Genomic DNA, 57,016 nt, shown 5'->3' on the forward strand with positions numbered 1-57,016 from the left:
AATATCGGCAACGGCTATACGAGAAGATATTGCTTTAGATAAAAATGTAAAACCTCTCTTACCTACAGAAGTATGGAATTATATAGATAAATGGGGTTTTTATAAATAAAAATACCTTTTTACTTATGTGAAAAATAAAAATAAAGGAATGAATTGTAATTCATTCCTTTATTTTTATAGTAGTATATAGCTATTTTGTAGATTTTATAATATTTTTTACTGTATAATTATATCAAATCATCTACTTCTAAAGAATTTCCGATTTCTAACAAATGCAATCTCTTATGTGCATCACTGAATTTTCTTTTTGAAGCCTCTTTATCAATCTTTATAACATCAAAAGTATCGTAATGTACCCCTAATACATTATTTGTTTCTACAAATTTGGCAGCAGTAAGTGCATCGCGTACGCCCATAGTATAATTATTACCAATAGGAAGAATTGCTAAATCCACTTTATACTGATGAGGAATGATTTTCATATCCATGGTAAGGGCTGTATCTCCTGAGATATAGATTGTTTGATCCTTGTAGTTGATAAGAAATCCTGCGGGATTTCCTCCATAGCTTCCATCAGGGAAAGAAGAAGAGTGAACGGCTTTGACCATTTTTATCTTTACCTTCCCGTCCAAGAAACGGTGAGAGCCTCCTATATTCATATCGTGCCCATCAAGCCCTAACTTGCGGTAGTGGTGAAGAATTTCAGGGTTGGTGATAAGAGGGGCACCGGTTCGCTTAGCAATGGCCTCAGCATCCAAAATATGATCTGCATGTGCATGTGTCAGAAGGATGTAGGTAGCCTCAATACTATTGATATCAATGTGTCCAGCAAGCGGGTTGGCACTGATGAAAGGATCCACGAGGAAGTGAGCCTCCTCTATTTGAATATTGACACAAGCGTGTCCCAAGTAAGTTACTTTCATAATGTTCTATTTTTGAGTGTTTTTTATATAAAATATTCTATACATTCTCCCTCTCGATAGGAAGTATCATAGCATAGGATAACAAAGCGAAAATCAAACGGGTTGAGGTGCTTGATAAGCATTTCTATAAGCTGACCTTGGGTCTGGATCATATATTCGCTAAAGTTGTCCACCCGTTCCTGTAGGGATTCCTTCGGAAACAAACTGATACGTAGCGAGAGAATTCGCTCCAACTGCTCTTTGTACTTCTTCTTCTGAGCCTTTAGCAGGCGCTTTTCTAACTGTTCCAATCCCTTGAGTTGCTTCTTCTGCTGAGCCTTTACGGCACCTAAGAAAGACTTATCTGTATGTAGAGCTATTTCCAATAGGTCGGCAAATTGTTTTTCTAACGTCTGTTTTTGAGAGGAGAAGTCAATGGGATATTCTGAGAGCTTTTGGGTGATTTTATTCTCTAATATATTGTTTTTGAGAAAAATATCATGATAAGAAAGCCCTAATTTCTCTATATTTTTTCGCTGTTTGTCACTTACAAGGAGTACCGAATTGCGTAGCATAAGCATAGGAAAAGGCACTCCATAGGCGGCAAACATAGTTTTGAGCTCCAACCAATAGGCAATCTCTCCCCCTCCACCTATATAAGCTAAGTTAGGTAGTATAATCTCCTGATACAGTGGGCGTAGAATCACATTAGGAGAGAAGCGTTCAGGGAACTGAGTTAGTTCCTCTTCGAGTGCTTCAGGGGTGAATTCTATATGGGTATTGAGTACTTTATAGACCCCATTCTCCTTGACAATACGTTCTCGAATCCCCTTGCTTAGATAGAAAATATTAATCTCACGAGGGTGTACCTGCTCAGGGTAACTCTTGTCTGTTTGTTTGATATAAGAAAGTGTTTTTTCCACCTCTTTTTGGGAGAGCTGCTCGAAGAGTTCTCGCTTGAGATAAGGAGCTAAGCATCCCTTGAGCTTAGGATTATCGCCATCAATGATGACCAATCCGTAGGGAGCAAATAGTTCATTGACCAAGTAGCGAGTAGCTTCCGCGAGAGTAGCATGTTCTATATAAGCCTTTTCAAAAAGTCGCTTGAGAGATTCTCCTTGATGACTTTTACCTAATAAAATATTGAGAACGCTGGCCACTTTATCCAATCCTTCTGTAGAGAAAGTACCTACTGCACCACCTTCTTTAGAATGCCAAGAGAGCTTTTGCCCTTGAAAAGTAAAATGGTTAATTTCCTCAAAATCATGATCCTCAGTAGCCATCCAGTAGATGGGAACAAAGGTGTAGTTAGGATATAGTTGTTTGAGTTGCTGACAGCTAACAATGGTCGAGACGATTTTGTAAATAAAATACAAAGGTCCTGTGAAGAGACTTAGTTGGTGTCCGGTAGTTATGGTAAAGGTATGCTCCTGTTGTAGTGCCTCTATATGGCTATGGGTCTTCTCAGATATGGATAGATTTTGATATTGCTCCTTGAGTACTTGAAAAAGAAGAGTTCTGTGCTCCTTTGGGAAATGTGCTTGTTTTTCCTTTATCTGTTCTAAGAAATTTGTTGTCAAAGGGAAGCGGTGATACAAACATTTGAGAGGTTCCTTTTGAGCGAGGTAGTCCGTGATGAACTTAGAGAAATATCCTGTATCCTCAAAGGGTATATATTGTGTCATAATATTCTTATTAGTCAAGGGTTTAGTCATAGAAAAAGTCAAAACAGAAAGGCAAAAGATTCTTCACAGAAGGAATCTCCAGAACCTTTCCTTTGGAGCTTACACAGAGTACAGTGATAGGGCTTCCCTGTGTGCATTCGTATTCTAATAATGCCTGACGGCAGTTGCCACAAGGAGTGGTAATCTCCCCCTTGGGGTGCTCCATATGATCACCACTGATGGCTATTTTGATGATTTTCGCCTCAGGGTAATTGGCCTTGGCATAGAACAAAGCTGTACGTTCGGCACATAAGCCAGAAGGGTAGGCTGCATTTTCTTGGTTATTCCCCAAAACAATTTGTCCATTGTCAAGTAATATAGCGGCGCCTACCCCAAAGTGGGAGTAGGGAACATAGGCATTGGTTCTACACTGAAAAGCACTCTCTATAAGGGCTTTATCCTTTTCGTTAGCCTCGCTTAATAAATATGTTTTATAGCTAAATTGATAATCTTTCTCACTCATAAAATATTGAAATAGAATAATTTACAATTATTTTTTCTCCTTACATGTTCTAAGGGGAGAATAAGAGCAAAGGTAGTGAAAAAATAAATAAAATCCAACAAAAAAGAATTTTCTTTTTTATAGTTCAATAAAAAGTGAGAAAATTTTGTAAAGTATAATTTTTTTTGTACATTTGTTGCCGATTAAAAAATAAATTTATGGAAATATTTTCAATGATGGATACCTACTTACAAGGATTTTGGTTTATAGCCATTCCTGTATCTATTATTTTTATCATTCAGACAATTATGACTTTCGTTGGGGCTAATGCCTCAGATGGTTTGACGGCCGATTTTGACGGAGATTTCTCTGGAGCAGATGCACCTTTTCAGCTCTTTTCACTAAGAAATCTCATTAACTTTCTATTAGGTTTCAGCTGGACAGGTATTTCTTTCTATGAGGTCATAGATAACAAAATAACGCTTACTATCTTTGCCGTATTGGTGGGATGCCTCTTTGTCTATATTTTCTTTCTCACGGTACAGGCTCTTATGAGGCTTGCTGAAGACAATTCTTTTAAGATAGAAGAAACCCTTGGCAAGGTGGCACAGGTATATGTACCTATCCCAGAATATCTGTCAGGAACAGGGAAGATTACTCTAAGTATTCGCGGCTCTATTCGTGAGCTTGATGCCATGACCGAAGGGGAACGCATTCCCTCCAGTGCTATGGTACAAATAGTCAAGATAAAGGACGCTATTGTTTTTGTACAGAAGATCGCAGGGTAGTCAAGAAAGAAGAATGAATAGAGGATAGGGTTAAGTAGTTAATAATTAACAATTAAATAAAATGGATTTTTCATCACCAATTAGTTTGATTGCGATATTTGCAGTCGTATTATTTGTAACGATTGTGTCGCTTACTGCGCGTTACAAGCGTTGTCCTTCGGACAAGATATTAGTTATTTATGGGCGTACGGGAGGCTCTTCTGCACGCTGTATACATGGAGGAGGGGCTTTTGTATGGCCTGTAATTCAGGATTTTGCCTATTTGGACTTGCGCCCACTCTCTATCGAGGCCAATCTATACAATGCACTGAGCCGTCAGAATATCCGTGTGGATGTGCCCTGTCGCTTTACCATAGCTATCTCCACCGAGCCAGAGAATATGAATGCTGCTGCAGAGCGCTTGTTAGGGCTTTCTCCTGAACAAATTCAAGAATTGGCCAAGGATATTCTCTTCGGGCAACTTCGTTTGGTGATTGCTACTATGACTATTGAGGAGATCAACTCCGACCGAGATAAGTTCCTTGACAACATTTCTAAAAATGTGGATAGTGAGCTCAAAAAAATAGGTCTGAAACTCATCAATGTCAATGTAACCGATATTAAAGATGAGTCAGGTTATATAGAAGCCCTTGGTAAGGAAGCCGCAGCTAAGGCTATCAATGAAGCTAAGATTAGTGTAGCTGAACAAGAAAAGATAGGGGAGACTGGTAAAGCTCTTGCTGATAGAGAGCGTGATACACAAATAGCAGAAACACAAAGAGATAGGGATGTAAAAATCGCTATTACTCAAAAAAATAAGGAAATTAGTATCGCTCAGGCCAAAAAGGATGAAACGGTGGGTATCGCTGAAGCTAAGAAAGATGAATCCATAGGGAAGGCAGAAGCGGATCGTGATAGCCGTATCAAAATCTCTGAAGCTAATGCTTCCGCCATCAAAGGGGAGAACGAGGCTAAGATAGAGATTGCCAATTCTGATGCCCTTCGTAGGGAAAAAGAAGCAGAATCCTTGCGTATCGCTATCTCAGCAGAGAAAGTACAGCAGGCTAAGGCCTTGGAAGAAGCCTATTCTGCTGAAGAGAAAGCCGAATCGGCTCGTGCAGAAAGAGAGCGTGCTACCCAACAAGCCAATATCATTGTCCCTGCTGAAATCGCTAAGCAACGCGTCATTATAGAAGCTCAAGCGGAAGCAGACCGCTTACGTGAGAATGCCAAAGGGGAAGCCGATGCCATCTATGCGAAAATGGAAGCCGAAGCGAAAGGTCTCTTTGAAATCCTCACCAAGCAGGCACAAGGATATAAGGATGTGGTAAGTGCTGCAGGAGGTGATCCTACCAAAGCCTTCCAATTGTTGCTCATAGAAAAGCTTCCTGAACTGGTAAAAACCCAAGTGGAAGCAGTTAAGAATATCAAGATTGATAAGATTACTGTTTGGGATTCAGGTCAGGGGGAAAATGGTAATACTTCTACTGCCAACTTTGTCTCTGGTATGATGAAGACTGTACCACCGCTCAACGATCTCTTCAATATGGCAGGACTTAATTTGCCAAACTATTTAGCCAAGGCAAACGAAACTCCTCAAGAGATACCCTCCGAAGAGCTACCCACAGACGATAAGTAAAAGAGGTAATACAAAAGATAAAAGGTATAGCTAAAATCAAACTTAGCTATACCTTTTTCATTTTACGCACTTTGTTTTTACTTAGTAATGATAATAATCTTGGAATCTCCTCTTTCTTTTGGATGTGTGTCTAATGCATTAAAACTAAATTGTAATGTATGTTCATCTATTTGTTGGAGGTAAGGATGAGTTCCTTGAATAGATTTTATCTTTCGATCGAACTTGCAAAAGAGATTGATTTTCATCTGAAAAGGGCTCTCTATTTTTTGTCCAGTCTCAGAAGAGGTAGCTGCTTCGGATGTTTCATCAGAAGTGGCTTTAATCTCTTCTTTTGAGGTCTCACTACTTTCTTCTTCAGGAGAGTTTAATTTTTCTTTTCTACCGATCTTAGTAAGTTCTTGAGGATCGAATATAAGAGTTTTTCCATCCCACTTGAAAACAGAAGCAAATAAATCTCCATACTTAGTATTTTCACTCTTGGAAATTTTTTCCATTCCACTCCATTGCTTTTGACTTATGTGATCGGCTTTGAGGGCAAATCCATAAGGTACCTCACCTTTGTAAAGTCCTTTGAGGAACATTCTTTTGGCCAATTCTATAGTATCTTTATTGGTTATAGGTTCCCCTTTTTCTTTACTTATTTGGTAAAGACTTTTCCAGTTCTTCGAAAGTTCTTTATTAGTAAAAGACTTCATTATACTATCTCCTGTAAACTTGAGGATACCTTCCATATCTACTTCTGCTAAGAGAGAGGTTGTTTGGTTCTTATGGAAAGTAAAAGTAGCATTAGTTGTACAGGAACTAAGTCCCCATAAGGCTATTAAAAGGATTAAAAATTGTCTCATACAATTTATTTTTAAAACTCAAAACTTCCTACTTCTATGACTTCTCTTTGGTTGGAGAGGCGTACAGTAGTTTCCTGTTTTTTCTCTTGAGGAGTACCATAGTGCGTAAAGAAAGTAATACGAAGGCTTACTGGGAAAAGCTGCTTTTGGGATCGATTTCCATAGTAATTTACCGCTATTTTATAGGTGCCCTTAGGAGCTTTTTTGAGCATAAACTCTTCAGGTCCATAGCCTCCTGTTACGTCCTGGCTTATGATCCCTCCTAAGTAAGTTTGTCTATGTCCATAGTAGCATTTTTCATCTTCGGGGTCGGTAACCCACAAGTCCATATCGGAGTTGTCCGTATCCCAAGTGAGTACCACGCGAATATCTACTGGTTCCTTCTTGAGCAAGCGCTTGTCGATAAAGGAAGTGCGGATACCCTTTTGTGTATTTACAAGATCGTTGATTTCGTTCATTACGATTAGTTGTATATCCCTAAAGCGATCATCCCAAGGGCGTTCTACTACCTTGTATAGGGTCTCTACCGCCTGTTGATATTCTCCCCCTTGGGCGAGTGCTTGTCCTAAATCACGATAAGACTGAGGTTCTTCCTCACGGATAGAGAGCACCTTGCGGAATACTTCTATAGCTTCCTTATGAGCCTTGTAGGAAGAGAGTTTGTAGCCCAATACACGGAGTAGTTGGGCATCCTCCAAGCCCAGTTCGGCCAAGTTGGATACCACTAAAACAGCCTGCTCGGTATCCCCTTTTTTGAAGAAGTAATCCGCCACATCCACATAGAAAGAAGGTGTTTGCCCATATTCCTTCTTGAGCTTATAGTAAGTCTCTATCGCTTTGGCAGGATCAGCATACTCCATCACCTTTAGGTAGGGGGTATCAGGATTATAATTATTGAGAGTTATTTTGGAGGTGTTGGCAGAAAGTTCATCTCTATAGTCTTCATACATACTTTCCTGCTCATGGCTATCGGAGCGTACCATTGCTTTATCCGCGTTTCTGCTCTGGCGTCTTTCTTTTCTGGAGGAGCGACTATAGGCACTTGCCGACACTTCAGATAGTTGTTCACTATTTGCAGAAGCTACAGCTCTAATACCTACAGCGTCTCTTTGCACAGATATACCAGCCACCCTCCCCTGAAGTTCTGCTGTAACAGTAGTTTCTTTTTTAGGTTTGGTGCCTGTAATAGGGAAAGAAGTATTCCACCATTTGCTTTGTTCTTCAGATAGTTTTACAATATGGTCAAGATGTTCTTTCTTTGCCTTTTCCTTATCCTGTTTTTCTTTATTTAAACGTTGGTAATATTCTCTTTGGAGCTCCTCGGGAGGAGTGATCTGATAACGTACATAATCTGCTACTGTTTCCAATACGATCAGAGAATTTCCTTCGGTTACGATACCATATTGGCGCCCTACCGCATCAATTTCCTTGGTCTGTGCTCCCTCTCTTTGGAGTTGGGTAATCTTCTTTTCTGCCCATATACGGCGTAAAAGAGCAAATTCTCCAGCAGAGGCAGAGTTATTTTTAGAAAAAGTAACCTCTTTTTCTACGACAACCTTTCCTGAATACCCTAAAGACACCACCAAAGTAGCCTCATCCGAGTTTAGTTCTCCAGAGAAAGTAAAGTTTTCCCCTACCAACGCTCCTTTTTGAGGATATAAGTCAGTTACATTCCCACTTTTTACCTTATATCCTAAGAGTTGGAAGGACTGATAGCGTAATGCCTTGACTGCATCGAGTAGTTCTTGAGAGGAGAGGTTGATAAAACTACCTCCTGTAGCCCCTGCTAAGTACTGTAGTTTGTCCATATTGGCCACCAGCTCAGAGGTGATGACACACACAGGAGCATGAAGTCTTTTAACGAGGTTGTTGATTTGGAATGCCTCCTTGCCAAAATTAAAAATACCATTGGAGAAGAGAAAGTATTCGTCTGCTCCAGCAGGAAATGTCATGGCATTGCCATCGGTAGCCCCATCATAGGTAAGTTTATCCAAATGATCCTTGAGAGCTTGCCAGTTACCTTCTTTGATTTCAAAAGAAATAGGTTTAGAAGCGTAGATGTGGAAGGTAGTGAGAACTACTTTTATGTTTTTTACTTCTTTGAAATAGCTGTCCAAGAGCATATATTCTTTGGCAAAGTCCCTTTTTTCGCTTGAAGAAGAAACATCCCAAAGGATTCCTAAGGTTTTCGGAGCTTCTTTAGCCCTTAGTTCTTGTTTTTCCAAAGCAATATTTCCATAGAGGTAACTTTTATCCCCTTGGGAAGCGGTAAGTAGTTGTGGTTTGTCTATCTTAGGAAAGAGCAGTGCTATATTTTTGTTCAAAGTAAAGTTAGTTTTCTCCACCTCACTGAGATAGCTGTTGCGGCTTTGGGTAAAGTCCAGTTGTAGGGAGTTTTGGATATCGGCCTTGACAAAGCGAGAGACCACCTCGGTACGAATCTTTAACTTCTTGAGTTTCGCCGCATTGGCAATAGGAAGGAAGTAGAAATCCTGTCCGTTCTTTTGGGAGAGTTCTTGCTCAAAAGCAATCAAGATACGGCGAGAGCCCTTGCGTGGCATAGGATATACACGAGCACGGAAGTTGTTTCCTTCCGTTTTCTCTAAAAGACCAGGGTCTACCCCACGGCGGACGATATCCTCGAACGCCTTGCGTCCCAAGGATTTGTCTACGACTACACCCTCACGGAGCTTGCCGTCAATATCCAAGGCAAAGCGAGAGACTTGCTGCCCTTCAGCGAGGGGAAACTCAAACTCGCCTTCCATCACACGATTGTTAGGATTGTAGAAAGTCATTTCCATCGTAGTTACGGCCGTTTGCCCTACTACGAGAATATCCACCGAGAGGTCTTGTAGCTGCATAGGATGAACATTGTCCTCGCTGACTACTTTTACTTCTGGGATTATTGTTTTTTGCGCCATCGCTACAGATAATCCCCCGAATAAAATGAGAAAAGATAGGAGTTTTTTCATAAATTTTCTTTTAAAAAATTAGGATAGAAATATTTACACAAAAAACATGCCAAAATTTTGATTATAGTCTTAAAAAAATCATTATCTTTGCGCCCAAAAAAATAATAACATGTTAAAGCATTTGTGTTTTCTTTTCTTTTCATTACTTCTTATAGGATGTAAGGAAAAAAACAGCAAAGCTGTAGTAGACGAATTTGCTGATAGGGAGATTAACGAATCCTATCAGTCTGTATCCCTGCAAGATACCGCAGTGGCTACCCTCAAGAAGGTAACCATCAAGGATCCCTTGTACAAGCCCGCCATAGAGCGAGAGGTAGTTGATTTTTACAAAAAGTATAATTACCAAACCCGTTGGCTCTATCAGAATAAGCCTTCACCTCTTTTTACCTCTTATATACAGGTACTTACAGCACTTTCGGATTATGGATTTTTTCCAGAGAACTACCGCCAAAAGGAGCTCTCTCAAAAAGTAGATTCCCTATATAAGGGGACACTATCCTTGACAGACTTGGAGGAGACCGATAGGGAGATTACTGCTTCTTTTCTGCTATTTACCCGTCACCTTACCCGAGGAAGAGTTCCTAAGGTAGGGGATGAGAAGCGTGTATGGAAGCGTACCCGTCCGCTATTGGACAATGTGGAGCTGCTCCTCAAGCTCAAGGACAATGACAACCTCTCTCAGATCATAGAAGCCCTACAGCCCCAACAACCTTTCTATAAGGCGATGGCTCAGCGCTATAGAGAGTTAGAAAAGGATACCGCCGAAGTACTAACCCCTTTTGCTATCACAGATCTCAAGAGCTATACTATAGGCTATGCCGATAGTACCATCTTAGCCCTACGTGCTTGTCTGAAACATAAGGGATATGAATCGCCTATACAAGAGAATCCTCAGCAGGTGGATTCACTATTGGTGGAAGCGGTAAAAGATTTTCAGAGAAGTATTGGAATTCCTGCAGATGGGGTGCCAGGTGCCCAAACAATGGGTTATTTGTTAATGACAGCCAAGGAAAAAAGAGACTTACTGCTCTTGAATATGGAGCGTTTGCGCTGGCATAATAAGGACTTAGGAGAGGATTATATCCTGGTGAACATACCCGAATATCGCTTGCGCCTCTTCCATAAGGATTCTTTGGTCTTCCAAACCCGTGTAGTGGTAGGCAATCCAGAGACTCCCACTCCTATTTTTTCTGATAGCTTAAGGTATGTGGAGTTCCGTCCTACTTGGTCTGTGCCTCAAAGCATTGTACGTAAGGAGATGATACCTAATATCATAAGTAGTAGAGACTCCCTCAAATATGCCAAGCGTGGTTATAAGCTCTATGAGAATGATAAGGAAATAGACCCTGCGACGGTCAATTGGCGTGACGAACGCATCAGCAAGCGGGCATTTTACTTTGTAGAAGCTCCCTCTGAGAACAATTCGTTGGGCTTGGTCAAGTTTGTCCTCTACAATGATATGAGTATATACCTACATGACACTCCCTCCAAGCGCCTTTTTGGCAATACTCAACGTACCTATAGCCATGGATGTATCCGTGTGGAATACCCAGAAAGATTGGCTACGAAACTGCTCAGAGGCTCTGAAGAATGGGATGCTGAGAAGGTGAAAGAAGCCATGACCACAGGGCGTGACCAGCGTAGGATACGCCCTAAGCAACACTTTGTTATTGATGTCTCCTACCTTACCGCTTGGATAGACGAAGAAGGTAAACTTATTATTCGAAACGACCCTTATCAGTTTGACAAAGAGCAACTTAAGATACTCAACCGCTATAAGAGTATGTAGTACTTAGGCCAATGTAGCCGAAAATATCTCTAAGAAATGCTGGGTGATACGCTCTCGCACTTCCTGTAGTGACACCTGATGTCCCAGCTCGCCCTCAAGCGAAGCTACAGCCTTATCGGCAATACCACAAGGGACAATATAGTTGAAGTAGCTTAGGTCGGTATTGACATTCAGGGCAAAGCCATGCATGGTCACCCAGCGAGAAGCTCTTACCCCCATGGCGCATATCTTGCGAGCACGCGGGGTACCTACTTCTATCCAGACACCTGTTTCTCCCTTGCTACGTTCCCCCTTGATACCATAGTCAGCAAGAGTGAGGATAATCACCTCCTCTAAGGAGCGTAAGTATTGGTGAATGTCTGGCGAAAAATTGTCCAAGTCCAAGATAGGATACCCTACCACTTGCCCTAAGCCATGGTAAGTGATATCCCCTCCGCGGTTCACCTTATAGAAAGAAATATGTTTTTCCTTAAGGAACTCCTCACTCATGAGCAAGTGCTCCATGACTCCACTTTTGCCAAGAGTCAGTACATGAGGGTGTTCTACAAAAATCAAATAGTTAGGAGTCTCCATAGGCGAGGGGAGGTTTTTGTTGGCCACTTTCAGGTCGATAGTGGACTGGAAGAGCTTCTCTTGTTCTTCCCAAGCTTCCTTATAGTCCTTTAATCCCCAATCAATTAGGGTAATTTTTTTGTTCATAAGATCTGTCAAGATAAGAGAATGCAAAGTTACGAAAAAAAAGAATTTTTTCCTATAGAAAAGAGTGGAACTTTGAGAGGAAAATTGTATCTTTGTTGCTTTAAAAAACAATCATGAGCAGATTATCTGAGTTTAAAGAGTTTTACCTGAGAGTAGTGCTTCCTAATACTCCTTAATCATTGAACATTAATCATTGAACATTAATCATTAAACATTATTCATTATGTCAAAATTCTACAATGAAATTGCGGAAAAATACGATTATATCTTTCCGCTATCACCAACTCACCAAACCTTCTTTGCTAGTGAACTATGTGGCAAAACCGTTCTTGATGTAGGTGCTGCCACCGGCAATCTTACTGCTTACTTATTATCACAAGGTTACGAGGTTACCGGTATTGACCTTAGCGAGCGACTCATTACCGAAGCTGCCAAGAAAGGCATTGTAGTACAACCACTTAATATGCTTGATATTGACCAACTGGCTATCTTCGACAATATCGTTTGTATTGGTAATACGCTACCGCACCTCGATAGTAAAACTTCTGTGCAGCTCTTTTTGCAAAAAGCCTATGGACAACTCTCCCAAGGGGGTAAACTTGTCCTGCAATTGGTCAATTTTGAAAAATATTTTGCCCAGCAACAAGACGATTACCTCGGTAATCTTCCCTTAATAGTTAACGATAAGGTGAAGTTTGAGCGATTTTACTATCTCAATGAGGAAGGGAAAATTCGTTTCAAGACTATTTTGGACGATACCATAGAAAATGAGGAACTGTTACAGCCTATTTTCGCTGACGAACTTACCCAATGGCTTACTCAAATAGGATTTCAAGCCATCAATCTATATGGTAATTTCAAAAAAGATTCTTTTGATCCCAATGCTTCTATGGCATTGATTATCGTAGCAGAAAAATAAAGTATATTACTAAATTTTTACACAATGAAACACATTTTTATCATCTTTGTGAGTCTTTTTATGGCTTCAACTACTTATGGGCAGGAATATTATAAGATAAAACTCTTAGAATTGAAAGGAAAAGTGAAATGTATTCGTATTATTCCTGAAGTTATAAAGGAAAATCCTACTAATCAAAAGACTAATAATAGAATAATGCTGAGTACTTATGACCGAAATGCTCTTATTTTTTTTAACAGAGAAGGATATTATACCAAAAACATCATCTTTAATGATAATAACGATACTATTTTTGTAAATAATGTGTCCTATAAAGATAATAAATGGGTGCAAAGTGAAGAGCAAATTAACAAAGAAACTTTTAAAACTATTTTTATTGAGGTTGAGTTTGACAAAGATCACAAAATAGAAACTCGATACTTCCACGATAATATTTTGAAAAGTTTAAAGAGCAAGCAAGTCCGTCATTTGAATAAATACAATGAGTACGTAACTGATACTATTTACAATCATTTGGGTAGTATGGCTCAAAGAACGCTTTATACTTATAATGAAAGGGGAATTTGCCTTTCAGAAAGCGTTTTTGATGAGAATAACAACCCTATTTTCATAGTTAAGAAGAAATTAGATAATAAAAATAGAATGATTGAAGAAGAAGTTACTGTCTTTTCTCCTAATGAATACACTTTTGCTTCTGTAAGAACGTATGATAAGGGGATTTTTCCTATGAAAATGGAAAATATAGACAGCCATGGACGACGAGAAACAGCTACTATGAAATATCAAATTGATAAAAAAGGAAATTGGATACGTAAGGAATTCTATAATGACTACGGACTCTATCTTGTTATCAAAAGAGAAATCACTTACTATTAAAAGTAATTGAATACTTGGCACTGATAATCACAGCCAAAAAATAAATTACAGCTTATGAAAATTATCAAAGTAATATCGTTTATTATAGTTGTTTTGTTGTCTTCTTGTAAGCCTACTTTGCCAGATTTGACAAAAAGAGATCGTATAAAACTACTCAAAAAATATGCGTTCTACTTATGTATGGAGCATAATTACAATCGAATAGATAGTACCTTTCGATTTCCGAAGGACCATATAGATGGGGTTGTATTTTTTCATTATGGGTTAGAGGGGTTAGAAAAGACAAAGGATTTCGTGATCCAAAACACACAGTTTGAGTTTCCTAGCGGATCATTAAAGAATGAAATGGGAGATCCTAAGGCAAATCTTATTTGTTTGGATTGTTTTGATTTTTATAAGAGTAAAGAACTCCACCGCTTTGTAAGAAAAATGGAGAGAGAACTAAGAGAATAATTTTCTTTTAGAATCACAACTATTTCCATATCTTACAAATATTGTGTACTTTTGCATTTTTTAAACTTTAGAATAAACGATATGGCACGATTAGGAATGCTTTACGCTATTACTGATGAAGCGTTAGAACAATTAAAAGCACAAGATATAGACCAGATGTACGACTATATGCTTGAAGAAATAGAAGAAGAACTGTTTAATACTTCTGAAGCCTTTGAACTTGACAAAGCGTGGGAAGGAGTCCAGTTTTGTCTTGGGGAAGGCACGTGGAATGAAGAAAACAAAGTACCTTACAATGTTGTTTTCGGTGGGGAACTGATTTTAGACCACAATGACTATGTTATTTCGCTCAAAAAGCCCGAAGTTATCAAAGATATTGTGGCTTATCTGGAAACCAATAACCTACAAGAAACTATTAAAAATAACTTTGATACAATCCCAGAAGAAGAATATACTCTTCCCAAAGATGAAGACAACCTCAACTATCTGTTAGGCTGGAGCGAAGGACTTTTAGAGTTCTATAAAAATGCTTTAGAGAAGCAACTCAACGTGATATTTACCGTAGATCTTTAATTAATCATTAAACATTAATCATTAACAATGTTATCAGTATCCAATTTATCCGTACAATTCGGAAAACGCGTCCTCTTCGATGAGGTAAACGTAACCTTTACACAAGGCAACTGCTACGGCATTATCGGTGCCAATGGAGCAGGCAAATCTACTTTCCTAAAAATTCTTTCAGGCAAACAAGAACCTACTTCGGGGCGCGTGATCCTCGAACCGGGCAAGCGTATGTCGGTACTCGAACAAGACCACTACGCTTATGACGAATACACCGTTTTAGACACTGTGATTATGGGCAACAAAGTCCTCTCCAAAGTCAAAAAAGAGATGGACGAACTCTATGCAGACTATTCCGATGAACACGCCGAACGCATCGGTGAGCTACAAATACAGTTCGATGAGATGAACGGCTGGAATGCCGAGAGTGATGCGGCAGCCCTGCTCTCCAATTTGGGTATCTCTGAGGATATGCACTATACCCTAATGTCCGAAATGGACGGTAAGCTCAAAGTACGTGTGCTTCTAGCGCAAGCGCTCTTTGGCAACCCCGATGTACTCATAATGGACGAGCCTACCAACGACCTTGACTTTGAGACTATCGGTTGGTTGGAGAACTTTTTGGCAAACTATGACAATACAGTGATTGTCGTTTCCCACGACCGCCACTTCCTCGATGCTGTTTGTACTCATATCTCCGATATAGATTTTGGGAAAATCAATCATTATTCGGGTAACTATACTTTTTGGTACGAAAGTAGCCAGTTGGCAGCCCGTCAGCGTGCGCAACAGAACAAAAAAGCGGAAGAGAAAGCCAAAGAGTTGCAAGAATTTATCGCGCGCTTTAGTGCCAACGTGGCAAAATCAAAGCAGGCAACCTCTCGTAAGAAGATGTTGGAGAAACTCAATATCGAGGAAATCAAACCGTCCTCTCGTCGTTACCCTGCCATCATTTTCGAGCGTGACCGCGAGGCTGGCGATCAAATCCTACACGTGGAAAACCTCGCCGCGTCTATCGACGGACAGGTATTGTTCCAAAATGTAGACATCAACCTTGCCAAAGACGACAAAGTAGCCGTAATTTCTAAGGATTCGCGTGCCACTACTGCCTTTTATGAGATTCTCAACGGCAACCTCAAGCCCGATGCGGGCACCTTTGCTTGGGGCATCACTACCTCGCAGTCTTACCTGCCCGTGGATAACTCCAATTTCTTCACTCAAGACCTTTCCTTGGTGGATTGGTTGCGCCAATGGGCAAAAACAGAGGAAGAACGAGAGGAAGTATATGTGCGCGGGTTCTTGGGCAAGATGCTTTTCAGTGGCGAGGAAGCCCTCAAAAACTGCAAAGTGCTCTCAGGAGGCGAGAAAGTGCGCTGTATGCTCAGCCGTATGATGATGTTGCGTGCCAATGTGCTAATGCTCAACGAACCTACCAACCATTTGGATTTGGAAAGCATCACCGCCTTCAACAACTCCCTGAAAAACTTCAAAGGCACTGTGCTTTTCACCACCCACGACCACGAATTTTCACAAACCGTCGCCAATCGTATCATCGAGCTTACCCCTAGTGGCATTATCGACCGCTATATGACCTTTGATGAGTATATGGACGACAAAAATATTCAGGAATTGAGAGAAAAGATGTACAAACAATGATTAACGGTTAATGATGAATGGTTAATCACAGCACTTTGGCAAAGTTCGTTGTATAAAAGGAGATTAGAAGAGCTTTGCCAGAGTGTTTTAACTATAACTGAATTATAAATTCAGATACAAGGGTAATTTTAACAAACAAATTAAAATAAAGACAAAAATGGATTTTTGGAAAAATGAACTAGAAATACAGTTTTTCAAAGAAGCTTTGAAAAGTTTTGCTTCTCCTGAACAACTCTTTTATAGTTTAAAATCAGGTAAATATGCTTATGCTCCTAAAGGAGAAAGTGCAGAAGGGAAAGCCTTACAAAGCAGAAATGCTTTAATAGGGAATTTTACTGAGAAATGGGCTAGAGATTTTTTTGCTCCTATAGCAGAAAGTTTAAACTTATATGCAGTAAATAGTGTAGTTTGTGAGGAATTAGGGCTATCAAGACAAACTAGTGCAGATTTAGCTTTCTGTACAACAAATGAAGTACAGCAAAAAGCAGAAAATATAAAACTCATTTGTGAAATAAAAATGAGTGTAGTCTCTAATTATCAATATAAAAATATTGATGATATAATTTGTATAGGAGATTATCACACACATCAGGGAAATCCTTCTCTACTACGTTCTGACAGTATGTTAAAAGCTATTGGGAAATCTATAAATATTAGAGTTTCGGGAATAGCTTCTACAAAAATACCTATTTTGATTATAGGTAACTCTCCAATTACACAAAGTTACATTAAAAAAGTAGATTTTTTAAAAAAATCTGGAGTAGTTCAAGGATTTATTTCATTAAATCCAAATATAAAAGGTGATTTTTTGAAAAATTCACCTGAAAAAGGATTTCAAACATTTTTCTCTTATGAAGAACTTTCTAGCTTCTGTAAAGGACTTACAAAAAATGATATGAATTATTTCTCTTCAATGTTATCAAAGGCTAAACTAGGAGAAATAATCACTATAGCTAACAAAGAAAATTCTGATATACTTAAAGCCGAAAAATTCTTATCACTTATCCAAAAATAAAAATATGAAAAAACAGAACGGAACTCAAACAAGTACTTTTGGAACAAGTGGAAGAATAAATCACGACAGCACAAAGTTTTATGATTCTAAATTATATAAAGAGTTAGAGGAAAAAAAAGTACTTGATAAAAATGAGAATATTTTTCCTGACTATTTGGAAAATACTATTATTTTAGGTAGTTCAGAGAATATGAGTAGTATTCCTAATAATTCAGTACATTTAATGATAACTTCCCCTCCTTATAATGTATCAAAAGAATATGATGATGACCTCTCATTAAGCGAATATTTAAGTTTGCTTAAAAATGTATTTACCGAAACTTATCGCGTATTAGTTAATGGAGGTAGAGCTTGTATTAATGTGGCTAATTTAGGAAGAAAGCCCTATATTCCTTTATCTGATTATATTTCAAAAATGATGATAGAAATAGGCTTTAATATGCGAGGTGAAATTATTTGGAATAAAGCTGCAAGTGCTAGCCCATCGACCGCTTGGGGAAGTTGGCAGAGTGCAGCAAACCCTACTTTAAGAGATATTCACGAATATATTTTAGTATTCTCAAAAGGAGATTACAAACGTGAAAAAGGTAAAAAGGAAAATACTATTTCTAAAGAACAATTTATGGAATGGACAAAATCTATTTGGACAATGAATGCGGTAAGTGCTAAAAAAATAGGACACCCTGCACCTTTCCCTGAAGAGTTACCTTTTCGACTAATTCAACTTTATTCATTTGTAGGGGATATTATATTAGATCCTTTTATAGGAAGTGGAACAACGGCAATTTCAGCTCTAAAAGCTGATAGAAAATACATAGGTTTTGATATTTCACAAGAATATATAACACTTGCTAATAATCGCATAGCTCCTTATAACCAACCCAAGCTATTTAATACCAATATTCAAATTCTTGAAGAAGGAACCCATAAATAATTAAGATGGAAATATTCACTACAGGAGCTTTTCTAAAAGCAATAGAAATAGATATAAACGGAAAAAGACAATTTCGTTGGATAGTTACTCAATTTGAAGATGATTCATTTGAAAATGGAGAGCTTATTATTCCCATTGAAAGTGCTGATTCTGAAGAAAAGTTAACAGAAGAGAAAATCATTGATTAATGTGCATAAGTTTTCAGAATAAACTCAATATACCCCACCAACCCTATAATGGAACTTGTATAACGATCTGCCAAAAATAGTGGATTGTTTATTTGAGTAATATTTTTATTTGGTAATAACTCAATATCAATCACAGGCAACTTAATATTGTGTTCAGGCAATACAAAATAAAGTGTAGGCACTACAATATTAAGCTCAGGCGACCGAATATTAAGTATGGGCAATGCAAAATAAAGCATAGGCAGTACCAAATTAGGTAATAACACATCAAAATAATTTAAAAAAGTAAAGTTATGAACAGATTTCACATCTCATTCGAAAAATTCAAGAATTATTCCTTCATTTTTGAGAATATTTCCAAAAATGATGTCCTGAAAAAGGAATTAGCTGAGTACGGCTATGGCGATAAGGAAATCGCACAAGGCAAAGCCCTATACGATACCGCCGCCCAGATGTACGAAACCAACAAGCGCGAGAGCTCCGAGGAGACCCTCGCCTATAACGAGTTCTCCAAAAAGCTCGAAGCCTTTAAAAACGTTTACGCTACCGACCGCAAGAAGGCTAAAATCATCTACAAAGAGGAGCCTAAAATCCTTATTGCCCTTCATATCAAGGGAGTGGCGCCTTTGCGTACCAATAAGCTCCTTGAAGACATCGAGGCGTTCTACAAAGAACTCAAAGCCAAACCCGATTTGCTCACTCCGCTCAACAAACTTAAAATCACTGCTGAGCATATCGAAACCCAGCTCACCGCCCTCGCCGATGTAAAGCAAGCCGAAGCCACTTATGTCCTCGAAAGAGGTGAAAGTCAGCAGGCTACTAAGGACAAAGACACCGCTTTTGCCGCCTTCGAGAAGTGGGTACGTGAGTTTTATGCCATCGCTAAAATCGCTTTGGAAGACAAACCTCAACTTTTAGAGAGTATCGGCAAGTTTGTAAGGAGTTAAAAAGAATTTATTAAAAACTATTTAAATACAAAAAAAATGAAAATAATAGGAATTAGTGTACGCACTACGAATCAGAACGGACAGGCGATGCAGGACATCGGAAACCTTTGGCAACGCTTTTTTAGCGAGCAACTTTTGGCAAAAATACCCAATAAGGTAAGCGATGCCATTTACAGCATCTACACCGATTACCAAAAGGACTATACCGAGCCTTATACTTGTATAATAGGAGTAGAAGTTACCACACTCAGCACGATTCCCGACGGCTTAGAGGGAAGAGAATTCCCTGAACAAACCTTTCAAAAGTTTGTAGCCAAAGGCGCAATGCCTCAAGCAGTAGGGGCGATGTGGCAACATATCTGGGACAACGACGCCACGCTCAATCGCACTTATATATATGACTATGAGTGCTACACCGAGAAGTCTCAGCAAGGTGATGCCTCCGAAGTAGATATTTTTATAGGCGTAAAAAAGAACTAATAAAACCTAACAAACAAATGAAAAATTTATATAACGAAGCAGATAAGAACGAAATACTCAATCGGTTAGAGAATCTGAAAGTAGATGCCGTACGTCAGTGGGGAAAGATGAACATTGTACAAATGTTAGCCCACTTGAATGTTTCTTTAGAAACTCCTTTAGGGAAAAACTTCCCCAAGCGGGTATTTATCGGTAGGCTTATAGGAAAATTGGTAAAGAAAAGGTTTATCAACGACCAGCCTATGCCTAAAAATTCCCCCACTGATAAGATGTATGTCATCACAGACATTTCTATGGAGGATTTTGAGAAAGAAAAGCAACGAGCTAAAGAGCTGATCACCCTTTTTTATAACAATGGAAGGGAAAAATGCAGTCAGCACCCGCATTCTTTCTTTGGCAAACTCACTCCTGACGAGTGGGGAATCCTGCAATGGAAGCATTTTGACCATCATCTGCGACAATTTGGAGCATAATGAGTGCAATGCTACTCAATTAGAAATAATTTGAAAAAAATTAGTGTTAGAAAAGTAAGAGTTAATTACCTTTAGCACTTAAAAAAGTAGTACAATGAATGACTTCGAGCAATATATAAGGGAAACTGAACCCCATCGTCGTGAAAAAGGGGAGGCGTGGCAGACGGCTATCGGCTTGCAGGCGGTAGATGGATTGAAACCTTCGGATTATCTCGTGCAAACGGCTAAGCAACACATCGAGGGGGATATTACTATAGAGGAGGCTAAGCACCTCATTGATAGTTATTATCAGTCCAAGACAGTACGCCACGAGCAGGGAGAAGAACGCACTGAGGAAGCCGACAAAGTTTCGGCGCGCATCACCGAATTGCTTACCGAGTCAGCTTTTAGCTTTTCCCCAGTGGCATATATAGGCATTCATCGCAAGTTATTCACCGGTATTTACAAGTTTGCAGGCAAATTGCGCGACTACAATATTACTAAAAAGGAGTGGGTACTGGGTGGAGATACGGTTCTCTATGCCAGTGCACACAATTTGCGCGAGACTTTAGACTATGATTTCGAGCAAGAAAAGCGTTTTTCTTATCAAGGCTTGCCTGTGGAGGAAGCTATCAAGCACATAGCTAAATTTGTCTCAGGACTCTGGCAAATACACCCTTTTGGTGAGGGAAATACACGTACAACGGCAGTTTTCACGATTCAATATTTACGTACTTTTGGCTTTGCGCTGAGCAATGAAGCCTTTGCCTATCATTCTTGGTATTTTCGTAATGCCTTAGTCCGTGCCAATTACAACAACCTTGCTAAAGGGATAACAGCAACTACTGAATATATAGAACGTTTCTTTAGAAACCTAATTTTAGGCGAAGAAAACGAGCTTAAAAATAGGTATCTATTAGTAGGGGACGAATTTCAAAGTGCAAAAGAACAAATTCCAAAGGGCAAAATTTGCACTTTGAATTGCACTTTGGAGGAAATGGCGGTATTACAATACTTACAACAAAATCCTACCTCCACTCAAAAGGTTATTGCTGAGCATATAGGAAAATCGGAACGCACTGTAAAGACTATTACAGCAAATCTGGTAGAAAAGGGGCTTATCGAACGCAAAAATGGTAAGCGAAATGGCTTTTGGGAAATAAAAACAAATAATTAATCTTATAAAATAAGTATCATTATGACATCAACTTTCAATTTTGAGCTTTTTAAAAAGCGTTTAAACCTATTTTTAGAAAAGATAGAAGACCTTGGTGGTGAGACTGACCCTCTTACAATAGAAAAAACCGCTACCGAGGAAGAAATCAAAGCTGCAGAGGCAAAATTAGGCTATACATTACCTCCACATTTCCGAGAAGTACTCTTGGAAAATACCGCTCATTTGGAATTTTGGTGGTATATCGATGATTTTACCGAAGAGGACGAAGATTTTTTACTTGATGAATTAGATAATATTTCTTCAGGAGAGTTACTTTTTGGATTAGATTTACTTTTAGATAATGAAAGATCCCGAAAAGGTTGGGTAAAAAATGTCTGCCCTTCCAAAAGTGAGGAGTATAGCCGTGTATGGAACAACAAAATGTGTTTTCAAGAAGTAGGTAACGGTGATTATATTGCTATTGAGTTAGAACCAGAGAACTATGGCAAGGTTGTGTATCTCAGCCACGATGGTAGTGAGAATCACGGGCTTTATATAGCTGATAACTTTAAGGAATTCCTGATGAACTACGCTGCTGTAGGTTGTACTGGGAGCGATGATTATCAATGGGAGCCTTTTTATACCAAAGGCAAAGGCATAGACCCCACCTCAAAGAACGCCAAAACTTGGTATAAGGTATTGGGGATAAATCCAAAGGAGTTGGAAGGGTAAAAAGTATTAGTTACACTGAAAAAATAGAAATATGTTAGGTAATCTATTCAAAAAGAAGCCTACTTTTACTCCTGCAATGCAAGAGTTATTTGTAAAAATAAGTCTTGCACTGCCTCAGCGTTTTCATTTCCTGCAAAAACAACTTACAGAAGGAATCATCAAAGGAATAAAGAAGCCCGAAGGACAGCGCTATCAACTGCGTTTGGATATTCCTTTGCTCAACAAGTATGAAGATAAAAAAGGACGGAATTTCTTAATTGAAAATATCGTAATACAGTCAGTTGAGACAGGCAAAAGTAGTGTGGTGAGTTGGAATGTAGCTTATGGATTGTTATTGGTGTATATTACAGCTAATAACGACTTTCTAAAATGGCAAGCTGAGGCGGTAGGGATAGATACTTCCCGCATTCGTATAAAGTATTTAGATGATAGCCCTATTGAAAAACTTCTTTCCAAAGAAGAACAGCAATATATAACTCCTAATGATTTATACGAAGTGTCTTTAAACGACAAAACCTACTATCACGTACAGGATATAACCGATGGAGATGGCAATTTTATCGGGATAGATGCCGATAAGAATGTTTATGAGTTTAGGCACGACCCTTTTGAAATCACTTTGCTAACAGAACCCTTAGAAACCATCTTAAAAAATAATAAATAACCTCGAAAAAATGAAGATACCCTTTAATTTTGAGCTTTTTAAAAAGCGTTTAAACCTATTCTTAGAAAAGATAGAAGACCTTGGTGGTGAGACTGACCCTCTTACGATAGAAAAACCCGCTACCGAGGACGAAATCAAAGCCGTAGAAGCAAAATTAGGTTATACATTGCCTCCGTATTTCCGTGAAGTACTCTTGGAAAACACTGCCCATTTGGAGTTTGGGTGGAATATTAATGATATTATAGATGAGGAAGAGATTTCTTTACCTGATAAACTAGCTGAAATCTTTCGTGGAAAGTTGCTTTTTGGGCTGGATTTGCTTTTGGACTATGAGGAAGATCGCCAAGACTGGGAAGGGGAAGCATATCCAAATTCCGATAAAGAATACGACCACATTTGGCATAATAAAATGTCCTTTTTCCAAGTAGGCAACGGCGATTATATAGCTATTGAGTTAGAGCCAGAAAACTATGGCAAGGTTGTGTATCTTAGTCACGATGGTAGTGAGAATCACGGGCTTTATATAGCCGATAACTTTAAAGAATTCCTGATGAACTATGCTGCTGTGGGTTGTACTGGAGGCGAGGATTGGCAATGGGAGCCTTTCTATACCGAAGGCAAAGGCATAGACCCTACCTCAAAGAACGCAAAAACCTGGTATAAGGCATTGGGGATAAATCCAAAGGAGTTGGAGGGATAAAAAGTAAGAAAATGAATAACAAAAAGATGAAATGGATAGAATACTTTTCGGAAAATGGCGACCTATGGCAATTATTTGTAAAGGATGATTACCAAGAAACACAAGCAGATACCTTAGCTCACAATGGCAATGAAGCTGTGACAAGAAGAGAAATGCCTGCCATAGATAAAGTACAAGTTACTATAATCCCAGCCGCTCGTATTGTAGACAAAGTAAAAGGGCAAGTAGCAGGAGAAAAACTTTTTCACCTCAAGCTGAGCCTTATCAATGGAGATAATTGGTTTGCTATCAGTCAACAGGCATTTTCTAAGGAAGAGATATTACAATATGCTTCTCTTTTTGTAGGATTAAACAAATTCCAAGCCGAAAGAGTATGGAAATCCAAGAAATTAGGCAAAGTCAATACAATAAGACTTGAAGATAAGAAGGAAACAAACAATTAGTTTCATAAATAAATAACATTATGGCGATACCCTTTAATTTTGAGCTTTTTAAAAAGCGTCTAAACTTATTTCTTAGTAAAATAGAAGCTCTTGGTGGGGCTACAGAACCTCTTACAATAGAAAAACCCGCTACCGAGGAGGAAATCAAAGCAGTAGAGACACAATTAGGCTATACATTGCCTCCTCATTTCCGCGAAGTGCTTTTGGAAAACACTACTCATTTGGAGTTTTATTGGGATGTGAATGATGTAACTATTGAAGATGAATCTATAATACCCGATGCCTTGGCGCACATCTATTGCGGGGAATTACTCTTTGGGTTGGATTTGCTTTTAGATTATGAGGAACATCGCAAGGAATGGGCAGCTGATGTTTTCCCTAATTACGAAGACCCAGAAGACCGCATTTGGTACAACAAATTGTGTTTTCATATCAATGTTAACGGTGATTATATCGCTATTGAGTTAGAACCAGAGAACTATGGTAAGGTTGTATATCTCAGCCACGATGGTGCAAGCAATCTCGGCACTTATTTAGCTGATAATTTTAAGGAATTCCTAATGAACTACGCCTCTGTGGGCTGTACTGGAGGTGAGGATTGGCAATGGGAGCCCTTTTATACTGCAGGCAAAGGCATAGATCCCACCTCAGAGAACGCTCAAGCGTGGCAGAAGATATTGGGGATAAATCCAAAGGAGTTGGAGGGGTAAAACAATTAAAACATTACAAATATGTCCATAGAGCAAAAAGACAAAGAACAATTGGAACAGTTAATTGCTTCTGAAAAGTATCAGCAGATATTAGGTAAGCTTTGTGATATTATAGATATGGTATTCGAGGAAGAAATGCCGAGTTTTACTGTTCTGAATTACACACATAAAGCACTAAAAGATGCAGGTGTTACCTTGGAGGAAATCGCTCCAGTAGCATTGGCGGACGATCATTTCTTGAACTTTAGCATTCTCAAGATGGATTATATCAAGAGTGGGAAAACGATGCACTTTAGCAAGGACTTCCTCATTCGCAATATGATAGAATTTTATTTTCTAAAAACAAATCCCAAAGCACTACCTGATTATTTGAAGAAAGCAGGATTAAAAAACTATATGGTTCCTCTAAAAAAATGGTTCACAGAGGCTACTGATACGGAGCTTGTTGTCGCAGTTTCCACTTCTATTAAAGAACTCAAAAAGAAAAGAGAAAAAACAGAGGATACAAGCTCACAAACGGCTACTCGTGAAGATTGGGAGCGACTTTCGGCAGTATATCCCAAACTTACCAAGCAGGTACTGAAGGATTTTGATGAATATAATGTGGTTACCGCAGGCATTCCCTTAGCCGAGATTACCCAAAAGATCCAAGACTTGGGCGTTACTTTCTCTGAGGAACTTACTTTATTCTTCCAGCATATAGGGGAGCTTAGGTTGGAAGGGGTAGAAATCCGCTTTACTGACTTATATACCGATGTATTCAATGGCAAAGACTATTTAGTGCTTGGGGAGTTTTGGAAATATGGCGATGGCGACAAACTGCTCTATGCTCCCGACACCCAGCAGATATTTTGCTTTGCCCACGAATACGCCAAACCCAAGGTCATCAAACAAGCTGATACTATGACCGAATTTGTAGAAAAGAAATTAGTAGCTTATTTAAAAAATTATTAGATCATTATGAATATAGAAATTTTAGCACCTTATTGCACTACTGCAAAACAACAAAAACTCCTTGAAAAACTCCGCAAAAAGCTTTCACTCAAAAGTAGTAAAGACCTACAAACTGTTGTCGAACTCGTGGAGTGTCTGTTTGTAAGCAAACAATACGAAGGTTTATTAGCTTTCTTGCCTGAAGTACTTGCAGTGCCTTTTGCCGCGAATTTTAACCTATGGTACCCCATAGAACGCTCTTTTGCGCTCATCGCCGAAGTGCCTACCATCACAACAGAACAACGCAAAGCGTGTTTCCTACACTTTAAAAGCGTTACTGATTACAAAGGCTTACCTGATTTTCAAGATATGTATGATTACTATTTCCAAGATTATTTGGCACTTTACTTTCTAAACAATACTTTGGAATATCTTCAGAAGAGTATAGCAGAGAAAGAAACTTCCTATGAGTTTTCATATCGTATGAACCTAATCATAGACGCTTCACGGGTAAAACTCATCAATGAAGAAGTAGACTACAAAACACTTGAATTTCCCAAGGAGGATCGCCAACCTACTTATAACAGCAGGGAAGAGCTCCAAGACTATATGAATACCCTTATAGCGGAACAACTCACCGCCTTACAGGATAAGAAATTTGTAAAGTATTACTAAAAGAAAAAGATTATGGGCATCGTACTCCGACAATCATTTAAGAATGTAGTGGCTACCTATTTGGGGTTTGCCATAGGGGCACTGAACACCCTTTTCTTATTTACTTACTTTCTTTCCAAAGCACAATATGGCTTGGTGAGTTATGTTACTTCCACTGCTACGATTCTCTCTCCACTGATAGCCTTTGGGGTGTCCAATACTTGGGTACGCTATTACTCCGCTTATACCGATAGGCAAGAACAAGGCAAACTCAACCTAATGCTTTGCCTTTTGCCATTACTGGTGATTCTTCCTGCTACTCTTTTGGGAAGTATGGCATATGAGCAAATTGTTCAGTGGCTTTCAGCAAAGAATACAGAAGTGCGCCCGTATGTGTGGCTAATATTCCTTACGGCGGTGGCTATGGCCTATTTTGAGATAGCTTACGCGTGGATGCGGGTACAACTCAAAACAGTCTTTGGCAATTTCCTCAAAGAAGTATTCCATAGGGTAGGGGTGATGCTTTTATTAGTAGCCATTTACTTTGGTGTTATTGATTTTCATCAGCTAATGTATGGGGTGTTTTGGGTGTATGCCCTGCGTATGCTCTTGATGTTTGTTTCTGCTTTTTATGTACGCCGACCTACCTTTGCTTGGGGGCTACCACAGGGCAAAAATGAAGTCTTTTTATACAGTTTGTTTGTGATTTTATCAGGTTCGGTAGCTTCTGTATTGATGGACATAGATAAGTTTATGCTCAACCAATACCTGCCTATTAGTGAGATTGCGGTGTATAATGTGGCTATTTTTACTGCCACAGTGATTGCTATTCCTTACCGCAGTATGTACCAGATCGTAAGTCCCCTCACGGCACAGTTTATGAACCAACAGAAGCCCCAAGAGCTTGCAGACCTCTATAAGCGTAGTACGGTAAATACTTACTTTGTGAGCATGGTCATTTGTGTGCTTATTGTGGTAAATGCTCAGCAGTGTTATGCCCTCTTGCCCGATAAGGATTACAGCACAGGGCTTTGGGTGCTTATCATCATATCCGTAGTAAAGCTCTCCGATGCCTTAGTAGGTTTTAGCAATGCCGTATTGCTCAATTCTCCCTACTATCGCACGGTGCTATTTTTGGGCGTTTTTTTAGTGATAGGTGCCGTTCTGATGAATAGGTGGCTGATTCCCCTTTATGGTATCAATGGGGCAGGCGTAGCAACTCTGATTGCCTTTAGTTCGTATAACCTACTCAAGTCGGTTTTTGTATATCGCAAGTATGGCTTACAACCTTTTTATAAGGAAACATTGCAGACTACTCTCTTTGGTTTGGTGGCGATAGGAGGCTTTTTCTTTTGGGACTTCCCATTTCACCCGCTGGTGAATATTGGCTTGAAATCCTTGCTTGTAGGAGTCTTTTGGCTGTGGGTACTTGTAAAATTTCGTTTGTCAGAAGATTTAACTAAAATACTCAAATAAATATGCATCCATATATCAAAAATATTCTTGAAAATTATACTTACCCCACGATCAAATCTATTGCTTACCCCAATGGCGATATGCTTGTTTTACAAGGGCAATGGTTAGGGGAAGAATATCACCTGCGTATATTGTGTCAATCTACTTTAGATAGTTATTTTAAGTATAATGAAGCGGATTATGTTTCTAATCTCTATCCGCAAAAGGTGGCAGAAAATGATCAATATGAAGTGTATGGAGGTGAATGTAGTTGGGAAGGAGATGGTTTTATTTACATTATCAATAAAGAGAGTAGCGAACTCTTATGGTTTTTGTTTTTGGATAATAGTGAATATTTTAAGGAAGCTTATTTTGAGGATACAAACCATATAATCGCTCATTCTGAACTTAACTTACGACTAAGAATTCCTATTAATGCTCCAGAAAAACTAAGTGTTATAAAATGACTTCAGAAGAAATAAAAGCAACTACTAAAAACATTCTTGTAATAGTATCTTTGTTTTCTCTTGGCTTTCTTTATTCTCAAAAGAAAGTAGTGAAATACACAGACAAACAAGGATGGCAGCAGCGGATTTTGTATTATCTTACCCCCCAAGGAAAAGAATATGCACGTGTTTATAGGTCTTTAGATAAGAAAGATATTTCTCGTGATTCGCTTGCATTCTATAAAACAGGCATTAAGCTCTATACTTCTGATGGATATGGGTATAGACTTTCAAGCCAAATAGATTATGAAAATCCTAAAAAACTCAAAGGAGAACATTTTTTACTACAGCACATAAGGTCTGTTGATAGTTGGGATGATTTGTTGTATGATAATACCTTAATAAAATACCTAATAGGAGAAAGAAAAATCAAACCCAATGAAACATTCTTTGACAATCAATTAAAGTTTGAAACAGGTATTTTTGGACGTTCTTCTTATGCTAATTACTATTCCAATACAGGACTCCCTTTTGAAAGTGATCGAAACTATAAAAGTATTGTTTGGGTAAAAATCCAGTTCAATGATAAAAAGAAACCCATTCGTTTAGAGTTTTTCCTTAAGAAAGACTCTGAAATAAAAGATCCACTGTACAAAGATTTCTATTATATCCGAGAGTATTTTTATAAGAATGAAATTGTTAGTGAGGTTGTTACCACCATAAAAGAGGTAGGAGGGAAGACAGATAAATACACAGAGAGTTATGAGGTAGGTGCTCTAAACCAATTTTCAAAAAGTAAAAATAATTATGAAAAATAAAATCTTTTAGGTAAGAAAAAAGAATCGCTAATCGCTACATTGGAATAATTTTTGTATCTTTGCCTTACAAAATAAAAATCTTATACTTATGACCTTTACCATTAATGAGAGTCACCCACAAGCCACAGCCCTTGTGGAACTTCTTAAAACATTTAGCTTTGTTTCCTTTAAGGAGACCAAAACAAAAACAAAGAAGACTGCTACAAAGTCAAAATCAACCCTTGTAGAGGCTGCTTCTGAAGAAGAAAGCCCTGAAGATTATGAATTTATTATGGCACTTTCTAAAGAAACCAATAGAAATGTAGCCCACCGTCTGGCTAAGGAAAAAAACATAATACTCCCTTCTCAAAAGAAAAAATAATGATTGTTATTGCTGATAGTAATATCTTCTATAGTTCGCTAATAACACCTAATGGAACTATAGCAGCCATACTTAAAGATAGAAATATGCAATTTTTGTCACCTGATTACATCATTGAAGAGGTAAAGGAACATATAACTGATATACAAAAACGGATAAAAAACACCAAAACTAAAAAACAATTGTTAGAAGAGCTAAAAGTTCTTTTAGAAAGGGTAAAAATTATTCCATTAAGTTCATTAGCTAAGAAAAATATACAAAAAGCACTTACTATTGTAGAGGATATTGACGAAGATGATTATCCTTTTATTGCTATGTACTTTCAGTACAAACATCGAATTTGGTCAAGAGACAAAGAACTTATTTTGGGGATGACAGAAAAAGGTTTTGGACATTTTTTTATTTCTACGGATGAAATAAGAGGACATCTCTACAAGAAAAACTGACTACTATCTACTAAAATTTTGTATATTATCACTCTCTATCCAAAACAACAAGCTCGTGCTATTGGTAGGGAGATTTTGTTATATCAATTTTGTGTTAATTAAATATGACAAAATGACTTCAGAAGAAATAAAAGCTATTGTCTATTATATCCAAGGCTTACAAACTCTTTGGAAAGAAGGCTATAATGCGGAAAAAGTCGCTCTTTACAACTATCAATTTAGCTTAAGGGCAGAAATGAATATGCCTGATGGCTTACTTGATGTTATTGAAATGTTGGAGATGTGGGACGATAATTGGATATATGGAGCAGCTCCTCTTACTGAAAAAGAAGCTTCTACAATTATTCAAGAGGAATTAAATATTGATATATACCACCCAGAGAAAGATATTATAGCGTTGGTTACCAATGAGTTTATTAGTCAGCTGAAAGAGGAGTGTTCCTCAAATATAATTATCGTTAAAGCACTTGAAAATGCCCAAAAACTCATTGCCTATGATGAATATCTTTTAGCGCTTCAAAATATATTAGGCGAATTACTCACTCATCACATCCGTATTCCTGCTGATATTTTAGCTATTATTGATGTAGTAGAAGACCCTCATATTCGTAGATTACAGGCTTCATTATGGGGAATATAAAACAAGATTGATTATGATAGATATCACTACCTTAGACCTTCTTAGATATATGGGACAGCGCCCACCAATGTATATTGGGGAATATGATATTTTTTCCTTAAAAGCCTTTCTTGACGGCTTGGCATTTCAGCCCAAAAGTGAAGACGAGGGGTTGGTATTCCTACAACAGGTTTTCTATCCTTGGCTAAAGGAAAAATATGCCTTAAAAGAAGAACAATTATGGGCACAACAGCTTTCTTTGCTATGTGATACTCAAGAAGAAGCGGTACATTTTTTCTTTACCTTGTTTGATGAATGCTACAAAGACTATACCTCAGGTCATATAAAACCCTGCTCCCCATCACCATCTTCTAAAGTATCCTATAAGGAAATGACCACTATAGAACTGATGGAACTTATCAGGGAAAATCCCTCTGCTTATTTATCCAAATACAGTCTTCGGTGCTTTAATGCGTTTCTTGGAGGGTATGAAATTCACCAAGAGAGTGATGAAACTGATGAGGAATTACGAGATTTTGAACACTGGATACAAAAGCGATATAGTATATTTGATACCAGAGGAACTATAGGAATTCTTGAATTGGTAACAGAAACTGAAGGCGAGGCTTTGGATAAATTCTTTGAGTTGTGGGATATATTCCGAGGTAAGATAACAGAGGCTCCCATAGAGCTAACTCCTAAGCAACTGGAAGTAAAACAGCGCTTTATACAAGGACTCCAAGAGGTATTCCGCAAGGGCTATGATCCGGGGGAAATACGTCGCTATACCCAATTGTTTTCCTATGACAATTGGCGGGAAGCAGTAGCATTGCGCGATATTATTGCGGCACTATATTGGTTTTCTGAAGAAAAGGAAGAAACCTTTGTACAGCTTGTACAAAAACACCTTGGAATAGATATATACCAATCAATAACTTCAGAAAAGAAATAAAGTTGTATATTTGCACAACTTTTAAAGCAATGAAGAACATCATCATCACAGGTGCCAGCCGAGGAATAGGCTTTGAACTGGTACAACAGTTGGCATCGCAAGGGCATAACATCTTAGCTCTTTCTCGGCATACAGCTCCCATAGAAGCATTGAAATTACCCAAAGTACATTGTTTTCCTTTTGACATTACCTTAGCTACGGATAGAGAAGCTGTAGCGCAGTTTGTAAAAGAGCAATGGAAAAAGGTAGATATCTTGATTCACAACGCAGGCAAACTCATCAACAAACCTTTTGAAGCCCTTACAGAAACCGACTTTTTAGAAGTGTATAAGGTGAATGTATTTGGGGTAGCACACCTCACACAACAACTACTGCCTTTTATGGAGAAAGGCGCACACGTGGTGAGTATTAGTAGTATGGGAGGTATACAAGGAAGCTTGAAGTTCGGTGGTTTAGCAGCATATAGTTCCTCCAAAGGTGCTCTTATTACCCTATCGGAGCTTTTAGCCGAAGAGTACAAAGAGCGTGGTATCGTTTTCAATACCTTAGCCTTAGGAGCCGTACAGACTGAGATGCTCACCGAAGCCTTCCCTGATTATAAAGCTAATATCACCCCTCAGCAAATGGCGCGCTACATCGCCAATTTTGCTTTGAATGGGGGTGAAGTATTTAACGGAAAAGTATTACAAGTAGCCAATACAACGCCTTAGGGAGTGAAGAATGAAGCCAGCGAGTGCCCACAGCTGGGTATGTGGGGAAGAGTGAAGAATGAAGAGTGAAAAGTGAAGAATGTAACCAGCGAGTGCCCACAGCTGGGTATGTGGTGAAGAGTGAAGAACTAACAACTAAGAACTAACGACTAAAAACTAAAGATTGTGTATATCATTATTTTAACGTATCAAAAAGACCTTTCAGAGGTTGAAAAACACTTAGAATCCCATCGTGCTTATTTAGATAAACATTATGCTTCAGGACATTTTGTTGCTTCAGGAGCACAGGTGCCTCGCAAGGGTGGGGTAATTTTGTGTAAAGCTGGCAGTAAGGAAGAAATACTGGACATCATTGCTCAAGATCCTTTTCACGAGCATCGAATAGCTGCCTATCAAATTATTGAATTTACCCCTACCAAATTCTCTGAGGCATTTGGGAAGGTACTCTCTTAAAACTATAATAACAAATGGATTTACAACAGCTAATTAAAAATTTCCCGTGGCGAAGATTTGGTACTCCTTACGAAACCAATGCCAATATAGTAAAGCAAAGTATAGTAAAAATACTTGATGGAGCAGCCACTGAAAAAGACTATCAAAATCTTATCTATAGTTTTGAATCACAAGCGTGGACGATAAAGCTCTCTCCTTGGGGAATGAGATTTTATCTCGCTTTGTTAGAAGAGGATAAAGCGGACAAAGCTATACTATTACGTGATATGCTCACACTTTTTGAGGCAGCAAATTATAGCTCTCAGTCTCCACAAGCTAAAGATTTTAAAGCTACTAAAGGAAAAGTTGCCAAATATGAAGCCTACAAAGAAAAACTATTCAATGATGCTTATGATGGCACTATGGATGAAGAGTTTTTAAAACTTGTCAAATCCTTAGACCGACACTATTACCATGTGGCTATTATGGAATTATTAGAAGCAAATGTCCCTTTGCTTCAGCACTTCACTACTTCCGAAGATAAGACTATAGCCCAGAGAGCCACCTCACTGATAGAAGCAATTAAGCATCCTAAAATATATCCTATTAATCAGTGAACAGTGAGCAGTGAGCAGTGAGCAGTGAGCAGTGAGCAGTAAGCTGTAAACAGTTATTACAATTCAAAATTAAAAACTCAAAATTAAAAACTCAAATGATGGACTGGCAACATCTACTTTCCTTGCGTAAACAAGGAGATACTAAAACCCGCTCACGAGAGCAAGAAGATCCTACACGACTAAGCTATGATGTGGATTACGACCGCATTGTCTTCTCTGGAGCTTTCCGTAGTCTACAGGACAAGACTCAGGTGATTCCCCTCTCTGGTTCTGGATTTGTACATACACGCTTGACCCATAGTATGGAAGTCTCCGTTGTGGGGCGCTCTTTAGGGCGTGCCATAGGGGCAAAGGTACTCCAGAAGTATCCTCACTTACAAGAGTTGGGCTACCAAATGAATGATTTTGGTACCATTGTTGCCTCGGCAGCTTTAGCCCACGATATAGGGAATCCTCCCTTTGGACATAGTGGTGAAAAAGCTATAGGAGATTTCTTTCGCTATCATGAGGGGAGTCTACTTAAGGGACAGATTTCCGATCGTGAATATGCTGACCTATGTAGTTTCGAGGGCAATGCCAATGGTTTTAAGATACTTACTGAAAGCAGAGCTGGGGTACAGGGGGGCTTGCGCCTTACTTATGCTACTTTGGGGACTTTTATCAAATATCCTAAGGAATCCTTACCTATAAAACCCTCAGGAGCCGTTTATGACAAGAAGTATAATATCTTCCAATCGGATAAGGCTTTTTTCCACGAAGTTGCCCAAGAACTTTCTCTCAAGGCAATAGTGGAGGGAGATGCGCTGCGCTATGTACGTCATCCTTTGGCTTTCTTGGTCGAGGCAGCCGATGATATCTGCTATACTCTTATCGATTTCGAGGATGGTATCAATTTAGGTTGGATTCCCGAGGAACATGCCTTGGAGTATCTCATTCAGCTGATACGTGGCAGCAAGATTAAGCCTGAGAATATCACCGAAAAATACTATCAGCTCTCTCATAAACAGGATAGAATCGCTTACCTCAGGGCGCTCTCTATAGGGACCCTTATAGGAGAAGCGGTGGCACTCTTTGAGGAAAATGAGGAAAGCCTCCTTAGGGGTGATTTTACTACTTCTCTTTTGGAAAAGAGTAAGTATAAGCACCAGATTAAGGATATCATTGACCTGAGTGTAAGCAATATCTATCAGTCCCCTCAAGTGGTAGAGAAGGAGCTGGCAGGGTATGCAATTCTTCAGCATTTACTAAGGGTCTACTTTACAGCGGTTTATCACAAGTGGCATGGAACGACCTCTTCTTATGACCATATTATTCTTAAGACGGTTCCTACTCGCTATCTCTTAGAAGAAGAGGAACTCTATGAGCAGATATTGGCCATTACTTGCTATGTAGCCAGTCTTACAGATACACAAACAACCAAGCTACATTCTAAGCTTAATGGAATTCTTTAATGATGAATACCAATAATCATTAATCACCAACAACTAATTACAGATGAAAGATTTACGTATTATATTTATGGGGACTCCTGATTTTGCAACTGGGGTACTCCAAAGAATGGTAGAGGAAGGGTTACAAGTAGTAGCCGTGGTAACAGTAGCCGATAAGCCTGCGGGGCGTGGGCAGAAGTTGCAAGAATCCTCTGTCAAGAAGTATGCACTCTCTCAGCAGATTCCGGTTTTGCAGCCTATTTCCCTCAGGGATGAGGCTTTTTTGGCAGCACTTAAGGAGTTTCAGGCCGATGTACAAGTGGTAGTGGCTTTTCGTATGCTTCCTAAGGTTGTCTGGCAGATGCCTTCCAAAGGTACTTTTAACCTACATGCTTCTTTGCTTCCAGACTATCGAGGGGCAGCCCCTATTAATTGGGCGATTATTGATGGAGAAACCACTACAGGGGTGACTACTTTTCTCATTGATGATCAGATAGATACTGGGGCTATTCTCTTGAAGGAGGAAGTGACTATCGCTCCACGTGAGACCGCAGGAACACTTCATGATAAGCTCATGACAGTAGGTGCCGATCTGGTGGTGCAGACCTTGGCTCTCATTGCCTCAGGGCAGGCCGTAGCTAAGCCTCAACCTAAGGAGGTGATGCCTAAGGAAGCCCCCAAGATACACAAAGAAACCTCCCGTATTCCTTGGGAAAAATCCCTCTGGGAGATAGATCGTTTTGTGCGTGGTATGGCTCCCTATCCTACAGCATGGGCATTACTCCATCATCAGGGAGAGGAATATGCGGTAAAGATCTATGAAGCTACTCCTGTAGACGAGCCCCATACTCTTAAGATAGGAAGTATTCGCTTGCAGCATAAAAAAATAGAAGTAGCTGTCCGAGGAGGGTTTTTACAGATTGAAATATTGCAGTTTCCGTCCAAAAAAAGAATGACTGCTCAGGAGTTTTTGAACGGATTTCACTTCACAGAGGGGGATTTTTTTGCTTAGATATGTATGCTTTTAGTTCATAAAAACATATAATAAAAACAAATAAAAAGATAAAGTTGCTCATTTTCAAATATTTTTCTTGTTGAAGTGATTGTTTTCTCAATAAAAATATTACTTTTGTACTGTATTTAACGATTTAAGTATTTAATTTTATGAACAAGACAGAACTCATCGACGCTATTGCACAAGAGGCTGGACTTTCAAAAGCCGATGCAAAAAAGGCCTTAGAAGCTTTTTTAGCAACTGTAGAAAAAACCTTAAAAAAAGGAGATAAAATCTCCTTGGTAGGATTTGGTTCTTGGTCAGTAACTGAAAAAGCTGCCCGTGAAGGAAGAAATCCTCAGACAGGTAAAACTATCAAAATACCTGCTAAAAAAGTAGTGAAGTTCAAAGCTGGAACTGAACTATCTAATGCAGTAAACTAATTTTAAATAGTTTCAAGAACAAAAGCTATCCTACAAGGGTAGCTTTTTTTAGGGAGTATAGTAAGGAAAAAAAATGATTTTTTTCTTGAAAACTTCCAAAAAAAATAGTAACTTTGAACCTTGAAAACACAGATGTTTTCCATAAAATAGAAATGAAAGATATAACCTTTGTGAATCCTGAATTTTTTTGGCTTTTTCTACTTTTTCCTCTTCTTGTGGGGTGGCTGTGGATTGGGCGAAAAAAAGAAATTCCTTCTGTACTTTTCTCCTCTTTGCAGGGAGTAAGGTCTGTTCCTACATGGCGTACACGGCTAAGACCTATATTGTATATCCTTCGAGGGTTGTCCTTGGTTTGCTTGATAATTGCCTTGGCACGCCCTCGCTCTTCTTCAGAAATTACCAAGACAAAAACCACTGAGGGGATTGATATTATCCTCTCGATAGATATGTCCTCCAGTATGCTTGCCAAAGACCTTAAACCCAATAGAATAGAAGCGCTTAAGAGAGTTGCTGCTCAGTTTATCCAGCAGCGTGCTTCCGATCGTATAGGGATTGTTGTCTATTCGGGAGAAAGCTATACAAAAGTACCTGCTACGACTGATAAATCTATTGTACTACAAGCTCTTAAGGAGATTAGGCAGGGAGAAATAGAGGATGGTACAGCCATAGGAATGGGCTTGGGTACAGCCATCAATAGGCTTAAGGATAGCAAGACCAAAAGTAAGGTGATTATCCTAATGACCGATGGGGTCAATAATACGGGGGTGATAGACCCACTTAGCGCTGCTGAATTGGCCAAAGAATATGGTATCCGTGTCTATACTATAGGAATAGGGACCAATGGAAAAGCGCTCTCTCCTGTGGCTTATAATCCTGATGGCTCTTTTCAGTATGATATGGTACCTGTGGAGATAGATGAAAAATTATTAGCTGAAATATCAAAAATTACCGGAGGACAGTACTTCAGGGCTACCGATAATAACAAGTTAGCACAGATCTACACTGAGATTGATAAGTTAGAAAAATCTAAAATAGAAGAACTAAAATACTACCAACATCAGGAAAACTTTCGCCTATGGGCTATTTTAGCCTTGGTTTTTCTTGTAGGCGAATTTGGATTAAGACATACTATTTTTAGAAGTTTTGTATGATACACATAGAAGAAAAGATATATTTTTATTTATTATTACTACTTCCCTTGATTGTGTTACTCTATTTTGGAGTACAGTTTTGGAAAGCAAAAGCCAGTAAGCACTTTGCGCAGAAAGCTACTTTCGCCCGCTTGGTGCCTCAGCGCTCTTTTTTTAAGCCATGGGTGAAGTTGGTTTTCTTTGCTTTGGTTTTTGTCTTCATCGTCATAGCTCTTGCCAATCCCAAGGTAGGGACTAAGTTGGAGACAGTCAAGAGGGAAGGGGTGGATATTGTCTTTGCTATTGATGTCTCCAAGAGTATGCTTGCCGAAGATGTCAAGCCCAATCGTATCGAAAAGGCAAAGCATATCATCTCCCAGCTTATAGAGGTACTCCATGGCGATAGAGTGGCTTTCATTCCTTATGCAGCACAGGCTTATCCACAGCTGCCACTGACCTCTGATTATTCCTCAGCCAAGATATTTCTGGAGGGTATCAATACCAATATGCTTTCTTCCCAAGGAACAGCTATAGGAGAGGCTATCCAGATGGCTATCAATTACTTTGAAGAGAGTTCTCAGACCTCCAAGATACTTATCATTCTCTCCGATGGAGAGGATCACCAGCAGGGGGTGGATACGGTTATACAGGAGGCTAAGGATAAGGGAATACGCCTTTTTACTATAGGATTGGGAACAGCTCAAGGGGCTACAATTCCTGTGAGTGAGAATGGGCAGATAGTGGCTAAAAGAGATAACAATGGACAGGTGGTTATCACCAAGCTGAACCAAGCTCTCTTGGAGGAAATAGCACAAGAAGGAGGAGGAAAATATTTCAATGGTGCCAATACCAAGGAGGTTTTGGATGCCTTACAAAAAGCATTGGATACCATAGAGAAAAATGAATACGAATCTCAGGTGTTTTCCGATTATAAGGATCAGTTCCAGTGGTTTTTAGCTATTGCCTTTGCTCTTTTGGCGATAGATATATTTATCTCATATAAGAAAACTTCTTGGGTACGCCGATTGAACCTTTTCGGAGAGCGAGAAAAGGTAGAAGTGAGAAGAAGTGAAAAATAATAAGTTTCCTCTTTAGGGGAAGGGGAGAAGGGGACAAATATAATTCTTACTTCAATCCTCAAAAACTTAAAACTCAAAATTCAAAACTCAAAACTTATAAAAAATCTTTTTATGAAACGAAAAAAAATTCTTTTTATCTTAGCCCTATTGGTATTGGGGATATTGGCTTATTTCTGGTTTAGCCAGTCTGCCCCTAAGGTAACTACTCCTACCACAAGTATTGAAAATAGGGATATCAAAGAGGAGATATACATCCCAGGCAATGTATATCCCGTGAAAGAAATCGAGCTAAAATCCCAACTCTCAGGGGTATTGGATAAAATCTTTGTCAAGATAGGAGATGTGGTACAAGAGGGATCTCCTGTGGCTTCTATCAGTCTGGTACCAAGTACCTTAGAGCTTGAGCGTTTGGAGAACAATGTCAAGATGGCACAGATCAATTATGATGCAGCTAAGCTCTCTTATGAGCGTTCACAGAAACTTTTTCAGGCACAGACAATCTCTCAAGCAGCTATGGAAAGTGCTCAGAGGGAATATGGTACTGCTAGGGAACAGCTTTTATCCGCTCAGAATCAGTTGGCTATCCAGAAAACGGGCAAGGTAGTGGGCAAGAAGGAGACTTCGAACATCGTCAAGTCCAGTATCTCAGGCACAGTGATAGATCTTCCTTTGGAAGAAGGGGCTTCTGTCATAGAGCGAAATACACTGAACTCTGGTATTACAGTGGCTATTTTAGCCAAAATGGGGCAATTTATCTTCCGTACCCAATTGGCCGAACAATATTTGGAGAATATACATTTAGGAGATAGCATCTCTTTAGCCTTCAATGCTTATAAGGATCTTAATACCAAGGCAAAAATTACTAAAATATCTTCTAAGGGTACTTTAGAAAATGGAATTATGAAGTATACCCTTGAGGCTGAATTTCCTGTAAACTCACAGATGCCAGTGATTCGCTCTGGATACTCAGCTACTGCGGAAATTGTGCTCAGTAGTAAGAAAAATGTACCTAGCATTGAGGAAAAATACATTACTTATAGAAATGATTCTACTTATGTGTGGGTAAAAAAGGGTGAAAAGATAGAGAAAAAGTATATCGAATTGGGTATCTCTGATGGTAAATATACAGAAATAACTCAAGGGCTTACCAAGGATGATAAAATTGTACAAAATGATTCAGCTAACTGATATAAAGAAGGCTTATCGTACTGAGTATGATACCCTTCAGGTGCTAAAAGGAATCAATTTGGAAATAGAAAAAGGAGAAATGGTTTCTATCATGGGTGCATCAGGTTCAGGGAAATCTACCTTGATGAATATTATTGGTTTGCTGGATACTTATGATAGTGGTACCTATCTGTTTGATAATAAGGATATGAAGAACTTGGACAGTATAGAGCGTTCCGCTTATCGTAGTCGGAATATAGGTTTTGTCTTCCAAGCGGCTAATCTTATTTCTTATAAGAATGTAGTAGAGAATGTAGCTCTTCCTTTGTTCTATCAAAATGTTTCCAAGAAGGAGCGTGAACAAAAAGCCATGGAGAAGCTCGAGCCCTTGGGGATTGCCAATTGGGCAAAGCACTTTCCTAATGAACTCTCCGGAGGACAGCGCCAGCGTGTGGCTATAGCACGGGCTCTTATTGCCGATGCTCCCTTGCTTCTTGCCGACGAACCTACAGGTCAGCTGGATTCCAAAACTACTAATGAGGTGATGCAAATCTTTAAAGAAATTAACCAAAGGGGAACTACTATTGTGATTGTAACCCATGAAGAGGATATTGCTGCACAGACCCAGCGAATCATACGTATTGTAGACGGACTCATACAATAAATTATTATTGATTCATGTAGGTTATTTCAAGGAAAAAACGTATCTTTGCATAAAAATATAATTTAGAGATAAAGAGTTAAGTAAATGAATGATATAGAAATAGAAGACTTTGTAAGAAATGTATATGATTTCCCTAAAAAGGGTGTAGTATTCAAGGACATAACACCTCTGCTGAGAAATCCTCAGATTACTCAGAAAGTGCTACAACAACTCATAGAGCCTCTCAAAGGGTTGAAAATAGACAAGGTTGCTGGGATCGAAAGCCGAGGTTTTCTCTTTGGGATGCTCTTAGCACAAGCCCTGCAAGTGGGCTTTATTCCTGTAAGAAAACCAGGGAAACTGCCAGCAGAAACCATCAGTGAGAGTTATGATTTGGAGTACGGACACAGTAGCTTAGAAATACATACCGATGCCATACTCCAAGGGGAAAAGGTCTTGGTACATGATGATGTCTTAGCCACTGGAGGAACGGCCTTAGCCGCTGCTAAGCTGGTAGAAAGACTTGGAGGAGAGGTCGTACGGTGCTCTTTTTTGATGGAAATAGCTTTCTTAAAAGGACGAGAAAAATTACACAAATATCAAATAAATAGTATTCTAAATTATTAATTATGAGAGAGAAAATACTTTCAGTACTCGCTTTAATGAGTATCAGTCAGGCTTTTGCTCAGGATAATCTTATCAACGCATTGGCCAACAATCAAGGAAAAGATGTACAAAAGTACTATCAGATCAAACCTGTTTTCGCAGTAGGGGTTACCGATGTGAAGGATCAGGGACACAGTGGAACTTGCTGGAGCTATGCAGGGTCTTCTTTCTTGGAATCAGAAATGATCAAAAAGAAAAAGCAACCTGTAGACTTGGCTGAAATCTATACCGCTCGTAAGGTGTATTTGGAAAAAGCCATCAACTACCTCCGTATGCATGGAGCTCTTACTTGGGCTGATGGGGGAGAAATGCATGATGTGATCAATATGTATCGCAAATATGGAGCTGTACCTCAGTCTGCTTATACAGGACTTATCAATGGCGCTACTAAGAACAATTTCAAGGAAATGCAGAAAGATCTAGAAGCATATCTTAAAGAAATTGTAGCTTCAGAAAAAGTACCTGCTAACTGGAAAGAAGTCTTCGAACAAAAAATGGACTCTTATTTGGGAGCAGTACCTAAGACCTTTATGTATAATGGAAAAATGTATACTCCAGAGACTTTTGGTAAGGAAGTAGTAGGCCTACAGGATGAAAAATACATGAGCCTTATCTCCATCGAAAGCCGTCCTAAGTATTGCAATACCCTCATGGCTGTTCCTGATAACTGGTGCTACGAATATGCTTTCAATGTCACTATGGAAGATCTTATCCGTACTATTGACTATGCACTAAGCAAAGGGTATACAGTAGGTTGGGGAGCCGATGTTTCTGAAAAATCTTTTAGCTGGAGAAATGGTTTAGCACTTGTTCCTGAGAAAGATTACAAAGACCTCAGCGAAGCAGAACAAAAAGACTATTTCCATGTATATTGGAATGAAAAACAAATCACTCCTCAGATGCGTCAAGAAGCTTTCGATAACTATGAAACTACCGATGATCATGCTATGCAAATCGTTGGACTTGCCAAAGACCAAAAAGGAAGAGAATATTACATAGTAAAGAACTCTTGGGGAACTAGCAATGATAACAAAGGATACCTATATGTAAGCAAAAACTATGTTCGTTACAAAACTATGAACATTATAGTGAATCAGAAAGGTACTCCTAAGGATTTGGTTAGAAAGTTCAAAAAAGCTCCTTATATAAGCTAGTAAAATCTTTTCTTGACACTGTTTGAGATATCAAAACCTAAATTGCTATATGATGATACAAAGATTTTTTTCTGTTCTTGTACTCCTTGGTGCAGGACAAGCCTTTGCTCAGGAGAACTTGATCAACGCATTGGCCAATAACAAAGGAACAGATATACAAAAGTATTACCAAATCAAACCGATATTAGCCTTGGATGCTACTGAGGTGAAGAATCAGGGTTGGAGTGGTACTTGCTGGAGCTATGCTGGGTCTTCTTTCTTGGAATCAGAAGCCTTGAAGAAGAAAAAACAACCTGTGGATTTGGCCGAAATCTATACCGCACGTAAGATCTATTTGGATAAGGCGATTAATTATGTACGTATGCATGGCGCGCTCAACTGGGGCGATGGGGGAGAACCTCATGATGTGATTAATAGCTATCGTAAGTATGGGGTGATTCCTCAGTCGGCCTACACAGGGCTTATCAATGGAGCAACCTATAATAATTTCGATGAGATGCAAAAAGACTTAAAACCATACTTGGAACAGCTTGTCAAGATGAAAAAGCTCCCAAGCGATTGGAAGGAAGTCTTTGAGAAAAAAATGGATACTTACTTAGGTGCCGTGCCCAAGACCTTTATGTATAATGGTAAGATGTATGACGCTCACTCTTTTGCCAAAGAATATGTAGGCTTGGAGGATGAAAAATACATCGAAATGATTTCCGTAGAGGACAGACCTAAGTACCAGAATGTACTAATGGCTGTACCTGACAACTGGAGCTATGACTATGCTTTCAATGTGAATATGGAGGATTTCATCACTACCATTGACTATGCTTTGAGCAAAGGCTATACAGTAGGTTGGGAAGCCGATGTATCTGAAAAATTCTTCAGCTGGAAGAATGGTCTGGCAATCGTTCCTGAAAAAGATTTTGATAACCTCAACCCAGCAGAACAGGAAAATTATTATCATACTTATTGGAAGGAAAAAACGATTACTCCTCAAATGCGCCAACAGGCTTTTGATAATTACCAGACCCTCGATGACCACTCTATGCATATCGTAGGACTTGCCAAAGATCAGAATGGTAGGGAATACTATATTGTAAAGAACTCTTGGGGAACTGAAAATGATAACAAAGGTTATCTTTACGCAAGTAAGGACTATGTTCGCTATAAGACCATAGCTATTTTGGTAAACCAAAAAGGAGCTCCTAAGGATTTGGTTAAAAAATTCAAAAAAGCTTCTTATCTAAGTTTATAGTTTTTCCATATTTATATGGAGGCCACCCTTTTGGGTGGCTTTTTTTGATTCAGTGTAAAAAAAATCCTATCCTACTCACCTAAGTAGGATAGGACAACACACAAAGTTACTCAGTATTATCGCAGGCGGTCTGCCGATTTTACCAATTCTTCGTCCCTGTGAATGGCACGATTGGCCAAATACAAAAATACGATAGAAATGAATGGAACTACGAGCTGAACACCTTTCTCAGAAAAAGAATTTTCTCCAGATGATTGTAGCACCCTCCACGAGAATACACCTAGTAAAATAAGGTTACACAAAATGTTGATTCTATTTAAAACAAATTGGTTTTGGCGGTTCTTAAAAAGAAAAATACTTGTTATTGCCAGCAGGCAACTGACTCCTAAGAGCCCCAAAGTAGTCCAATCTCCTATACTATAGAAAGAAAAAACTCCACTTATGATGCTGACAATCAATAGATAAATGGTTTGTATACGCTGTATCATCTTATTGATTTATGAGTGGCAAAGATAGTGAAAAAAATTTTTATAAAAAATTTTTTTTCAAAAAAAAATATGTACCTTTGCAATCTCAAAATTAAGTATTTCAGGGATAGGTAATTCCTCTGTATAGTTCCAAAGTGACACCATCCTTGAAGAAATATTCTATCTTATTTGATGGCTTATCTAAGAGCAGTGTACAATACGGCTGCAATATTCATATAAGCAAACTTTCTATCAACAACAACTCATATCAACTTACCAATATATGTTTGAAATTTCCGATTTAAAGGAGAAGAAACTTCCTGATTTGCAAGAAATTGCACAATCTTTAGGGATGAAAAAAACAAAAACCCTTAAAAAAGAAGAGCTTATCTATCGTATTATAGATTTCCAAGCAGAAAACCCTTCTCTGATTACCCCAGCCAAAGAATCCTTGCCTAAGGAAAAAGAGAAAAAAACAAAAACTCCAAAAAATAATAAAGAACAAGAAGCTCCTACTCCACAGGTGACTACTCCACAGGGAACGCCTAAAACAAAAGAAGTACATCCCAAAAAGGAAAAATCTAAAAATAATACCCCTCTGCCTAAGGAAAATACTCCAAAACCACAAGATACTCCAGCCAAGGATACGGGTGCTCCTGCTCCAAAGAAAAAAAATGATGCTCAAGGAAAGGGTGAAGGCAAAGGGAAATATACACCCAATAAAGATAAAAAAGGAAATAATAATTTCCCAAAGCAGGAACGTAAAGAGGTAACTGCCAATGCTCCTATAGAGAATTCTACTGTAAGTAACAATAATACCAATCAAAACAATACTCCTTATAATACCTCTCCTAAGGTAAATAATGGGGAGAATTATGATAAGGAAAAGAAGAATCGCTACCGTTCTCCTGATTTCGAATTTGAAGGGATTGTAGAGTGTGAAGGGGTTTTCGAACTTGTTGCTGACGGCTATGGTTTCCTTCGCTCTTCGGACTTTAATTACTTGGCTTCTCCCGATGATATCTATGTATCTCCTTCTCAGATACGCCTCTTTGGTCTCCGTACTGGAGATACAGTATTGGGGACTGTACGCCCTCCTAAGGAAGGAGAGAAATACTATCCCTTGATTAAAGTGCTTAAAATCAATGGATGTGATCCTCAATCGGTACGCGATATGGTGTCTTTTGACAATCTTACTCCAATATTCCCTAATGAAAAATTCAATCTATCGGGCAGAAGAAGTTCTACTTCTACTCGTATTATAGACCTTTTTGCACCTATCGGAAAAGGACAACGAGGAATGATTGTGGCTCAGCCTAAAACAGGGAAAACAACACTGCTTAAGGATATTGCCAATGCAATATCAGACAATCATCCAGAGGTATACTTGATGGTATTACTCATCGATGAACGTCCAGAAGAGGTAACTGATATGCAAAGAAGTGTAAGAGGGGAGATCATCTCCTCTACCTTTGACAAAGAAGCTACCGAACATGTCAAGATCGCTAATATTGTATTGGAAAAAGCAAAACGCTTGGTAGAGTGTGGGCATGATGTGGTTATTCTCTTGGATTCTATTACCCGCTTGGCTCGTGCTTATAATACAGTACAGCCTTCTTCAGGGAAAGTACTTACAGGGGGGCTCGATGCCAATGCGCTACACCGTCCAAAACGCTTTTTTGGAGCTGCGCGAAATATAGAAAAAGGTGGCTCTCTCTCTATTATTGCTACAGCACTTACCGATACTGGTTCCAAAATGGACGATGTGATTTTTGAAGAGTTCAAGGGTACAGGTAATATGGAATTGCAATTGGACAGACGTATAGCCAACAAGCGTATATTCCCTGCGATTGATCTGATAGACTCCTCTACGCGTCGTGATGACCTATTGCAGGATGAAAAGACACTTCAGCGTATGTGGATTGTTCGTAAGTATCTTTCAGAAATGAATGTAGTAGAAGCTATGGAATTTATCCATGATAGAGTGAAAAAAACAACAGATAACAATGAGTTTCTCATGACTATGAATGAATAAAAAAATCGGGATTTTTTTCCCGATTTTTTTTATTAATCATCTACTCTAAGAAATTTTCCTTTGGAGTTGAACTCTAAGTCAATATCTCCTGTGAGTTCCACTTCATAGCCATAGCGTTTTTTCTTAATATCCTTAATAGTAGAAGAGGCATAATTCTTCTTTACATAATCTCTAATACCTGAAGGAATGATGGAAGCAGGAATTTCAGAACCTCTTGATTTTATTTCTTTCCATTCTCCATTAGGAAGGAATTCTACTTCGGTTCCATTGCTTAGAGCTACTGTATAATCTTCTACACGAAGCATCTCTGTATCTTTCCATACTGAAGCGACTTCTTCTTTAGGGAAATGGGTTTTTACAAAATTCTGAGCCTTGGCAGGAAGTTTGTCAAAAGTGATTTGTACATCATCCTGTGCCATAGCAGCCTGCAAGGCAAAAAGAGCAGTAACTACGGTTACCATTTTTCTAAATCTGTTCATAAAAATAATTTTATATAGTTTTATGCAGCAAAGATAAAACATATAATTGAAAAAAAATCAGAATAGAAAGCTATTTTTTTGTAAATTTGCAGTTCTAAATAACAACGATGAAAATACACTTTATTATAGAGAGGATGAAAATACACTCCAGCGTATGAGGATTGTTCGTAAGTACCTATCCGATATGAATATAATGGAAGTTGTCGGGCTTATCCAAGATAGAATGAAGAAAACAAAGGACTATGAAGAGTTCCTTATGAGTATGAATGAATAAAAAAATCGGGATGTACTCCCGATTTTTTTATTTTTGATTAGTCGCCTATACGTAGGAATTTTCCGTTTCGGCTAAATTCTAAATAAGTTCCTCCAATGAGTTCTACTTCGTATCCATTGCGTTCTTTACTGATTTTCTTAATAGGATGACCACTGTAATTCTGGCTTACATATTGGGCAATCCCATTAGGAATAATCTTTGCAGGAATTTCAGAACCTCTTGATTTTTTTATTTCTTTCCATTCTCCATTAGGAAGGAATTCTACTTTGGTTCCATTGCTTAGAGCTACTGTATAATCCTCTACACGAAGCATTTCTATTTCTATGTCTTTCCATACTGAAGCGACTTCTTCTTTAGGGAAATGGGTTTTTACAAAACTCTGAGCCTTGGCAGGAAGTTCGTCAAAAGTGATTTGTACATCATCTTTAGGGGAATAGGCTTTTACAATACCCTCATCCTTGGCAGGAAGTTTGTCAAAAGTGATTTGTACATCATCCTGTGCCATAGTAGCCTGCAAGGCAAAAAGAGCAGTAACTACGGTTACCATTTTTCTAAATCTGTTCATAAAAATAATTTTATATAGTTTTACGCAGCAAAGATAAAACATATAATTGAGAAAAAATCAGAATAGAAAGCTATTTTTTTGTAAATTTGCAGTTCTAAATAACAACGATGAAAATACACTTTATTACTCAGGGAGAACCTTTTTTACAAGCCCTTATAGAGGGACTCTCTCCACTACATGAGGTGTCGGAGAGCGTCTCTGGGGCAATGCCTACCTCTGATACAGAAGTGGTGGTTATAGCTCAAGATATCTCCACTTCCGATCCGCAATGGCAAAAAGCCCAAGAACTCCAGTTGCCTATTTATTCTTATGGAGCTTTCCTATACCAACTTCATAAGCTAAAAACCCGAGTGGTTGTCACTGGCACCCAGGGTAGGGAAGAAATAGCGGCTATGGTACTACATACAATGGAATATTTCTCCAAAGAAATAGACTATTTTTTAGAAACGCCCATAGGGGATAAGCCTTCTTGTAGATTTTCTACAGGAGCGGAATTTGTTTTGATAGAAGGCAATGAATCCTATAGTGAAGTGGATAAGGCTCCAATATTCCATACCTATGCACCTACCTTGGCTTTGGTTAGCCATATTGAGGAGACTTCAAAGGAGGTATATGCTGATTTTATCAATACTATCACCAAAGGTGGAATCTTGGTGTATAATCAAGAAGATTCCCCGCTCTCTTCTATAGCAGAAGCTACAGAGAATCAACTACGACTCATGCCCTATGTCACTGCTGATTATATAGAAAATGGACAAACTACCTATCTTGTTACTCCTGAAGGGGAAATGCCTCTTATGATCTCAGGAAAGGAGAGGATGAACTACCTATCAGGCGCTAAGTGGCTTTGCCAAAATCTTGGTATCGATGAGCAGGATTTCTATGAGGCAATGGCAACCTTTGAAAGTGAAGAGTGAAAAATGAAAAAGTGAAGAACTACCTTATAGTAATTCTTCACTTTTTACTTTTTATTCTTTGTTCTTTACTTTTAAATACGATTATAAGGTATTTACATTATTGAGGTCTTCGAAGGCTTTCTTCACACGAGCTATGAAAGTCTTTTCTCCTTCTCTGAGCCATACACGAGGGTCATAGTACTTTTTATTAGGTACATCCGCTCCTTCAGGATTTCCTATCTGGCTTTGTAGGTAAGCGGCTTTGTTCTTCATATAGTCACGTACCCCTTCGGTGAAGGCATATTGTAGGTCGGTGTCTATATTCATCTTAACTACCCCATAGCTAATTGCCTCACGGATTTCCTCGAGAGTAGAGCCTGAACCTCCGTGGAATACAAAGTCAATAGTGTTGTGTGCTACATTGTATTTCTTAGAGATATACTCTTGTGAGTTTCTTAGGATCTTAGGGGTAAGTTTCACATTCCCTGGCTTGTATACACCGTGTACATTACCGAAAGCTGCTGCAATGGTAAATTGTGGACTTACCTTGAGGAGCTCTTCGTAAGCATAAGCCACATCTTCAGGCTGGGTGTATAGGCGAGACTCATCCGCATCGGAGTTATCTACTCCATCTTCTTCTCCTCCAGTGATACCAAGTTCTATCTCAAGCGTCATCCCCATTTTGCTCATACGCTCAAGGTATTTCTTACAGATTTCGATATTCTCTTTCAGTGGTTCCTCTGAAAGGTCAATCATGTGAGAACTGAAAAGAGGCTTGCCAGTAGCCTTGAAATGTTCCTCAGAGGCATCCAATAGCCCATCTATCCAAGGAAGCAATTTCTTAGCACAGTGGTCAGTATGTAGGATAACTGTAGCTCCATAAGCTTCAGCTAACTGGTGTACTTGCTTGGCCCCTACGATAGCCCCTAATATAGCGGCTTTTTGACCTTCGTTGGAAAGACCCTTGCCTGCCATAAATTGAGCTCCTCCGTTGGAGAATTGGATAATTACGGGTGCTTTCATAGCCACAGCAGCTTCCAATACACCATTGATACTGTTAGAACTGATAACATTTGCTGCGGGGAGGGCAAATCCTTTTTGCTTTGCATATTGGAAAATCTCTTGCACTTCTTTTCCTACTGCAACTCCTGGTTTAATGTTGTGATTCATGGTATTACTTTTAAAATTGCCACAAATGTAATACATTTTCTTTAAAGAGAAAAATATATTTAGGAAATTACCCTAAAAATAATTTACTGACATTACCTTGCCCTGCCCATTGCATATCATAGACTTCATCGGCAAGGGAAGGGTCATCTACTTGTTGTAGACCTTGTGCCTCAGCCTTGATCGCCAGTAGGTTACCGATAGTGAGCTTGCTATTGAGTTTCTCTAAGAGGGTTTTTACCCCAATTATAGAAAGTGCTTGCACTACTTGTCCTTGGAAAGGGAGCTCCATCCAGATAATCTCTTTAGCCTCTACATCCAACACTCCAAAAAGGAGTCCCTTCTGTAAGGGCTGAGTAATACGCACCTGATGAATCACCGCAGAAGGGTCATAAGCAACCCCTGTACGTTCGGATACTTTCATCTTATGCTTACTATCCATCCAACCTACGACTAAGTTAGGCGACAAAGCACCATTGGAATACGCATTGCAGGTAAAAAGTACATATTTAGCCTTGTGCTGGCGTAGGGTATTGACATCAATATTGATATACTCGGCCGTACCTACCTTATCAGGAATACTGCGGATATCCCCACTATGCTGGCAACCTAAGGTGGTAAGATTGTGGAAATAGCAGATGTCTGTTCTGTCTTTATAGACAATACGGCAGGACAAGTCCATATCCAAGTGTTGAGCTGGCAGGTCTTTCCCCCATTGCATAAAAAGGCGTATTTCGTTGCCCTCCAATGGGAAGTGGGTACCCATAAGGGTGGCATTAAAGTCATGTACATTATTACTTCTATCCCCTATAGGTAATGGAATATGATAGAGTTGTGGGTCTATATAGATAGATTGGTTCTTGTTTTCTTCCTTAGCAAACTGACGTTGGATGCTCCATAAGCAAAGGTCTTCTATCTTAGCTTTCATCTCAGCCAATTGCTCCTCATTATAGCTTCCGACAACCAAAGGGTGCTTAGGGATTTCTACTCGAGTTCCTAAAATAGTCTGTACGCTGCGCTTTCCCTCTTTGCTAAAGTACAAATCGGCATACATATTCAGGGTAAAGAGTAAGCGAGTAGGCACCTGATCTATGATTTCCTTGAAAGCTTCAAGTGTCTCGTCCGCTCCTAACCATAACATGCAGGAAAAGAGAGATCGAGCAAAGACCCCAGGGCGTTGTTTAAGCAAGGAAAAAGCCTTTTCACTATCCATATTTAGGTAAGCAGCATTGAGTTCGGCTTGCCATACCTCATAACGTTCGTTATAGAATACGTCCAAAAGAGTAGCGAGCTGTTCGAAACCCTTCTTCTTGCTGTATTCCGCCAAGCGTAAGGCACGGATAAAGCGCACCCACATCTCACGCTTAAGGTGCATGATCTCACATGCCTTTTCCGCTGAAAGCGGTAAGGCATTGAGCCAACGCGCTACACGGGCACATTCGGAGCGAGAGTACTTGAGCTTGAGTCCTTTTTGCGCTTTTTCTTTGGCAGAGAGGTGTTTGTCTAAAGATTTGGTAATATGGCTGTGATTTAGCGCTTCTTTTTTGATGATAGTCTTAGGCTCTACGATTTGTAAAAAACTGGTTTTTTTATACCACAAATAGCGCAATATATCGGTAGGAGAGCTAAAACAAGCACCCGCTTCCGCTTCCTTACCTTGAGCAATATAGTTATCTACCACCAAGACAAGTGTCTCCTTCATACCAATATGAGTCTCAGGAGCTACTGAAAAGTAAGGGAGTAGCAATTTAAGCGAATCTGCCTGAGTCGCATCCAAGGCTGTTTTGGAGCTTAGTAGGTTTTGGAAAAAGGTATCAGCTTCCGCTTCACGCCATAGATCAAGGATTTTGAGTTTGCTACCTTGTCCTTGATATTCTATTTCTCCAAGTTCAAAAGGGGTACCACAGAAAGGGCAACCGTTGTAGCGCCACAAAGGAAAAGTACCATAAGGAATATAGTGTCCACAGGCTAAAAAACGTTCTTGCTTAGGGATATCATAGTCCTTGTAGCTTTCATCTTCCTTTTCATAGTAATAATAATCTTCATAAAACTCATTGTCATATTTGATCAGTTCTGGATTTTGATTGAAGAAAGCGGTGATAAGATGGTCAATGAACCCTTCCCCTGTAGGTATTTCCCAATTCTTGATAAGGGGTGCCCAGTTGAGTTTTACATTCAGTACCTTTTTTATCACCTTGACAACTGACTGACGATACTCATTGGTAGTACCATTGATAGCGTGCAAAAGCTCTTCAGTAACCCCAAAACCATGTTGGCGTAGGGCAGCTACTAGTTCCAAGGTACCTGGCTGTATGGCTCTTTGTGAGACCATAGGATCAGGGACGAATAAAGCATTTTGCCTTAGGGCAACTTTCAGTAGGGCGATTGTCTTTTCCATAGTGTGATACAATAAAAAAAGAAAGGTAATCACAGAAGTAAATCTTAACCTAAAAGAGAGAAGTAACTTCTGTTTGACCTTTCTTAGTTGTTTTTGTAGGACAGGTGGGACTCGAACCCACAACCCGGGAGTTAGAAGCTCAGAAGTAAATGGTAATTGACCTCGCATGGAAATAATCTTACCATTACCTGCTCTACCCAATTGAGCTACTGTCCTAATATGTTATAAATTTGTTTTGTTATAGAGGTTCTTTTTCTCTTTCTGAGTGCAAAGTTAGAACCCTATTGCGCAATGTTTTTGCGTAGTAGTAAGAAAAAGATATAATTAACAAAAATATAACAATTATGTTGATTTACACCGACACATTAAAATCCCTAAGAGCCTCATTGAGAGAGGTTTTTAGGTCGGTAGAGGCTTTTCGTTGTCCAATGATAAGGGCACAGGGAACCTGATAAGCGCCAGCAGGGAATTGCTTGGTATAGCTACCAGGTATAACCACTGAGCGGGCAGGGACATAACCCTTGTATTCTACAGGTTTTTCGCCTGTTACATCTATAATCTTGGTGGAGGCAGTCAGTACTACATTGGCGCCTAAAACAGCTTCTTTCTCTACACGTACACCTTCTACGATGATGGAGCGAGACCCTAAGAAGGCTCCATCTTCTATGATTACAGGAGCTGCTTGTAAGGGCTCTAGTACTCCTCCAATACCTACCCCTCCACTGATGTGTACATTCTTTCCTACTTGGGCACAACTACCCACTGTAGCCCATGTATCTACCATGGTACCACTATCCACATAAGCTCCGATATTTACATAGGAAGGCATCAGTACAACTCCTGAAGCTAAAAAAGCCCCACGACGTGCGGTAGCAGGAGGTACTACACGTACACCCTTGTCTTCGTAATTATGCTTGAGGGGAATCTTGTCATAGTATTCGAAGATACCTACCTCTTTGGTTTCCATTTTGCGGAAAGGAAAGTATAGAATAACTGCTTTCTTTATCCATTCGTGTACTTGCCATCCCTTATCAGAGGGAGTGGCTACTCGGAGTTCTCCACGATCAAGCAAGTCTATGGTGGCGTCAATGGCATTCATGGTGACCTCGTCGGAGAGGAGACGGCGGTTTTCCCATGCATTCTCTATTTTCTCTTGTAAAGTTTTTATATTCATAAGTAATCAGTTATTGTTTATGCAAAGATAATAAATCTAATGATTGATGGAGTAATGTTTAATGATTAATTAACGCTCTATGATTGGTATATCAGGTGCTTGTAGGGAGCCCCTGCTAACATTTTCATATCCGCATACACGAATCCCATACGTTGGTATAGTTTTTCAGCCTTAGGATTGTCCATGGCAACCAATAGGCCTAAGGTTTTTCCCTTAAGAAGTTCTTTTAAATGGAGTAGGAGAGAAGAGCCTATTCCATTGCCTTGTACTTTTGGGGATACACTTAAGGTATCTATGTAGTACTCTCCTGCCTGAGTCTCAGGCTCCAAGCGGATATGATGTCCGTAGGAGGAATGAACAAAGTCAAATACTGTTTGAGAGAGGGTGGCTATATGTGCCCCATTGTAATAGACCAATGAACCGAGAATCTGATTGTCCTTTTCGTAGACCAATGTATTCTCATAAGAATATTGGTTATTTTTTTGGATAAAAAGTCTTTCCAAGAATCGAGTGGCCTCCTTGGGGTCATTTCGATTTATAAGCTTGAAAACAATCTCAGACATAGCCTGAAACATAAGGGGTGCTACAGAGGGAGCATCCTGGGGAAAAGCAGTTCGTATCATTGAAATAAATAGGTAATGGTTCCGATTTGTTTGATCTTGCTATCCTTGTTAAAGCGAGCTTTTCGCGCGTAATAGATAGCATTGTCTATCAAGCAGCCATTGGCTGTAGAAGAAGCACTTTTATTGTAGGAGGCTTCTATGACATGTCCTTGTCCATCTACAGTGATATTGATAACCACCTTGCCCGAAGCATCGCACGTATATACAGGATTAGGTAGTTCAGAGACAGCATCTCTTCCTACCAAGGAGTAGGAAATAAGAGTACGCTTATTGGCTTTCTTATCTTTAGGTTGGGCTTTGTATTTCTCTAATTCCTTGAAAGACATTCCATCATTGACCTTGTGAGGTTCTACCTTAGGCGGTTCAATACCTTCGCCTTCTTCAGGGCTATTTTCACCTTCTCCAGAGGCATTTTCTGCCTCTTGTTTTGCCAAGAGATCATCCAAGGTTTCGAGATCCTCGGCTTGTTTTATACGTGAATCGGCTTCGTTGTAGGCGCGGGTAGTTACTTGGGAGTTGTCAGCGGGTTTGTCTTCCTCTGTTTGGGGATCTTCGAGTTTTTCTTGTTCTTCCAATAGCTTAGTGATTTCTTCAGTGGGAGGCACTTCAAGCCATATCTCTTCGGGCTTGTTGTTCACTCTTACAATAATGAAAGAAACCAATATACAGAGCATGATTGAGAGGGTGATGACAAAGGCTGTTTCTTGCCGTGACATCCCTAAGGATTGGAATTCGCGTTTGAGGAATTGTGTTAGTTTCATATGTTGGTATTTAAAAGTTCTACAAAAGCATCGGGGGATAGGGCATCTGCAACGGAATGATTTCCTATCTGAGTGCGTCTGAGTGAGGTTAAGTGGGCACCACTTCCTAAGGCTTTTCCTATGTCATGAGCTAAGGAACGTATATAAGTACCCTTGCTACAATGCACTTCAAAGGAAAGGGTATTCTCCCCTGAAGGAGTGAGAGCTAAGGAATGAATAGTAATTTCTCTTTCTGGTATTTCGGTAACTTCTCCTTTGCGAGCCAGTTCATACAGGCGTTTTCCGTCTTTCTTAATAGCTGAAAATAGGGGGGGGGCTTGTAGGAGCACCCCAGTGAATTGCATTCTTACTTGCTCTATTAGTTCCTCTGTGATATGAGAGGTTGCAAAGCGAGCATCTATTTCAGTTTCCAAATCATACGAGGGAGTAGTCGCTCCCAAGGCGATAGTACCAGTATAGGTCTTGGGGGCATCCTGTAGGGACGAAATCAGCTTGGTATGCTTCCCTGTACATAGGATAAGCAAACCAGTAGCCAAAGGGTCGAGAGTGCCTGCATGGCCTATTTTGAACTTTTTTAAGTGGTATTTTTTGATGATAGCCCATTTGAGCTTATTGACCGCTTGAAAAGAACTCCAGTGCAAAGGCTTGTCTATCAGTATAGTTGTCCCTTCTATAAGCGTATTCATCCTTGAAAATATTTGTACGATATTAAAAACTGTGGCAAAAATACATTTATTTTTTTTAATTCTTGATATTTTTCTTGAAATAATTTGTTAGATGAAGGAGTGAACAGCCATTGGTGCTTAATCGTTACTTCTTGTCTTTTTGGAGAGCAAAAAATCAATCTTTGAAAATCGGACATATAAGTGTTAAAATATCTTTATTTAGAATAAGAATAAAATACTAAAAAAAGCTATTTTCATTTTGTAGAATGAAAGAAAATACTTATTTCTGCAGCAGAAAAGATATAAAAACAAAAATCAAAATGCCAACGTCTTCTAATGAAAGCAATCTTAAAAAAAATAAAATTTTTAAGTATCTGATTCCTTCTTTAGTAGGGATTGTGATAGGCTTGTGTGGGTATATATTTTACCTTTCCAAGGCGCATTCTTATCTTTCGGATGACCCTAAGGCGTGTGTGAACTGCCATATCATGGAGCCGGAATATGCTACATGGTCGCACTCCTCACATGGACGCAATACGGTCTGCAACGATTGCCATGTACCTCATGACAATGTGTTCCGTAAGTATTACTTCAAGGCCAATGACGGGCTAAGGCATGCTACCATGTTCACCTTTCGACTTGAACCACAGGTGATCAAAATGCATGCTCCAGGGCAGAAGGTAGTACAGGAGAACTGTATCCGCTGCCATAGCACTCTTGTCTCTGAAGTAAGGCTAGGTAAAGTAACTGCTCCTATGGCACATGCCGATAATGGTAAGCTCTGCTGGGAGTGTCACCGCGAGGTGCCCCACAGTCGCGTACGCGGACTCAATGCCGCGCCTCATTCTCCTGTACCTATCATAGATGATATGGGTGAAAATACCCCACAGTGGATACAGGATCTAATAAAAACAGAAAAAAATAATTGATTAAAAACAAACTAATTTATACAACGATGAAAAAGAAAAATTGGTTACTAGTAGGAATATTAGCTATAGTGACGTTCCTTTTAGGTTTGTTAGCTAATTCCATAATGAATAGGTCTCATGAGGCCGAATTTATAGCCAAAGGTGGTAATAACTTGGAAGACCAAGAGTGCCGTAATGAGCTTTACAAAGAGTTTTACCCTCGTCAGTATGACTCTTGGGAAGCTACTGCCGATACTACCTTCCGCTCTAAGTATATGAGTAGCCGTGCCGACGATATGTTAGCACAACGCCCTGAAATGGTTATCCTTTGGGCTGGGTATGCCTTCTCTAAGGACTATACTTCACCACGTGGGCATATGCATGCCATAGAGGATGTTACTCGTACCCTCCGTACAGGAGCTCCTTCTGAGACTACCCACTCTCCACAGCCAGGTACTTGCTGGACTTGTAAGAGCCCTGATGTACCTCGTCTTATGAAGAAAGTAGGTTTGGAAGAATACTATAGTGCCCCTTGGGACAAGTGGGGTAGCGAAATAGTGAACCCTATTGGTTGTGCTACTTGCCACAATACTAAGACTATGAAATTGGAAGTACACCAACCAGCGTTGGCTGAGGCTTTTGCTCGCCAAGGAAAAGACATCAACAAAGCGACTCACCAAGAAATGCGTTCGCTCGTTTGTGCTCAATGTCACGTAGAGTACTACTTCAAAGGGGATAAGAAATATCTTACTTTCCCTTGGGATAAAGGTAAAACAGTGGAAGATATGGAGAAATATTATGATGAGTCTGGCTGGACAGACTATGTTCACAAACTTAGCCGTACTCCTATCCTCAAAGCACAACACCCTGACTTTGAAATTTCTCAATTCGGTATCCACGGACAAAGAGGTGTTTCTTGTGCAGACTGCCACATGCCTTACAAAACTGATGGTGCTGTGAAATTCACTGATCACCAAATCTCTAGTCCTTTGCGTAATGTCACAGCTAGCTGCCAGACATGTCACCGCCAAAGCGAAGAAGAACTTAAAAAGAACGTATATGATCGCCAAGATGCTGTAGTTTCTTTGCGTAATCGTTTGGAAAAACAATTGGCTAAAGACCACTTCAAAGCTAAATTCTTGTGGGATAATGGTGCTACTGAAGAGCAAATGAAACCTATCCTAGCTCTTTTGCGCAAATCACAATGGCGTTGGGATTATATCACTGCTTCTCACGGCTCTGCTTTCCACGCTCCAGTAGAGGCTATGCGCGTACTTAGTGATGGTATGAATTTTGCGATGCAAGCAGAAACCGATATGGACAATCTTACAAACAAGCTTAATATAAAAACTGCTTTTGTAATGCCTGATATCAGTACTAAGGCTAAGGCTCAAAAAGAAATTGGCTTAGACATGCCTAAGGAAGAAGCAGCTAAGAAAGAATTCTTGAAAACTATCGTTCCTAAATGGCTCGAAGAAGCTCGTAAAGAAGGTCGCTTAGTTACACAAAAATAGTGCGAACTGCACAAATAATTAGGGGCG

The 57,016-nt window shown here is 39.3% G+C and carries 64 protein-coding genes and 1 tRNA gene (1 of these 65 only partly in view); 48 read left to right on the plus strand and 17 right to left on the minus strand.

Annotated elements, in window-relative coordinates; genetic code table 11:
* Positions 1-109 carry the 3' end of a nicotinate (nicotinamide) nucleotide adenylyltransferase gene (nadD, locus tag CGC50_RS12790; protein WP_095911113.1) on the plus strand. The gene continues 476 nt to the left of window position 1, outside the view, so only the last 109 of its 585 coding nucleotides appear in the window; its start codon lies off the left edge, out of view; its stop codon occupies positions 107-109.
* Between the two features lie 118 nt (positions 110-227).
* Here the strand turns inward: nadD and CGC50_RS12795 are convergent, their stop codons facing one another.
* Genes CGC50_RS12795 through CGC50_RS12805 form a run of 3 tightly spaced genes read right to left on the minus strand, consistent with a single transcriptional unit; the run spans position 228 to position 3,089 of the window.
* Positions 228-923 carry a metal-dependent hydrolase gene (locus CGC50_RS12795; protein WP_095911114.1) on the minus strand — a complete coding sequence of 232 codons (696 nt, stop codon included), beginning with the start codon at positions 921-923 and terminating at the stop codon, positions 228-230.
* 23 nt (positions 924-946) lie between these two features.
* Positions 947-2,587 (minus strand): bacillithiol biosynthesis cysteine-adding enzyme BshC, encoded by a 1,641-nt coding sequence (bshC, locus tag CGC50_RS12800; RefSeq protein WP_095911379.1) that lies wholly within the window; start codon positions 2,585-2,587, stop codon positions 947-949.
* A 22-nt stretch (positions 2,588-2,609) separates the two neighbouring features.
* Positions 2,610-3,089 (minus strand): cytidine deaminase, encoded by a 480-nt coding sequence (locus CGC50_RS12805; RefSeq protein WP_002667750.1) that lies wholly within the window; start codon positions 3,087-3,089, stop codon positions 2,610-2,612.
* 197 nt (positions 3,090-3,286) lie between these two features.
* Here CGC50_RS12805 and CGC50_RS12810 point away from each other — a divergent pair, with 197 nt between their 5' ends.
* Complete coding sequence (locus CGC50_RS12810; RefSeq protein ID WP_095911115.1) at positions 3,287-3,856, plus strand: NfeD family protein; 570 nt, start codon at positions 3,287-3,289, stop codon at positions 3,854-3,856.
* A gap of 61 nt (positions 3,857-3,917) precedes the next feature.
* Positions 3,918-5,474, plus strand: coding sequence for a flotillin family protein (locus CGC50_RS12815; RefSeq protein WP_095911116.1), 1,557 nt, complete (start codon positions 3,918-3,920; stop codon positions 5,472-5,474).
* A gap of 77 nt (positions 5,475-5,551) precedes the next feature.
* Here CGC50_RS12815 and CGC50_RS12820 read toward each other — a convergent pair whose 3' ends face one another.
* Positions 5,552-6,319 (minus strand): hypothetical protein, encoded by a 768-nt coding sequence (locus tag CGC50_RS12820; protein ID WP_095911117.1) that lies wholly within the window; start codon positions 6,317-6,319, stop codon positions 5,552-5,554.
* Positions 6,320-6,330: 11 nt separating this feature from the next.
* Positions 6,331-9,291: a VIT domain-containing protein gene (locus CGC50_RS12825; RefSeq protein WP_095911118.1), complete on the minus strand. Its 2,961-nt coding sequence runs from the start codon at positions 9,289-9,291 to the stop codon at positions 6,331-6,333.
* Positions 9,292-9,400: 109 nt separating this feature from the next.
* Between CGC50_RS12825 and CGC50_RS12830 the strand changes: the two genes are divergently transcribed.
* Positions 9,401-11,080 (plus strand): L,D-transpeptidase family protein, encoded by a 1,680-nt coding sequence (locus tag CGC50_RS12830; protein WP_095911119.1) that lies wholly within the window; start codon positions 9,401-9,403, stop codon positions 11,078-11,080.
* A 3-nt stretch (positions 11,081-11,083) separates the two neighbouring features.
* On the opposite strand, the gene lipB is transcribed toward CGC50_RS12830, so the two are convergent.
* Positions 11,084-11,779, minus strand: coding sequence for a lipoyl(octanoyl) transferase LipB (gene lipB, locus CGC50_RS12835; protein ID WP_095911120.1), 696 nt, complete (start codon positions 11,777-11,779; stop codon positions 11,084-11,086).
* 223 nt (positions 11,780-12,002) lie between these two features.
* On the opposite strand from lipB, the gene CGC50_RS12840 reads away from it, so the two are divergent.
* The 8 genes from CGC50_RS12840 to CGC50_RS12875 all read left to right on the plus strand — a co-directional run bounded on the left by CGC50_RS12840 (position 12,003) and on the right by CGC50_RS12875 (position 18,384).
* Entirely contained in the window at positions 12,003-12,698 is a 696-nt protein-coding gene (locus CGC50_RS12840; RefSeq protein ID WP_095911121.1) for a class I SAM-dependent methyltransferase, read from the plus strand.
* A 24-nt stretch (positions 12,699-12,722) separates the two neighbouring features.
* Complete coding sequence (locus tag CGC50_RS12845) at positions 12,723-13,574, plus strand: hypothetical protein (protein ID WP_095911122.1); 852 nt, start codon at positions 12,723-12,725, stop codon at positions 13,572-13,574.
* Between the two features lie 54 nt (positions 13,575-13,628).
* Positions 13,629-14,027, plus strand: coding sequence for a hypothetical protein (locus CGC50_RS12850; protein ID WP_095911123.1), 399 nt, complete (start codon positions 13,629-13,631; stop codon positions 14,025-14,027).
* 81 nt (positions 14,028-14,108) lie between these two features.
* Positions 14,109-14,600, plus strand: a complete 492-nt coding sequence (locus CGC50_RS12855; RefSeq protein ID WP_095911124.1) for a YfbM family protein — start codon at positions 14,109-14,111, stop codon at positions 14,598-14,600.
* 27 nt (positions 14,601-14,627) lie between these two features.
* Positions 14,628-16,247, plus strand: a complete 1,620-nt coding sequence (locus CGC50_RS12860) for an ABC-F family ATP-binding cassette domain-containing protein (RefSeq protein WP_095911125.1) — start codon at positions 14,628-14,630, stop codon at positions 16,245-16,247.
* 157 nt (positions 16,248-16,404) lie between these two features.
* Positions 16,405-17,262 carry a hypothetical protein gene (locus tag CGC50_RS12865; protein ID WP_095911126.1) on the plus strand — a complete coding sequence of 286 codons (858 nt, stop codon included), beginning with the start codon at positions 16,405-16,407 and terminating at the stop codon, positions 17,260-17,262.
* 4 nt (positions 17,263-17,266) lie between these two features.
* Positions 17,267-18,196 (plus strand): DNA-methyltransferase, encoded by a 930-nt coding sequence (locus CGC50_RS12870; protein ID WP_095911127.1) that lies wholly within the window; start codon positions 17,267-17,269, stop codon positions 18,194-18,196.
* 5 nt (positions 18,197-18,201) lie between these two features.
* Positions 18,202-18,384: a hypothetical protein gene (locus tag CGC50_RS12875; RefSeq protein WP_095911128.1), complete on the plus strand. Its 183-nt coding sequence runs from the start codon at positions 18,202-18,204 to the stop codon at positions 18,382-18,384.
* Here the strand turns inward: CGC50_RS12875 and CGC50_RS12880 are convergent.
* On the minus strand, positions 18,381-18,650 hold the full coding sequence (locus tag CGC50_RS12880; protein ID WP_157909480.1) for a hypothetical protein: 270 nt from the start codon (positions 18,648-18,650) through the stop codon (positions 18,381-18,383). The genes CGC50_RS12875 and CGC50_RS12880 overlap by 4 nt on opposite strands.
* Before the next feature lie 27 nt (positions 18,651-18,677).
* Here CGC50_RS12880 and CGC50_RS12885 point away from each other — a divergent pair, with 27 nt between their 5' ends.
* From CGC50_RS12885 to CGC50_RS13035, 31 genes are all read left to right on the plus strand, one after another.
* Positions 18,678-19,331, plus strand: a complete 654-nt coding sequence (locus CGC50_RS12885; RefSeq protein ID WP_095911130.1) for a hypothetical protein — start codon at positions 18,678-18,680, stop codon at positions 19,329-19,331.
* Between the two features lie 36 nt (positions 19,332-19,367).
* A complete protein-coding gene (locus CGC50_RS12890) occupies positions 19,368-19,811 on the plus strand; it encodes a GyrI-like domain-containing protein (protein ID WP_095911131.1) in 444 nt (147 codons plus the stop codon).
* A gap of 17 nt (positions 19,812-19,828) precedes the next feature.
* Positions 19,829-20,284, plus strand: coding sequence for a DUF1569 domain-containing protein (locus tag CGC50_RS12895; protein WP_095911132.1), 456 nt, complete (start codon positions 19,829-19,831; stop codon positions 20,282-20,284).
* Positions 20,285-20,378: 94 nt separating this feature from the next.
* Positions 20,379-21,440 carry a Fic family protein gene (locus tag CGC50_RS12900; RefSeq protein ID WP_095911133.1) on the plus strand — a complete coding sequence of 354 codons (1,062 nt, stop codon included), beginning with the start codon at positions 20,379-20,381 and terminating at the stop codon, positions 21,438-21,440.
* 21 nt (positions 21,441-21,461) lie between these two features.
* Positions 21,462-22,151, plus strand: a complete 690-nt coding sequence (locus CGC50_RS12905) for an SMI1/KNR4 family protein (protein WP_095911134.1) — start codon at positions 21,462-21,464, stop codon at positions 22,149-22,151.
* A 31-nt stretch (positions 22,152-22,182) separates the two neighbouring features.
* Positions 22,183-22,815 carry a hypothetical protein gene (locus tag CGC50_RS12910; RefSeq protein WP_095911135.1) on the plus strand — a complete coding sequence of 211 codons (633 nt, stop codon included), beginning with the start codon at positions 22,183-22,185 and terminating at the stop codon, positions 22,813-22,815.
* A 10-nt stretch (positions 22,816-22,825) separates the two neighbouring features.
* Positions 22,826-23,515: an SMI1/KNR4 family protein gene (locus tag CGC50_RS12915; protein ID WP_095911136.1), complete on the plus strand. Its 690-nt coding sequence runs from the start codon at positions 22,826-22,828 to the stop codon at positions 23,513-23,515.
* 11 nt (positions 23,516-23,526) lie between these two features.
* Positions 23,527-23,958 (plus strand): hypothetical protein, encoded by a 432-nt coding sequence (locus CGC50_RS12920; RefSeq protein ID WP_095911137.1) that lies wholly within the window; start codon positions 23,527-23,529, stop codon positions 23,956-23,958.
* Positions 23,959-23,978: 20 nt separating this feature from the next.
* The gene (locus CGC50_RS12925; protein WP_095911138.1) at positions 23,979-24,668 is read left to right on the plus strand and encodes an SMI1/KNR4 family protein; all 690 of its coding nucleotides are present in this window, start codon (positions 23,979-23,981) and stop codon (positions 24,666-24,668) included.
* Between the two features lie 21 nt (positions 24,669-24,689).
* A complete protein-coding gene (locus CGC50_RS12930; protein WP_095911139.1) occupies positions 24,690-25,622 on the plus strand; it encodes an SMI1/KNR4 family protein in 933 nt (310 codons plus the stop codon).
* A gap of 6 nt (positions 25,623-25,628) precedes the next feature.
* Positions 25,629-26,276 (plus strand): DUF6707 family protein, encoded by a 648-nt coding sequence (locus tag CGC50_RS12935; protein ID WP_095911140.1) that lies wholly within the window; start codon positions 25,629-25,631, stop codon positions 26,274-26,276.
* 12 nt (positions 26,277-26,288) lie between these two features.
* Positions 26,289-27,731, plus strand: coding sequence for a lipopolysaccharide biosynthesis protein (locus CGC50_RS12940; protein WP_095911141.1), 1,443 nt, complete (start codon positions 26,289-26,291; stop codon positions 27,729-27,731).
* Between the two features lie 2 nt (positions 27,732-27,733).
* Entirely contained in the window at positions 27,734-28,177 is a 444-nt protein-coding gene (locus CGC50_RS12945) for a hypothetical protein (protein WP_095911142.1), read from the plus strand.
* Positions 28,174-28,974, plus strand: a complete 801-nt coding sequence (locus CGC50_RS12950; RefSeq protein WP_095911143.1) for a hypothetical protein — start codon at positions 28,174-28,176, stop codon at positions 28,972-28,974. Before CGC50_RS12945 ends, CGC50_RS12950 begins: the two co-directional genes overlap by 4 nt.
* Positions 28,975-29,062: 88 nt before the next feature.
* Positions 29,063-29,335, plus strand: coding sequence for a hypothetical protein (locus CGC50_RS12955; RefSeq protein WP_317045626.1), 273 nt, complete (start codon positions 29,063-29,065; stop codon positions 29,333-29,335).
* A complete protein-coding gene (locus CGC50_RS12960; protein WP_095911145.1) occupies positions 29,335-29,781 on the plus strand; it encodes a PIN domain-containing protein in 447 nt (148 codons plus the stop codon). Before CGC50_RS12955 ends, CGC50_RS12960 begins: the two co-directional genes overlap by 1 nt.
* Before the next feature lie 112 nt (positions 29,782-29,893).
* Positions 29,894-30,421 (plus strand): hypothetical protein, encoded by a 528-nt coding sequence (locus tag CGC50_RS12965; protein ID WP_095911146.1) that lies wholly within the window; start codon positions 29,894-29,896, stop codon positions 30,419-30,421.
* Between the two features lie 13 nt (positions 30,422-30,434).
* Positions 30,435-31,352 carry a hypothetical protein gene (locus CGC50_RS12970; protein WP_095911147.1) on the plus strand — a complete coding sequence of 306 codons (918 nt, stop codon included), beginning with the start codon at positions 30,435-30,437 and terminating at the stop codon, positions 31,350-31,352.
* A 29-nt stretch (positions 31,353-31,381) separates the two neighbouring features.
* Complete coding sequence (locus CGC50_RS12975) at positions 31,382-32,062, plus strand: SDR family NAD(P)-dependent oxidoreductase (RefSeq protein ID WP_095911148.1); 681 nt, start codon at positions 31,382-31,384, stop codon at positions 32,060-32,062.
* 165 nt (positions 32,063-32,227) lie between these two features.
* Entirely contained in the window at positions 32,228-32,515 is a 288-nt protein-coding gene (locus tag CGC50_RS12980; protein WP_095911149.1) for a YciI family protein, read from the plus strand.
* Between the two features lie 14 nt (positions 32,516-32,529).
* On the plus strand, positions 32,530-33,111 hold the full coding sequence (locus tag CGC50_RS12985; RefSeq protein WP_095911150.1) for a hypothetical protein: 582 nt from the start codon (positions 32,530-32,532) through the stop codon (positions 33,109-33,111).
* Positions 33,112-33,209: 98 nt separating this feature from the next.
* Positions 33,210-34,562: a dGTP triphosphohydrolase gene (gene dgt / locus CGC50_RS12990; protein WP_198541614.1), complete on the plus strand. Its 1,353-nt coding sequence runs from the start codon at positions 33,210-33,212 to the stop codon at positions 34,560-34,562.
* A 43-nt stretch (positions 34,563-34,605) separates the two neighbouring features.
* Positions 34,606-35,553 (plus strand): methionyl-tRNA formyltransferase, encoded by a 948-nt coding sequence (gene fmt, locus CGC50_RS12995; protein ID WP_095911152.1) that lies wholly within the window; start codon positions 34,606-34,608, stop codon positions 35,551-35,553.
* Positions 35,554-35,705: 152 nt separating this feature from the next.
* Entirely contained in the window at positions 35,706-35,978 is a 273-nt protein-coding gene (locus CGC50_RS13000) for an HU family DNA-binding protein (RefSeq protein WP_002667689.1), read from the plus strand.
* A gap of 152 nt (positions 35,979-36,130) precedes the next feature.
* Positions 36,131-37,129, plus strand: coding sequence for a vWA domain-containing protein (locus CGC50_RS13005; protein WP_095911153.1), 999 nt, complete (start codon positions 36,131-36,133; stop codon positions 37,127-37,129).
* Entirely contained in the window at positions 37,126-38,187 is a 1,062-nt protein-coding gene (locus CGC50_RS13010; RefSeq protein WP_095911154.1) for a VWA domain-containing protein, read from the plus strand. The genes CGC50_RS13005 and CGC50_RS13010 overlap by 4 nt, the downstream gene beginning before the upstream one ends.
* 111 nt (positions 38,188-38,298) lie before the next feature.
* Positions 38,299-39,375, plus strand: coding sequence for an efflux RND transporter periplasmic adaptor subunit (locus tag CGC50_RS13015; RefSeq protein WP_095911155.1), 1,077 nt, complete (start codon positions 38,299-38,301; stop codon positions 39,373-39,375).
* A complete protein-coding gene (locus CGC50_RS13020) occupies positions 39,359-40,018 on the plus strand; it encodes an ABC transporter ATP-binding protein (RefSeq protein ID WP_002667727.1) in 660 nt (219 codons plus the stop codon). The genes CGC50_RS13015 and CGC50_RS13020 overlap by 17 nt, the downstream gene beginning before the upstream one ends.
* 93 nt (positions 40,019-40,111) lie before the next feature.
* Positions 40,112-40,624: an adenine phosphoribosyltransferase gene (locus CGC50_RS13025; RefSeq protein WP_198541672.1), complete on the plus strand. Its 513-nt coding sequence runs from the start codon at positions 40,112-40,114 to the stop codon at positions 40,622-40,624.
* Positions 40,625-40,626: 2 nt separating this feature from the next.
* Positions 40,627-41,817, plus strand: coding sequence for a C1 family peptidase (locus CGC50_RS13030; protein WP_002667834.1), 1,191 nt, complete (start codon positions 40,627-40,629; stop codon positions 41,815-41,817).
* Positions 41,818-41,869: 52 nt separating this feature from the next.
* Positions 41,870-43,063 carry a C1 family peptidase gene (locus tag CGC50_RS13035; protein ID WP_002667675.1) on the plus strand — a complete coding sequence of 398 codons (1,194 nt, stop codon included), beginning with the start codon at positions 41,870-41,872 and terminating at the stop codon, positions 43,061-43,063.
* Between the two features lie 116 nt (positions 43,064-43,179).
* Here CGC50_RS13035 and CGC50_RS13040 read toward each other — a convergent pair whose 3' ends face one another.
* On the minus strand, positions 43,180-43,551 hold the full coding sequence (locus CGC50_RS13040; protein WP_002667904.1) for a DUF4293 domain-containing protein: 372 nt from the start codon (positions 43,549-43,551) through the stop codon (positions 43,180-43,182).
* 262 nt (positions 43,552-43,813) lie between these two features.
* Between CGC50_RS13040 and rho the strand changes: the two genes are divergently transcribed.
* Positions 43,814-45,565, plus strand: coding sequence for a transcription termination factor Rho (gene rho / locus CGC50_RS13045; RefSeq protein WP_095911156.1), 1,752 nt, complete (start codon positions 43,814-43,816; stop codon positions 45,563-45,565).
* A gap of 32 nt (positions 45,566-45,597) precedes the next feature.
* On the opposite strand, the gene CGC50_RS13050 is transcribed toward rho, so the two are convergent.
* Positions 45,598-46,044: a PepSY-like domain-containing protein gene (locus CGC50_RS13050; RefSeq protein WP_002667872.1), complete on the minus strand. Its 447-nt coding sequence runs from the start codon at positions 46,042-46,044 to the stop codon at positions 45,598-45,600.
* Positions 46,045-46,090: 46 nt separating this feature from the next.
* On the opposite strand from CGC50_RS13050, the gene CGC50_RS13055 reads away from it, so the two are divergent.
* Complete coding sequence (locus tag CGC50_RS13055; RefSeq protein ID WP_002667829.1) at positions 46,091-46,318, plus strand: hypothetical protein; 228 nt, start codon at positions 46,091-46,093, stop codon at positions 46,316-46,318.
* Between the two features lie 37 nt (positions 46,319-46,355).
* Here CGC50_RS13055 and CGC50_RS13060 read toward each other — a convergent pair whose 3' ends face one another.
* The gene (locus tag CGC50_RS13060) at positions 46,356-46,883 is read right to left on the minus strand and encodes a PepSY-like domain-containing protein (RefSeq protein WP_002667756.1); all 528 of its coding nucleotides are present in this window, start codon (positions 46,881-46,883) and stop codon (positions 46,356-46,358) included.
* A 107-nt stretch (positions 46,884-46,990) separates the two neighbouring features.
* Here CGC50_RS13060 and CGC50_RS13065 point away from each other — a divergent pair, with 107 nt between their 5' ends.
* Positions 46,991-47,800 carry a hypothetical protein gene (locus CGC50_RS13065; RefSeq protein ID WP_002667911.1) on the plus strand — a complete coding sequence of 270 codons (810 nt, stop codon included), beginning with the start codon at positions 46,991-46,993 and terminating at the stop codon, positions 47,798-47,800.
* Positions 47,801-47,881: 81 nt separating this feature from the next.
* Here the strand turns inward: CGC50_RS13065 and fbaA are convergent, their stop codons facing one another.
* From fbaA to truB, 7 genes are all read right to left on the minus strand, one after another.
* Positions 47,882-48,949 carry a class II fructose-bisphosphate aldolase gene (gene fbaA / locus CGC50_RS13070; protein WP_002667754.1) on the minus strand — a complete coding sequence of 356 codons (1,068 nt, stop codon included), beginning with the start codon at positions 48,947-48,949 and terminating at the stop codon, positions 47,882-47,884.
* Between the two features lie 67 nt (positions 48,950-49,016).
* On the minus strand, positions 49,017-51,344 hold the full coding sequence (locus tag CGC50_RS13075; protein WP_095911157.1) for a TerD family protein: 2,328 nt from the start codon (positions 51,342-51,344) through the stop codon (positions 49,017-49,019).
* 96 nt (positions 51,345-51,440) lie between these two features.
* Positions 51,441-51,560: transfer RNA gene (locus tag CGC50_RS13840), tRNA-OTHER, on the minus strand.
* A 136-nt stretch (positions 51,561-51,696) separates the two neighbouring features.
* Positions 51,697-52,518, minus strand: coding sequence for a 2,3,4,5-tetrahydropyridine-2,6-dicarboxylate N-succinyltransferase (locus CGC50_RS13080; protein ID WP_095911158.1), 822 nt, complete (start codon positions 52,516-52,518; stop codon positions 51,697-51,699).
* Between the two features lie 77 nt (positions 52,519-52,595).
* Entirely contained in the window at positions 52,596-53,141 is a 546-nt protein-coding gene (locus CGC50_RS13085; protein ID WP_095911159.1) for a GNAT family N-acetyltransferase, read from the minus strand.
* Positions 53,138-53,902, minus strand: a complete 765-nt coding sequence (locus CGC50_RS13090; RefSeq protein ID WP_095911160.1) for an energy transducer TonB family protein — start codon at positions 53,900-53,902, stop codon at positions 53,138-53,140. The genes CGC50_RS13085 and CGC50_RS13090 overlap by 4 nt, the downstream gene beginning before the upstream one ends.
* On the minus strand, positions 53,899-54,588 hold the full coding sequence (gene truB / locus CGC50_RS13095; protein WP_002667699.1) for a tRNA pseudouridine(55) synthase TruB: 690 nt from the start codon (positions 54,586-54,588) through the stop codon (positions 53,899-53,901). The genes CGC50_RS13090 and truB overlap by 4 nt, the downstream gene beginning before the upstream one ends.
* Before the next feature lie 299 nt (positions 54,589-54,887).
* Between truB and nrfH the strand changes: the two genes are divergently transcribed.
* On the plus strand, positions 54,888-55,496 hold the full coding sequence (gene nrfH / locus CGC50_RS13100) for a cytochrome c nitrite reductase small subunit (protein ID WP_095911380.1): 609 nt from the start codon (positions 54,888-54,890) through the stop codon (positions 55,494-55,496).
* 26 nt (positions 55,497-55,522) lie between these two features.
* Positions 55,523-56,989, plus strand: a complete 1,467-nt coding sequence (gene nrfA, locus CGC50_RS13105) for an ammonia-forming cytochrome c nitrite reductase (RefSeq protein ID WP_095911161.1) — start codon at positions 55,523-55,525, stop codon at positions 56,987-56,989.
* The last annotated feature ends 27 nt before the right edge of the window (positions 56,990-57,016 follow it).

This window comes from Capnocytophaga gingivalis (genome assembly GCF_002302415.1).
GTDB lineage: Bacteria > Bacteroidota > Bacteroidia > Flavobacteriales > Flavobacteriaceae > Capnocytophaga > Capnocytophaga gingivalis.

Excerpts from the sequence above, each read along its gene's own strand:
- CGC50_RS12890 (WP_095911131.1), top strand. The coding sequence starts at position 19,368 with ATGAAAATAATAGGAATTAGTGTACGCACTACGAATCAGAACGGACAG.
- CGC50_RS13065 (WP_002667911.1), top strand. The coding sequence starts at position 46,991 with ATGAAAATACACTTTATTACTCAGGGAGAACCTTTTTTACAAGCCCTT.
- CGC50_RS12940 (WP_095911141.1), top strand. The coding sequence starts at position 26,289 with ATGGGCATCGTACTCCGACAATCATTTAAGAATGTAGTGGCTACCTAT.
- CGC50_RS12830 (WP_095911119.1), top strand. The coding sequence starts at position 9,401 with ATGTTAAAGCATTTGTGTTTTCTTTTCTTTTCATTACTTCTTATAGGA.
- CGC50_RS12905 (WP_095911134.1), top strand. The coding sequence starts at position 21,462 with ATGACATCAACTTTCAATTTTGAGCTTTTTAAAAAGCGTTTAAACCTA.
- CGC50_RS12925 (WP_095911138.1), top strand. The coding sequence starts at position 23,979 with ATGGCGATACCCTTTAATTTTGAGCTTTTTAAAAAGCGTCTAAACTTA.
- CGC50_RS13005 (WP_095911153.1), top strand. The coding sequence starts at position 36,131 with ATGAAAGATATAACCTTTGTGAATCCTGAATTTTTTTGGCTTTTTCTA.
- CGC50_RS13035 (WP_002667675.1), top strand. The coding sequence starts at position 41,870 with ATGATACAAAGATTTTTTTCTGTTCTTGTACTCCTTGGTGCAGGACAA.
- CGC50_RS12910 (WP_095911135.1), top strand. The coding sequence starts at position 22,183 with ATGTTAGGTAATCTATTCAAAAAGAAGCCTACTTTTACTCCTGCAATG.
- CGC50_RS12930 (WP_095911139.1), top strand. The coding sequence starts at position 24,690 with ATGTCCATAGAGCAAAAAGACAAAGAACAATTGGAACAGTTAATTGCT.
- CGC50_RS12860 (WP_095911125.1), top strand. The coding sequence starts at position 14,628 with ATGTTATCAGTATCCAATTTATCCGTACAATTCGGAAAACGCGTCCTC.
- CGC50_RS13050 (WP_002667872.1), bottom strand. The coding sequence starts at position 46,044 with ATGAACAGATTTAGAAAAATGGTAACCGTAGTTACTGCTCTTTTTGCC.
- CGC50_RS12900 (WP_095911133.1), top strand. The coding sequence starts at position 20,379 with ATGAATGACTTCGAGCAATATATAAGGGAAACTGAACCCCATCGTCGT.
- fbaA (WP_002667754.1), bottom strand. The coding sequence starts at position 48,949 with ATGAATCACAACATTAAACCAGGAGTTGCAGTAGGAAAAGAAGTGCAA.
- dgt (WP_198541614.1), top strand. The coding sequence starts at position 33,210 with ATGGACTGGCAACATCTACTTTCCTTGCGTAAACAAGGAGATACTAAA.
- CGC50_RS12815 (WP_095911116.1), top strand. The coding sequence starts at position 3,918 with ATGGATTTTTCATCACCAATTAGTTTGATTGCGATATTTGCAGTCGTA.
- CGC50_RS12965 (WP_095911146.1), top strand. The coding sequence starts at position 29,894 with ATGACTTCAGAAGAAATAAAAGCTATTGTCTATTATATCCAAGGCTTA.
- CGC50_RS13085 (WP_095911159.1), bottom strand. The coding sequence starts at position 53,141 with ATGATACGAACTGCTTTTCCCCAGGATGCTCCCTCTGTAGCACCCCTT.
- fmt (WP_095911152.1), top strand. The coding sequence starts at position 34,606 with ATGAAAGATTTACGTATTATATTTATGGGGACTCCTGATTTTGCAACT.
- CGC50_RS13075 (WP_095911157.1), bottom strand. The coding sequence starts at position 51,344 with ATGGAAAAGACAATCGCCCTACTGAAAGTTGCCCTAAGGCAAAATGCT.
- nrfH (WP_095911380.1), top strand. The coding sequence starts at position 54,888 with ATGCCAACGTCTTCTAATGAAAGCAATCTTAAAAAAAATAAAATTTTT.
- CGC50_RS13020 (WP_002667727.1), top strand. The coding sequence starts at position 39,359 with ATGATTCAGCTAACTGATATAAAGAAGGCTTATCGTACTGAGTATGAT.
- truB (WP_002667699.1), bottom strand. The coding sequence starts at position 54,588 with ATGAATACGCTTATAGAAGGGACAACTATACTGATAGACAAGCCTTTG.
- CGC50_RS13080 (WP_095911158.1), bottom strand. The coding sequence starts at position 52,518 with ATGAATATAAAAACTTTACAAGAGAAAATAGAGAATGCATGGGAAAAC.
- CGC50_RS12950 (WP_095911143.1), top strand. The coding sequence starts at position 28,174 with ATGACTTCAGAAGAAATAAAAGCAACTACTAAAAACATTCTTGTAATA.
- CGC50_RS12915 (WP_095911136.1), top strand. The coding sequence starts at position 22,826 with ATGAAGATACCCTTTAATTTTGAGCTTTTTAAAAAGCGTTTAAACCTA.
- CGC50_RS13090 (WP_095911160.1), bottom strand. The coding sequence starts at position 53,902 with ATGAAACTAACACAATTCCTCAAACGCGAATTCCAATCCTTAGGGATG.
- CGC50_RS13010 (WP_095911154.1), top strand. The coding sequence starts at position 37,126 with ATGATACACATAGAAGAAAAGATATATTTTTATTTATTATTACTACTT.
- CGC50_RS12865 (WP_095911126.1), top strand. The coding sequence starts at position 16,405 with ATGGATTTTTGGAAAAATGAACTAGAAATACAGTTTTTCAAAGAAGCT.
- CGC50_RS12870 (WP_095911127.1), top strand. The coding sequence starts at position 17,267 with ATGAAAAAACAGAACGGAACTCAAACAAGTACTTTTGGAACAAGTGGA.
- CGC50_RS12855 (WP_095911124.1), top strand. The coding sequence starts at position 14,109 with ATGGCACGATTAGGAATGCTTTACGCTATTACTGATGAAGCGTTAGAA.
- CGC50_RS12955 (WP_317045626.1), top strand. The coding sequence starts at position 29,063 with ATGACCTTTACCATTAATGAGAGTCACCCACAAGCCACAGCCCTTGTG.
- CGC50_RS12975 (WP_095911148.1), top strand. The coding sequence starts at position 31,382 with ATGAAGAACATCATCATCACAGGTGCCAGCCGAGGAATAGGCTTTGAA.
- CGC50_RS12885 (WP_095911130.1), top strand. The coding sequence starts at position 18,678 with ATGAACAGATTTCACATCTCATTCGAAAAATTCAAGAATTATTCCTTC.
- lipB (WP_095911120.1), bottom strand. The coding sequence starts at position 11,779 with ATGAACAAAAAAATTACCCTAATTGATTGGGGATTAAAGGACTATAAG.
- nrfA (WP_095911161.1), top strand. The coding sequence starts at position 55,523 with ATGAAAAAGAAAAATTGGTTACTAGTAGGAATATTAGCTATAGTGACG.
- CGC50_RS13015 (WP_095911155.1), top strand. The coding sequence starts at position 38,299 with ATGAAACGAAAAAAAATTCTTTTTATCTTAGCCCTATTGGTATTGGGG.
- bshC (WP_095911379.1), bottom strand. The coding sequence starts at position 2,587 with ATGACACAATATATACCCTTTGAGGATACAGGATATTTCTCTAAGTTC.
- CGC50_RS13060 (WP_002667756.1), bottom strand. The coding sequence starts at position 46,883 with ATGAACAGATTTAGAAAAATGGTAACCGTAGTTACTGCTCTTTTTGCC.
- CGC50_RS13000 (WP_002667689.1), top strand. The coding sequence starts at position 35,706 with ATGAACAAGACAGAACTCATCGACGCTATTGCACAAGAGGCTGGACTT.
- rho (WP_095911156.1), top strand. The coding sequence starts at position 43,814 with ATGTTTGAAATTTCCGATTTAAAGGAGAAGAAACTTCCTGATTTGCAA.
- CGC50_RS12920 (WP_095911137.1), top strand. The coding sequence starts at position 23,527 with ATGAATAACAAAAAGATGAAATGGATAGAATACTTTTCGGAAAATGGC.
- CGC50_RS12970 (WP_095911147.1), top strand. The coding sequence starts at position 30,435 with ATGATAGATATCACTACCTTAGACCTTCTTAGATATATGGGACAGCGC.
- CGC50_RS12845 (WP_095911122.1), top strand. The coding sequence starts at position 12,723 with ATGAAACACATTTTTATCATCTTTGTGAGTCTTTTTATGGCTTCAACT.
- CGC50_RS12985 (WP_095911150.1), top strand. The coding sequence starts at position 32,530 with ATGGATTTACAACAGCTAATTAAAAATTTCCCGTGGCGAAGATTTGGT.
- CGC50_RS12810 (WP_095911115.1), top strand. The coding sequence starts at position 3,287 with ATGGAAATATTTTCAATGATGGATACCTACTTACAAGGATTTTGGTTT.
- CGC50_RS12935 (WP_095911140.1), top strand. The coding sequence starts at position 25,629 with ATGAATATAGAAATTTTAGCACCTTATTGCACTACTGCAAAACAACAA.
- CGC50_RS12825 (WP_095911118.1), bottom strand. The coding sequence starts at position 9,291 with ATGAAAAAACTCCTATCTTTTCTCATTTTATTCGGGGGATTATCTGTA.
- CGC50_RS13030 (WP_002667834.1), top strand. The coding sequence starts at position 40,627 with ATGAGAGAGAAAATACTTTCAGTACTCGCTTTAATGAGTATCAGTCAG.
- CGC50_RS12795 (WP_095911114.1), bottom strand. The coding sequence starts at position 923 with ATGAAAGTAACTTACTTGGGACACGCTTGTGTCAATATTCAAATAGAG.
- CGC50_RS12840 (WP_095911121.1), top strand. The coding sequence starts at position 12,003 with ATGTCAAAATTCTACAATGAAATTGCGGAAAAATACGATTATATCTTT.
- CGC50_RS12805 (WP_002667750.1), bottom strand. The coding sequence starts at position 3,089 with ATGAGTGAGAAAGATTATCAATTTAGCTATAAAACATATTTATTAAGC.
- CGC50_RS12875 (WP_095911128.1), top strand. The coding sequence starts at position 18,202 with ATGGAAATATTCACTACAGGAGCTTTTCTAAAAGCAATAGAAATAGAT.
- CGC50_RS12850 (WP_095911123.1), top strand. The coding sequence starts at position 13,629 with ATGAAAATTATCAAAGTAATATCGTTTATTATAGTTGTTTTGTTGTCT.
- CGC50_RS12820 (WP_095911117.1), bottom strand. The coding sequence starts at position 6,319 with ATGAGACAATTTTTAATCCTTTTAATAGCCTTATGGGGACTTAGTTCC.
- CGC50_RS12895 (WP_095911132.1), top strand. The coding sequence starts at position 19,829 with ATGAAAAATTTATATAACGAAGCAGATAAGAACGAAATACTCAATCGG.
- CGC50_RS13040 (WP_002667904.1), bottom strand. The coding sequence starts at position 43,551 with ATGATACAGCGTATACAAACCATTTATCTATTGATTGTCAGCATCATA.
- CGC50_RS12960 (WP_095911145.1), top strand. The coding sequence starts at position 29,335 with ATGATTGTTATTGCTGATAGTAATATCTTCTATAGTTCGCTAATAACA.
- CGC50_RS12945 (WP_095911142.1), top strand. The coding sequence starts at position 27,734 with ATGCATCCATATATCAAAAATATTCTTGAAAATTATACTTACCCCACG.